Origin of the sequence: Gluconobacter kondonii (assembly GCF_002723995.1) — a bacterium.
Taxonomy (GTDB): domain Bacteria; phylum Pseudomonadota; class Alphaproteobacteria; order Acetobacterales; family Acetobacteraceae; genus Gluconobacter; species Gluconobacter kondonii.
On record NZ_BEWP01000016.1, the window covers coordinates 1 to 45,886 of the forward strand.

The 45,886-nt window shown below is 58.9% G+C and carries 45 protein-coding genes and 3 pseudogenes; 17 read left to right on the forward strand and 31 right to left on the reverse strand.

Annotated elements, in window-relative coordinates; translation table 11 throughout:
* The coding region (locus GKO01_RS12880; protein ID WP_244901467.1) for a thiamine pyrophosphate-dependent enzyme at positions 1-517 on the forward strand (517 nt) is incomplete at its 5' end.
* Between the two features lie 34 nt (positions 518-551).
* On the opposite strand, the gene GKO01_RS12885 is transcribed toward GKO01_RS12880, so the two are convergent.
* From GKO01_RS12885 to GKO01_RS12925, 9 genes are read right to left on the reverse strand one after another with little or no spacing between them, the layout of a single operon-like run.
* Positions 552-2,867, reverse strand: a complete 2,316-nt coding sequence (locus GKO01_RS12885; protein WP_099287380.1) for a type IV secretory system conjugative DNA transfer family protein — start codon at positions 2,865-2,867, stop codon at positions 552-554.
* Positions 2,868-2,871: 4 nt separating this feature from the next.
* Positions 2,872-3,312: a hypothetical protein gene (locus GKO01_RS12890; protein ID WP_099287381.1), complete on the reverse strand. Its 441-nt coding sequence runs from the start codon at positions 3,310-3,312 to the stop codon at positions 2,872-2,874.
* Positions 3,313-3,323: 11 nt separating this feature from the next.
* Positions 3,324-4,472, reverse strand: coding sequence for a secretion/conjugation apparatus DotM-related subunit (locus GKO01_RS12895; protein WP_099287382.1), 1,149 nt, complete (start codon positions 4,470-4,472; stop codon positions 3,324-3,326).
* Positions 4,469-4,966 (reverse strand): lytic transglycosylase domain-containing protein, encoded by a 498-nt coding sequence (locus GKO01_RS12900; protein ID WP_099287383.1) that lies wholly within the window; start codon positions 4,964-4,966, stop codon positions 4,469-4,471. The genes GKO01_RS12895 and GKO01_RS12900 overlap by 4 nt, the downstream gene beginning before the upstream one ends.
* Positions 4,963-5,382, reverse strand: a complete 420-nt coding sequence (locus tag GKO01_RS12905; protein WP_077804194.1) for a hypothetical protein — start codon at positions 5,380-5,382, stop codon at positions 4,963-4,965. The genes GKO01_RS12900 and GKO01_RS12905 overlap by 4 nt, the downstream gene beginning before the upstream one ends.
* Entirely contained in the window at positions 5,379-5,627 is a 249-nt protein-coding gene (gene icmT / locus GKO01_RS12910; RefSeq protein WP_064273037.1) for an IcmT/TraK family protein, read from the reverse strand. The genes GKO01_RS12905 and icmT overlap by 4 nt, the downstream gene beginning before the upstream one ends.
* On the reverse strand, positions 5,627-6,793 hold the full coding sequence (locus GKO01_RS12915) for a type IV pilus twitching motility protein PilT (protein ID WP_099287384.1): 1,167 nt from the start codon (positions 6,791-6,793) through the stop codon (positions 5,627-5,629). The genes icmT and GKO01_RS12915 overlap by 1 nt, the downstream gene beginning before the upstream one ends.
* Positions 6,790-7,788 (reverse strand): type IV secretory system conjugative DNA transfer family protein, encoded by a 999-nt coding sequence (locus GKO01_RS12920; RefSeq protein WP_099287385.1) that lies wholly within the window; start codon positions 7,786-7,788, stop codon positions 6,790-6,792. The genes GKO01_RS12915 and GKO01_RS12920 overlap by 4 nt, the downstream gene beginning before the upstream one ends.
* Complete coding sequence (locus GKO01_RS12925; protein WP_099287386.1) at positions 7,781-8,233, reverse strand: DotD/TraH family lipoprotein; 453 nt, start codon at positions 8,231-8,233, stop codon at positions 7,781-7,783. The genes GKO01_RS12920 and GKO01_RS12925 overlap by 8 nt, the downstream gene beginning before the upstream one ends.
* A gap of 217 nt (positions 8,234-8,450) precedes the next feature.
* Here GKO01_RS12925 and GKO01_RS12930 point away from each other — a divergent pair, with 217 nt between their 5' ends.
* Positions 8,451-8,879 (forward strand): hypothetical protein, encoded by a 429-nt coding sequence (locus GKO01_RS12930; RefSeq protein WP_099287387.1) that lies wholly within the window; start codon positions 8,451-8,453, stop codon positions 8,877-8,879.
* Positions 8,880-9,104: 225 nt separating this feature from the next.
* Here GKO01_RS12930 and GKO01_RS12935 read toward each other — a convergent pair whose 3' ends face one another.
* Positions 9,105-9,701, reverse strand: coding sequence for a recombinase family protein (locus tag GKO01_RS12935; protein ID WP_029329811.1), 597 nt, complete (start codon positions 9,699-9,701; stop codon positions 9,105-9,107).
* A 156-nt stretch (positions 9,702-9,857) separates the two neighbouring features.
* On the opposite strand from GKO01_RS12935, the pseudogene GKO01_RS12940 reads away from it, so the two are divergent.
* Positions 9,858-12,815: pseudogene (locus GKO01_RS12940) on the forward strand (Tn3 family transposase).
* 141 nt (positions 12,816-12,956) lie between these two features.
* Here the strand turns inward: GKO01_RS12940 and GKO01_RS12945 are convergent.
* The 18 genes from GKO01_RS12945 to GKO01_RS13030 form a co-directional block, all read right to left on the reverse strand.
* A complete protein-coding gene (locus tag GKO01_RS12945) occupies positions 12,957-13,673 on the reverse strand; it encodes a thioredoxin domain-containing protein (RefSeq protein WP_174694298.1) in 717 nt (238 codons plus the stop codon).
* A 58-nt stretch (positions 13,674-13,731) separates the two neighbouring features.
* Positions 13,732-14,061 (reverse strand): thioredoxin, encoded by a 330-nt coding sequence (trxA, locus tag GKO01_RS12950; protein ID WP_011657217.1) that lies wholly within the window; start codon positions 14,059-14,061, stop codon positions 13,732-13,734.
* Positions 14,062-14,103: 42 nt separating this feature from the next.
* Positions 14,104-15,225: an alkene reductase gene (locus tag GKO01_RS12955; RefSeq protein WP_167383483.1), complete on the reverse strand. Its 1,122-nt coding sequence runs from the start codon at positions 15,223-15,225 to the stop codon at positions 14,104-14,106.
* 77 nt (positions 15,226-15,302) lie between these two features.
* The gene (locus GKO01_RS12960; RefSeq protein WP_086613897.1) at positions 15,303-15,863 is read right to left on the reverse strand and encodes an OsmC family protein; all 561 of its coding nucleotides are present in this window, start codon (positions 15,861-15,863) and stop codon (positions 15,303-15,305) included.
* Between the two features lie 102 nt (positions 15,864-15,965).
* On the reverse strand, positions 15,966-16,640 hold the full coding sequence (locus GKO01_RS12965) for a DsbA family oxidoreductase (protein ID WP_086613898.1): 675 nt from the start codon (positions 16,638-16,640) through the stop codon (positions 15,966-15,968).
* A gap of 111 nt (positions 16,641-16,751) precedes the next feature.
* The gene (locus GKO01_RS12970) at positions 16,752-17,315 is read right to left on the reverse strand and encodes a TetR/AcrR family transcriptional regulator (protein ID WP_099287388.1); all 564 of its coding nucleotides are present in this window, start codon (positions 17,313-17,315) and stop codon (positions 16,752-16,754) included.
* Between the two features lie 112 nt (positions 17,316-17,427).
* Positions 17,428-17,769 carry a carboxymuconolactone decarboxylase family protein gene (locus tag GKO01_RS12975; RefSeq protein WP_086613900.1) on the reverse strand — a complete coding sequence of 114 codons (342 nt, stop codon included), beginning with the start codon at positions 17,767-17,769 and terminating at the stop codon, positions 17,428-17,430.
* Between the two features lie 27 nt (positions 17,770-17,796).
* Positions 17,797-18,591, reverse strand: a complete 795-nt coding sequence (locus GKO01_RS12980) for an SDR family NAD(P)-dependent oxidoreductase (protein WP_086613901.1) — start codon at positions 18,589-18,591, stop codon at positions 17,797-17,799.
* A gap of 144 nt (positions 18,592-18,735) precedes the next feature.
* The gene (locus GKO01_RS12985; RefSeq protein WP_099287389.1) at positions 18,736-21,840 is read right to left on the reverse strand and encodes a secretion protein; all 3,105 of its coding nucleotides are present in this window, start codon (positions 21,838-21,840) and stop codon (positions 18,736-18,738) included.
* Between the two features lie 13 nt (positions 21,841-21,853).
* Complete coding sequence (locus tag GKO01_RS12990) at positions 21,854-22,333, reverse strand: hypothetical protein (protein WP_225198646.1); 480 nt, start codon at positions 22,331-22,333, stop codon at positions 21,854-21,856.
* Positions 22,334-22,507: 174 nt separating this feature from the next.
* Complete coding sequence (locus GKO01_RS12995; protein WP_099287390.1) at positions 22,508-22,939, reverse strand: hypothetical protein; 432 nt, start codon at positions 22,937-22,939, stop codon at positions 22,508-22,510.
* A gap of 103 nt (positions 22,940-23,042) precedes the next feature.
* Entirely contained in the window at positions 23,043-23,576 is a 534-nt protein-coding gene (locus GKO01_RS13000) for a hypothetical protein (protein ID WP_099287391.1), read from the reverse strand.
* Positions 23,577-23,586: 10 nt separating this feature from the next.
* Entirely contained in the window at positions 23,587-24,765 is a 1,179-nt protein-coding gene (locus tag GKO01_RS13005; protein WP_099287392.1) for a hypothetical protein, read from the reverse strand.
* A gap of 67 nt (positions 24,766-24,832) precedes the next feature.
* Positions 24,833-26,119: a DotG/IcmE/VirB10 family protein gene (locus GKO01_RS13010; protein ID WP_099287393.1), complete on the reverse strand. Its 1,287-nt coding sequence runs from the start codon at positions 26,117-26,119 to the stop codon at positions 24,833-24,835.
* Positions 26,116-27,093 (reverse strand): DotH/IcmK family type IV secretion protein, encoded by a 978-nt coding sequence (locus GKO01_RS13015; RefSeq protein ID WP_099287394.1) that lies wholly within the window; start codon positions 27,091-27,093, stop codon positions 26,116-26,118. The genes GKO01_RS13010 and GKO01_RS13015 overlap by 4 nt, the downstream gene beginning before the upstream one ends.
* Before the next feature lie 11 nt (positions 27,094-27,104).
* Positions 27,105-27,734 (reverse strand): DotI/IcmL/TraM family protein, encoded by a 630-nt coding sequence (locus GKO01_RS13020; protein ID WP_099287395.1) that lies wholly within the window; start codon positions 27,732-27,734, stop codon positions 27,105-27,107.
* A 127-nt stretch (positions 27,735-27,861) separates the two neighbouring features.
* On the reverse strand, positions 27,862-28,905 hold the full coding sequence (locus GKO01_RS13025; RefSeq protein WP_099287396.1) for a hypothetical protein: 1,044 nt from the start codon (positions 28,903-28,905) through the stop codon (positions 27,862-27,864).
* A gap of 98 nt (positions 28,906-29,003) precedes the next feature.
* Positions 29,004-29,780: a helix-turn-helix domain-containing protein gene (locus GKO01_RS13030; protein ID WP_099287397.1), complete on the reverse strand. Its 777-nt coding sequence runs from the start codon at positions 29,778-29,780 to the stop codon at positions 29,004-29,006.
* A 163-nt stretch (positions 29,781-29,943) separates the two neighbouring features.
* Between GKO01_RS13030 and GKO01_RS16345 the strand changes: the two genes are divergently transcribed.
* From GKO01_RS16345 to GKO01_RS13075, 9 genes are read left to right on the forward strand one after another with little or no spacing between them, the layout of a single operon-like run.
* The gene (locus tag GKO01_RS16345; RefSeq protein WP_099287398.1) at positions 29,944-30,360 is read left to right on the forward strand and encodes a hypothetical protein; all 417 of its coding nucleotides are present in this window, start codon (positions 29,944-29,946) and stop codon (positions 30,358-30,360) included.
* Positions 30,361-30,414: 54 nt separating this feature from the next.
* Positions 30,415-30,801 (forward strand): hypothetical protein, encoded by a 387-nt coding sequence (locus GKO01_RS13040; RefSeq protein ID WP_099287399.1) that lies wholly within the window; start codon positions 30,415-30,417, stop codon positions 30,799-30,801.
* Positions 30,798-31,340, forward strand: a complete 543-nt coding sequence (locus GKO01_RS13045) for a hypothetical protein (RefSeq protein ID WP_099287400.1) — start codon at positions 30,798-30,800, stop codon at positions 31,338-31,340. The genes GKO01_RS13040 and GKO01_RS13045 overlap by 4 nt, the downstream gene beginning before the upstream one ends.
* Positions 31,340-32,533: a hypothetical protein gene (locus GKO01_RS13050; RefSeq protein ID WP_099287401.1), complete on the forward strand. Its 1,194-nt coding sequence runs from the start codon at positions 31,340-31,342 to the stop codon at positions 32,531-32,533. The genes GKO01_RS13045 and GKO01_RS13050 overlap by 1 nt, the downstream gene beginning before the upstream one ends.
* A gap of 1 nt (position 32,534) precedes the next feature.
* Entirely contained in the window at positions 32,535-34,079 is a 1,545-nt protein-coding gene (locus tag GKO01_RS13055) for a chromosomal replication initiator protein DnaA (protein WP_099287402.1), read from the forward strand.
* A 3-nt stretch (positions 34,080-34,082) separates the two neighbouring features.
* Entirely contained in the window at positions 34,083-36,419 is a 2,337-nt protein-coding gene (locus GKO01_RS13060) for a DotA/TraY family protein (RefSeq protein ID WP_099287414.1), read from the forward strand.
* 8 nt (positions 36,420-36,427) lie between these two features.
* On the forward strand, positions 36,428-36,850 hold the full coding sequence (locus GKO01_RS13065) for an HlyD family secretion protein (protein WP_099287403.1): 423 nt from the start codon (positions 36,428-36,430) through the stop codon (positions 36,848-36,850).
* Between the two features lie 48 nt (positions 36,851-36,898).
* Positions 36,899-37,912, forward strand: a complete 1,014-nt coding sequence (locus GKO01_RS13070) for a thiol:disulfide interchange protein (protein WP_099287404.1) — start codon at positions 36,899-36,901, stop codon at positions 37,910-37,912.
* Between the two features lie 26 nt (positions 37,913-37,938).
* A complete protein-coding gene (locus tag GKO01_RS13075) occupies positions 37,939-38,436 on the forward strand; it encodes a hypothetical protein (RefSeq protein ID WP_244901468.1) in 498 nt (165 codons plus the stop codon).
* 33 nt (positions 38,437-38,469) lie between these two features.
* Here GKO01_RS13075 and GKO01_RS13080 read toward each other — a convergent pair whose 3' ends face one another.
* Positions 38,470-38,769, reverse strand: coding sequence for a hypothetical protein (locus GKO01_RS13080; RefSeq protein WP_099287406.1), 300 nt, complete (start codon positions 38,767-38,769; stop codon positions 38,470-38,472).
* A 990-nt stretch (positions 38,770-39,759) separates the two neighbouring features.
* Between GKO01_RS13080 and repC the strand changes: the two genes are divergently transcribed.
* Both repC and GKO01_RS13095 read left to right on the forward strand, forming a co-directional pair.
* Complete coding sequence (gene repC, locus GKO01_RS13090) at positions 39,760-41,004, forward strand: plasmid replication protein RepC (RefSeq protein ID WP_099287408.1); 1,245 nt, start codon at positions 39,760-39,762, stop codon at positions 41,002-41,004.
* A gap of 52 nt (positions 41,005-41,056) precedes the next feature.
* Positions 41,057-41,341, forward strand: coding sequence for a DUF2312 domain-containing protein (locus tag GKO01_RS13095; protein ID WP_061490889.1), 285 nt, complete (start codon positions 41,057-41,059; stop codon positions 41,339-41,341).
* Between the two features lie 168 nt (positions 41,342-41,509).
* Here the strand turns inward: GKO01_RS13095 and GKO01_RS13105 are convergent.
* Together GKO01_RS13105 and GKO01_RS13110 are read right to left on the reverse strand one after the other, a co-directional pair.
* A pseudogene (locus tag GKO01_RS13105) lies at positions 41,510-42,037 on the reverse strand (recombinase family protein); the annotation flags it as partial.
* Positions 42,038-42,328: 291 nt separating this feature from the next.
* Positions 42,329-43,357 carry an IS110 family RNA-guided transposase gene (locus GKO01_RS13110; protein WP_099287410.1) on the reverse strand — a complete coding sequence of 343 codons (1,029 nt, stop codon included), beginning with the start codon at positions 43,355-43,357 and terminating at the stop codon, positions 42,329-42,331.
* 149 nt (positions 43,358-43,506) lie between these two features.
* On the opposite strand from GKO01_RS13110, the pseudogene GKO01_RS13115 reads away from it, so the two are divergent.
* From GKO01_RS13115 to GKO01_RS13125, 3 genes and pseudogenes are all read left to right on the forward strand, one after another.
* A pseudogene (locus GKO01_RS13115) lies at positions 43,507-43,959 on the forward strand (IS6 family transposase); the annotation flags it as partial.
* 215 nt (positions 43,960-44,174) lie between these two features.
* Positions 44,175-44,459 carry a transposase gene (locus GKO01_RS13120; protein WP_264816264.1) on the forward strand — a complete coding sequence of 95 codons (285 nt, stop codon included), beginning with the start codon at positions 44,175-44,177 and terminating at the stop codon, positions 44,457-44,459.
* A 1,171-nt stretch (positions 44,460-45,630) separates the two neighbouring features.
* Positions 45,631-45,886: transposase (locus tag GKO01_RS13125; protein ID WP_145994769.1), on the forward strand; the 256-nt coding region annotated here is incomplete at its 3' end.

Sequence of the window (45,886 nt, forward strand, 5' to 3'; positions counted from 1 at the left end):
GAACCTTGCATATTCCGTGGCCGATAGTCCTAGATCATTTTATCTTCTTGGGTCGATGGGTATGACAATTCCCGTCGGGTTAGGTGTAGCTACTGCGAGTGGTTTGCGTACTCTCGTATTTGAAGGCGACGGCGGCCTTCTCATGAATCTGGGAGGACTAGCATCTGTCGCGAAATTTGGACCAGATAATCTATCAATCGTAATAGTAGATAACGGAGCATACGTATCTACCGGATGTCAGGAAGTTAACTTGTCGTCTACTCAGGGCATTGAGCACATCGCTCGGTCATGCGGCTTGGTTAACGTTTGTACATTTGACACAGGGAGTGTCGAAAACGACATTTTAAACTGGGTAGGGCGAGCAGGCTTGCGTCTTGCCGTTTTGAAGACGCAAGCTAAGAAGATAGATGCTCCTTTTGTACCTTTGGCTCCTGAAAAAATGACGGCCCGGTTTATCGCTTCCTGCGAGCAGGCGAGGCCGCTAAACCCCGATCGCGACGGGGAGGACGCCAACTAGCTCACTGTATCCCGTACCTATCTACGATAACTGCTCACGCGTGCAGGCTGCCCACCAATTTGCGGAAGGCTGCCAGAATCTCTTTTTCATTTCCTCCCTTTGCTCCGGGTGTATTGGCAGGGACCGAACGGAGCTGATCGCGCGTCGCCAGAACCAGCACAGCACGACGACGAGGCGTCCGGCCTGTCCTGCTGCCAGCAAGACGCTCTAGTTGCTCTATCTGCCCCAGAAACGCCCCGTCCATGGGCTGCGCAGGCACAAGGCTTTCATCCTTGTTGTCGTCGCGCTGGAAGCGGCCCCAGGCCAGCATCCCCGCGAACGGCGTGTTGCCTTCTCCACGACCGTGAGCCGTGGTGGCCCTCAGGAACGCCGTCAGATCGGTCAGGCTTGTACTGACATCGCCCATGAGGGCTTTGCTGTCCCGGTGGTTTTCATTTGCGATCTTGCCGATCAGGGCTTTGACCGCTGCTGGGATGGCCGAGCTGGCGGTCTCGATCTGGAAGTCGCCGTTTTCCAGCGTTTCGACAATGCCCCAGGTCTCGGCGTCCGGATCCACACCATGCCCGGCCTTGGGGGAGGGGAGCATGACCGGACGGGCGCGGCGGACTTCGCCGGAGCGTCCATTGATGTCGGCAAAGAACGTCTTGGAATGAATGACGCGGCCACCGAACATCGTCACGGCCTCACCTTCGATCAGGCTTTGCAGATCGTTCCAGGGCAGACGGGAAACCTCACGGACCTCAGCGCCTGAGCCGTTGTAATATCCGTAGCCATCATTCTCCACGCGGGTTGCCTGTGTGACTTCCACCTTGTCGGCCTGCTGTTCCAGCCACTCACGGGTCTTCATGGCATCCTGAAGCCGCAGTGCATGGGTCAGGTTCGCGTTGCCGAGAAGGGAGAAGGCCTTTTCGCCAATCCGGGCCGTCAGGCCGGGCAGATCCTGAAACGAGATCCAGAACATGCAGTTCAGGCCACGGCCCATGGCGAGCATCCGGTCCATGCCGTCCGTGACATAGGCGGCCAGCTCGTCAAAGAAGATCTGGAATGGCGCATCACCAGCTCCGGCCTTCAGCTTGAACACTTCGCTGGCAGAGCCATGCAGCTTTGCCCCGAGGAGCTGGGCCATGACACCGCGCAGTGAGGCCACGACGATCTTGCCCAGGCCCGCGAGACTGTCTGACGAGTTTTCCAGCGAGGGCAGGATGACGATCAGGATGCGGCGGTTCAGGACCACATCGCGCATGATGATGTCGGCCGTCTCGGCACTGAAGATATGCCCCAAACTCACGCCAAGCTGGGTAAAGACACGCGAGAAATACATCTTGGCATAGCCGTGCTGCTCTGACGGCTTGTTTTCCTTCTGGGCGTTCCACTCCAGAGATGAATCATAACCGGGCAGCTCGCCGAGATAGGCCTGAAGCGGCCACAGCACATCGTCCGGAATATCCTCGACCCTGCGCTCGATGGCCTGATTGGAACCGGGATTGCGAATGAGGAAAACCTTGTGCCGGGCGAGCGTCCCGATCCAGCGCAGATCGGTCGCATAGCGGATCGCGTCGATATTGATGGGGATGCCGTGGGTGTCGCGCATCCAGACGAGGGCCGGAACCACTGTGCCGATGAGGCCGACAGCGCGGTCGCGGAAGACGCCATTGGAATCATTGGCCGACTGTTCGCCAAGCTGGCTGACCAGCATTTCGCGAATGGCGTCCGCATTCCCGGTGGCAAACGGATTGAAGGTGTTGGAATCCCGTGTGCCCGATGCGGCGAGGAAGTTCAGCGCCAGCACTTGGTCATCGAGCCCAAACCGCCGTGCGAGGGCCAGCACATCGCCATAGACCGTGTTGTCGCCCTTGGCGTCCACGAGGATGCAGCCGGAACCGTGGGCCAGGGCGTTTGTCATCAGTGAGACAATGGCCGTCGTCTTGCCGGATCCGGTGGTGCCCGGAATGGCTGCGTGCTGACGGGCCGCGTCCGAGGACATCCAGAGCTGGCGGCGGGTCCGGGCTTCCGTGCCGAGATAGAGAATGCCGTTGGCCTGACGGGCCTTGCGATCCTTGGGGTTCAGATCGTTCGCATCCTTCAGCCCGCTATAGCGTGGCATGTGAAGCGGAAGACGCTCAGGACGGAGGACCACCCAGGCCGCGACGGCCGGGGCCGCGAGGATCAGCGCGCCATCTATAGCGGGCACGAACCAGCCCAGGCCGACCCCGACGAAGCCAAGCCATCCGGCCAGAGGGGAGCGCAGCTCTTCCTTCGTTTTCGTCCAGAACGGGCGGGTATCGCGGTATGTCTTTCCCCGCTCGACCTGCTGATGGCCAAGCGGTGCACCAATCTTTCGGGCCGTCATGGTTTCAGTTCTCCAGCCCGAATGGGGAACCGGCCTGTGCTGGCGCGGGTGCCGGGGACGGCATTTCCAGATGGGCGGGCTGATGCAGCGCCTTCAGGATCTGCTGTGGTGTCGTGGGTGCCGGAGCTTGCGGCTGAGTCTCCAGCGGGCCGCTGGAGGGCAACGGCGGAAGAGGTGCGGATTCCGGCATGGCAGGAGCCGACGCGTGCAGGCCGCCAAAAGTGTATAGCAGACCGGCACAAACGGCGGCTGTTGCGGCAACCGGCAGGAAGCGGCGGATCCGGCCAGGCGCGGTGGTCTGCGCTCCAGCCGGGGCGATCTCGGCCTGAGCGGCCGCGAGCGGTAGGGCCTGCGGAAAATGGAGATGGATCGGGGCCGTGTTTCCCTCCTCGATGTCGAGCGTGAGGGGAGCGTTCTGGCCGTGCTGGAGAATGATGCGGGTCATGAAACTGTCCTTCAGGCGGAGCGGAGCGTGGAGAGGGCGCGATCAAGCACCGGGATATAGAGGGGGCGACGCAGACGCTGTTCCTCGGACCAGTGGGCGCGGGCGCCAGCGGCTTCAATCCGGGGATTGGGATGCACGTCTTCGTTGGGGTTTTCACTGGGGTAGCCCAGAGAGTGCAGGGCGTACCAAAGCGGCCGGTCGATCAGCTTGACGATGGCAAAGGCGGGCGGCGCCAGCACGCCAGCCTCAAAGCGGGCATCGCACAGAAGCGTCATAAGGGCGGTTGTGGTCCACCCGTGACGGTTACAGCTCTGCGCGATCGTGGCCTGCACATCGGGATCTGCAAGGAAGTCCTGCGCGTTCTTCAGGACCTCTGCGGGCACCTTCAGGCTGACCTTCGGGCCGGTATCGCCATCAAGTCCTGCGTCAGCCAGACTTTCAGACAGTTGCCCGAGCAGGATCATGGCCTCATCGCGACGCTTGAGTTTGTGCAGCGCAAAGGCCGCAAAGAGCACCTGGGCCGCAGGTGGGGCCGCGCCCGGACCGGCCGTTGTGTAGTGCGGGCCGAGCTGACGCTCGAACGCTTCCTGCGCGCAGACCTCGCTGAAACTACCATCGGCGGCCGTGGCAAAGCGGCTGCGCCATTCGTCAGCCGTCAGGGCCGGGTCGGCCGGAAGAGGTGCCCCGTTAGAAGGCGCAACAAGCCGGGTGATGCGGCGCTTGGCGAACCCGCGCAGGGTCGGAAACATTTTTGCCTGCACGGCAATGAGGCCTTCGAGATCAAGGACAGCCCGCAGCGCCTTGTTCTCCCCGAAGAAGAGACACAGACCTGCGCAGATCCCCCCGACCAGGACTGCAACCCACCGGAGCTGCAGACCGACGATGGACAGGCCGTAATAGAGCTGGATCAGGCGAATGGACGCCGGATGGTGCAGGGCTTGGTGAAGCTGGAGGTTCAGACGCGCAAGGTCAGGCGTAGGCGACAGGATGCCGATCTGCCAGATCAGGGCCTTGCAGTAAAAACGGCTGATCTCGGTGTGGAAGGTTGACCAGACCATATAGGCCAGGACAACGCTGCCGAGCAGCGCAACACCGGCCAGCATCAGGGTGAGTTCTCCTGACGAGCGCGAGCCTGAGGACCGCGAAGCTGTGCCACTCATGCCGGGTCTCCTTGATGGCTGGTTCGGATCAGGGTCTGGGAAATCTCGTAAAAGCGCTTGAGATAGGCCGTGCCAAAGCGGGGCGTGTGGGAGTGATAGCCCGCGACGGCCTGCCAGAGATCGCCTCGGGCCTTGGTCATTTCCTGCCCGAGGATCCAGCCGCCCGCTTCGAGATTGGCGCAGGAATTGTTCCGCAAGGCCGCATAGGCACGGGACGGGGTGGTGTGCCAGTGCCGCGCGATCTCAGGGACGTGAATCGTATTGACCTGCATGGGGCCAAGATCGGACGTCCCGTTGGTATTCTGCACGGCCTGTCCGGGATGGCCGCCTTCGACATAGAGCAGGACCAGCATGACGCCTGCTGGCACATGCGCGTTATGGGCTGACTCTTTGAGGCAGGCTGTGATCTGGCGTCCGCCATCGTCCTCGGCCGAGGCAGCCGGGGCTGCGATGAGGGCCGCGAGGGCCAGCGGAAAGAAAATCCGGGTTTTCATGCGGCTTGCTCCTTCTGGACGGAGACCGGCTGAAGACGCGCCATGCTCGCCTGCCAGAGGCCGTTCAGATCGCACAGGTTGATCTGCCCGTTCTGAACCGGGAGGGCATCCAGCACGTCGAGCAGACAGAGCAGGACCGTCACGGCAGACTGCGCGTCATGGTCGAGGACGGTCACGCCGAGGGCGGCTTCAGGATCATCGACCAGCTTCAACCCAAAGCCGTGCCGGGTCATTTCAAACCAGAGCGCCTCGGCAGTAATCAGGAACGCTGGCAGGAAACCGCTGCTGGACGCCGCGACCGTACTGGCGCAGGGGGTTGAGTTGGTGGCATCGCTCAGAATGACGCCGAGGCCCTTGCGGTCGATGGCCCGGACCAGAACGTCCGACAGGAGCGTGACTGCAGGAGAGGGGGTCATCCGTAGCGCCTCCGCTTCCAGGTCGGCCGCCCGGACCGGACGGGGCCGGTGATGAGGCGACGGACAGTTCTGAGGGCAGCCGGCAGCGTCAGGCCAAAGAAGCTGATCGTTGCAAACAGGGCGGTGCCCAGAACGCCGATATACAGCGTCGTCCAGCTCCAGTACGTGACCGTTACAAGGAGCGGGAGACAGGCCCGGCCATCAAGGATAGCCAGACGGACAGGTTGTGCGGTTGCGCGCCACATCAGGCGTCTCTCCTCCAGGCATCGTTGGCCGTCTTTTCAGTAATCAGCCCCTCTTCCAGGGCTTTGCGGATGGCGACGGCGTAGCTCTGACCGTCGCTCTCGATGGCCTGCGCCACGAGGTCGGGCCAAAGCTCGCTTTCGGTTCGCATAAGCTGACGGCGCAGATCCTGATGAAAGGTCAGGAACTCGCGCACAGCCACACGGCCCCCGCCGACCCGCTCCAGAAGACGCTGGTTGATGACAAAGCGCAGAGACTGCGCCAGCGCGCTCACGAGGTTGTCGCGTTCAGCCCGTGGGCAGAGTGCAATGGCACGCTGGATCATGAGCGGGCCGTTATCGGCGTGAATGGTGGTCGAGAGCTTGCCGCCTGTAATGGCGCAGTTGATGGCCGCCTCCATGGTCGGGCCGTCACGACATTCGCCGAGAACCAGATCCGAGTTTTCACGGCGCATCGAGCCCTCGACAAACAGCGGTGGTGTCAGATTGGGCGGGCGGATCTCGGTCTGGGTGATCCGGTTGCCGTTCGGCGGCTTGAGGCTGTCGAAAAGGAACTCGATCGGCTGCTCGCCTGTGGAAATGTTGCACGAGACGGTCGGATCCATCAGCCGGTCATGGATCAGTCCGAACTGTAGTGTCGTCTTGCCCGATCCCGTCGCTCCTCCCGTGAGCACCATGCCGCTTCTGAGCAGGTTGGTGTCGCGGATCTCCTGCTCGACCCGCTGCTTATCCAGACTGTCCGGCAGGGTCGGGATGGGCCGGAAGACAAGATTCATGCCCGGGCCGCGCATGGTCTGTACGGGAAAGATATTGATCCGAAAGCGCAGGGACTCACGGCGGTTGAGCGTGACGCTATAGGCCGTATCGAGCTGAAGGCTGATCAGGACACGCGCCGAGCCGTCCGCCCCATAGACGTGATCCACGATCTGCTTGAGATCCAGCGATGTCGTGGGGTCCATGGTGGCGTAGCGGTTGCGGCCGTGAACCGTCAGCGTGGCGCGATGACCGGTCAGCAGGTCGATCCGCGACGCGCCGAGGCCGTGCGCCCATTTCAGGAAGTCATCGAGACCGGGGGCGTTCTTCCGCGCTTCGGCCACCCAGGGATATTCGCGCTTCGCCCGCTCGTGCGCCCAGGTGTCAGCGTCACGCAGTTTGAGGACGGCGCTCATCGGCAGTCCTCCGGATAGGCAACGCGGGTGCGGGCCTGAAGACCGGGCTGCCCGGTGATGCGGATCACGCGGTCGCCGAGATGCAGACTGTCCCCGCCGCCCACGGCCTGACGGTTCTCGAAGACCACGCGCGGCTCTTCGACACGACCGGCCCGCAGAAGCACGCGGTAGCGGGCCATGCCGGTGATGTCGCGCTGAAGTCGGGAGAGATCGGACAGGTAGATCTCATCCGCCACCTTTTCTCCGGAGGCCCAGCCTTCAGCGACCCAGTCATTCCAGTGCCGCACTTCCTTGTAGGTATGCGGCAGAGCGGATGAGGCCGGATGACGTGGCTTGTTCCAGGACCGCACGAGATAGGTGCGCCAGTTCGGTGCGGCAGAGGTGAGCTGCGCTTCACGGGTAATCTCGAAGACACAGCGGCTTTCATGGGCGATGGTGCCGGTGTCGTTCAGGGCGAAGGCCATCTGCGCCTGACTGACGATCGGCGGCTGCATGAGGGTCTGGCCATCACCGACCGGCAGGACGAAGGGACGGAAATCGAACGTGGTGTCGAGGATGGGCTCGTTGTGGCGGAGCATTTCGTTGATGGCGAAAGACCGTGCGGCCTGTCCGCCCTGTGCCCCGTAGGTCAGCGCTGCCTGACGGATCTGCTCGCGTCGGCCCGGCTTGAGGTCGTCGCCGGCTTCATCGTTTGGTCGCGCGTCCTGCAAGGCTTCGAGAGACGGTGGGGCCTCACCGCCTGTGATGCGGTCGAGCTGAAGCGCGCCCGTGACCGGGGTGTTGGCAGGATTGCCGAGGGCTTCATCGTTGGCGTTGACCTGATCCGCGCCCGGTTCAGGCGGGTTGGGCATGGACACGAGCGTTCCGCTCCGGGCTGGCGGAGGAAGAGAGCTTGTGGACGGCATGATGCTGCCGTTGTCGGCCGCACCTGCGAGGGACGGGAATGCGAGGAAGGCAGCCGTTGCGAGGCCGCAGAGCAGGGCGCGATCAGCCATGGTACGTCACCGAGATTGCGTGGGAGAGGGGATCGACAGAGACGGTGGCCTGATCTCCTGCCTGCTCGCCAAGCGTGCGCAGGTGGTCAATCACAGGAGCCACGGCATTGATCTGGACAATGACCTTCCGGTGGGGGCCGAATGCGGTCACGCTGTAGCCGATGTCTTTGCCGAGCTTGCGGACCGCAGGCTCAAGCGGGCCTTGCCAGACAAACCAGACCTGACGCTTGAGGTCAGCGGGCAGGCCGGGGTCCGGGGTCATGGGAGGCGCGGCCGGCCGCAACGTGCCGAGCTGGGCCAGATCCGCGTCGGTTGTGGCAATGGCGCGTTGCAGCGCAAGTTCGGGATTGGCCATGCCTGTTGTCGCCACAGGCTCGGGCGGTTTGGTGGCGCAGGCCGAGAGGGCCAGCAGAAGAACAGGTGTCAGAAGGTAGTGGTGTCGCATGGATCCCTCCAGATGTTGGAAGGATCATCGCGGCTCAATCTGCGACTTAGACGGAAAAAAGTAGCCGAAGATAAAGGGACTGCGCAGCCAGGTTAGGGTGGCTTTACGCAAATTTTCAGCAAAAAAACGGTTCGAAATAACGTGCTATATCTATCCGTGCACTCGTGGGAGTGCATGGCCTCACCCTACATTCGTTCATCTTTTGACGAGACGTGCCATGCAAGAGCTAGAAATCAAGATCAAGTTGAAAATTGCAGTAGAGGTGGAGGCTGGTTCCCAAAAACAGTCGATTGTCCCAGCTCGTTCGATTGAGGGGGCGCATGAATGTAATGTTGTCCTCACATCAAGCGAAGAAGAAGCCGCGCGGAAGAGTAGGTACAAAAAACCGGACAAAAAATTCGTGATGTTTTTTGTCCCATATATAGTCGGTGCGGTCTTATTTTTATTGCTAATCGCACTAAATATCGTTGAGTGGGACTGGAAATACAAGGCAGAGATATTTTTAGTTTCGGCCACAGTTGCTTTGGTGCAAGCCTTTGGAAGGGAGTCCTTACTAACTGGAGTGAAGCAGCCGAAACGTATTCGCAAAAAGGTGTGGATGAAAGGAAGTCTTTTTGCGATGGGATTGCAATGGTTTCTGGATTGATAGCGATACTATCCGTCCTTTCCAGTACAATTTCTTCTCACAAAGTCTCAGTGAATGTTGATGACTTGAAACATTCACAAGCCGCTACTGCAAAATTACTCTGCAATCTTTACGCTGAGCAGGGGAAGCCTTGCGAGCTGCCTCGTATGCAGCCGAAGAATTAGGTAGCAGGATGGTCTTCTGAAGGAGATGGGGTCACGACACGAAAGTGTACTTTACGTACGCTTAGAGTGAACCCAACAAGAACGTTGAGGCTGTTCTGCTGAGAGTTCGATAGACAGTTGGCCGAGAAATAGAAAACAGTTCTGAAAGATCGCTGATGGAGTAATCGCCGGTATCATACATCCGGCGAAGCTCTTTTTGCTGACGTTCAGAAAGCTTGGGTTTCTTTCCGCGTAGTTTACCTTTGTCGCGTGCAACGGCCATCCCTTCACGAGTACGCATCCGGATCAGATCGGCTTCAAACTCCGCGAAAGTCGCAAGGATGTTGAAGAACAACTTGCCCATTGGATCAGACGGATCGTGAATACTGTTCCCAAGTTGAAGCTTCACGCCACGGGATGCCAGGCTGTCGCCAATAAGCCGTGCATCAGGGACAGAGCGGGCCAGTCGATCAAGCTTTGGTACGACCAAAGTATCGCCACTACGAACAGCCGCCAGTGCCTGGTCAAGGCCGGCCCTTTCCCGGTTCGTGCCGGTGAAGCCCTTGTCGGTGTAAATACGATCGGCAGAAACACCGAGTTTGAGCAGTTCCTGATGCTGGGCCGCGAGATCCTGTTTGTCCGTCGAGCAGCGGGCATAGCCGATCATTATGTGTGTCATACGGGAAAGTGTAACGTATAAGGCCCCATGACTGCAAAACATATGGTACCACCTTTATGAGACACAGCACACGGCTGTATTCCATGACGTGTTGCACTTGTCCGGGACAGTCCGTCCAACGATCCCCTTCCGGACACATGAAGGAGACATCCGATCATGGCGCGGCGCCGTCTTCTGACCCGTGAAGCTCTCGCCCGACATTACGAGCCTTCTGTCGATGATCGCGAGATCACGAGACATTTTACACTCAGCCAGGATGACTTCAATCTGATCGCAACCCGCCGCGGAGAAACCTCCCGATTGGGTTTCACGATGGTCATGCTCTACATGCGCTGGCCGGGACGGGTGCTGGAATCTGGTGAAACACCACCGGCTCCCATTCTGTCATTTGTTGCGCGGCAGCTCGACCTGTCCCCTGGGCTCTGGTCCCATTACGGACGTCGTGACGAAACCCGTCGATCCCATCTGGCCCACCTGATGAAGCGTTATGGCTACCGAACCTTCGATCGGTCGGCATTTCATGACATGACCGGTTTCGCGATGCCAATTGCACATCATGTGACCCAGCCATCCCGCATGGCTGCGATCCTGATTGACGAGATGCGTCGCCGAAGCATTCTCCTGCCGTCGGTCACTGTCATTGAAGCCTTGGTGCGCCGTGCTCGCCAGCAGGCCGATCACCTTGTCCATGACGTCCTTGCAGGGGATCTGCCGTCGGAAACCCGTTGTCGTTTGGACAAAATGCTGGAGCGTCGTGGCGATCGCAGTGCCTCCTCGCTCTCGTGGCTGCGTAACCCGCCCCTGTCACCAGCCGCGCGCAATATCCTGCGATTGCTGGAACGCCTGGAGTATGTACGATCCCTGAACCTCGACAGCGCTCGCGCCACGACCATACCGCGTGTGGCCTTTGACCGTTTGAGCGAAGAAGCTGCCCGGATTACGCCCCAGCATCTGGCCGAGCTTCGGTCATCCCGTCGTTACGCCATTCTGGTGGCAGCCGGGGTCCGACTTGAGGAGGTTCTAACCGACGCGACCCTCACAATGATGGACAAACTCCTCGGAAGCATGATGCGCCGTGCCGAACACCGGATCCGTGACAAAGCGATTGTCACCATGCGATCGTTGCAGGCCCAGCTTCGTCTGCTGACAACCTCCTGCCGTCATCTGATTGAGGCGCGTGATCAGGGCGTTGATTCACTGTCTGCCATTACGGGAATTGACTGGCCCCGCCTCCAGGACGCCATCGGCAGGGCTGAAACCCTGACAGCTCCAGAGACCATTGATCGCACGGCCGAACTGATCAACCGGCATCGCTCTCTTCGTCCTGCCATTGGTCCATTCCTGAACGCGTTCCAGTTTCAGGGTGGTCGCACGGTACAGGGATTACTGAAGGCGGTGCAGATCATTGGAGACCTCTATCGGACCGGTAAACGCCGCTTGCCTGACTCCTGTCCGATCCGTTTCATTCCGCCTTCCTGGCACAGCTTTGTCAGGCCAGAGGGAACAGTCATACGACAGGCTTACGAACTCTGTGTTCTGACCCAGCTGCGCGAGCGTCTGCGTTCCGGAGACATCTGAGTAACGGAAAGTCGCCAATACCGCGCATTCGACACCTACCTTCTTCCGGAAGCCACGTTTGCAGCGATGCGCGCGCAAGGACCGTTGCCTCTGGCGATCAATGCTACGGCTGACACGTTCCTTTCTCAACGGCGTGCAGTGCTGGAAACCGCGCTGAACCGGGTGACGGCTCTTGCCAGGAAGGGCGAGTTGTCACAGGTCCGGCTTGATGCACATGGTCTTGTGATTTCGCCTCTGAAAGCAATTACACCCCCTGCTGTGGAAGAGTTGAGGCGGGCGGCTTACGACCGGCTGCCACGGATCAAGATTACTGATCTTCTGCTGGAAGTGGACCGCTGGATCAGCTTCACCGACTGCTTTACCCATCGCCGTTCCAGCCGTGTCGCGGATGACAAAAACGCCCTGCTGACGGTGATCCTGGCGGATGGGATTAATCTTGGTCTGACACGCATGGCCGACACCTGTCAGGGTGCCACCCTGCGCCAGTTGGCGCATCTGCATGACTGGCATATCAGCGAGGCCGGATACGCCGAAGCCCTTGGCCGTATGGTTGCAGCCCATCGTGGGCTGCCGCTGGCGTCACTCTGGGGAGACGGCACATCGTCCTCAAGTGATGGTCAATTGTTTCATGCAGGTGGCAGAGGCGCTGCGATCAGCGATATCAATGCGCGCAATGGCAGTGAACCGGGCGTCAGTTTCTACACCCACATCTCCGATCAGTATGATCCGTTTTCGACCCGGGTGATTGCGGCGACGGCCGGTGAAGCACCCTATGTTCTGGATGGACTGCTTTATCATGCTAACGGACTTTCCATTGAAGAGCATTATACAGATACGGGTGGGGCATCGGATCATGTTTTCGGGCTGATGCCCTTCTTTGGTTATCGATTTGCGCCCAGGATACGGGATCTGAAAGAGCGGAAACTTCACCTTTTTCCGGGACAACACCCGGGCGAACTTCTGGGTGGGATGGCCGGTGACCTGATCAATACCAACCATATTGTGGAACACTGGGACGACCTGCTGCGTCTCGTCACATCTATTCGGAGTGGAACCGTGACCGCTTCGGCCATGCTGCGCAAACTCGGATCTTATCCCCGTCAGAATGGTCTGGCTGTTGCCTTGCGTGAAGTTGGCCGGATCGAGCGGTCGGTTTTCATGCTCGACTGGATACAGGATCTGGATTTGCGCAGGCGAACCCAGGCAGGGCTCAACATGGGAGAAGCCCGGAATGCGCTGGCTCGGGCGCTCTTCTTCAATCAGCTTGGCGAACTGCGGGATCGGCGTTTTGAAAATCAGGCCTATCGGGCGTCAGGTCTGAACCTGCTGGTGGCAGCGGTCATCCTATGGAATACGCGCTATCTTCAGTCCGCCATCACGACGCTCGGTATTTCAGATGACCTGGCCCGGCATATCGCACCCCTCGGCTGGGAGCATATTTCTCTGACAGGCGACTATCGCTGGAATGTCGATGAGCAGCCCGAAGCTGGCGCGTTACGGCCGCTTCGGGTACCTGCGTCCCTACTTGTTGCGTGAACCTCAATGTGGCCAGTTCTACAGGTGTTCACTCCAAGCGTACGTAAAATACACTTTCGTGTCGTGACCCCTATTACACACCTCACGCTCGCATGTGTGAGGAACATGCCGTCCGGAGCCTTGGCCGCGAGTGATCGTTGCTTAGGAACCAGGCACGCAGTCCAAGCAACTCTCGGGCGCCTGGGGCGGTAGAACCAGCTTTCGCTGTAGGTGCCTCAAGGCGGTGCGGACGCCTTCCTCGATGACGGGGTGATAGAAGGGGCTGTCGATCATCTGCTGGACGGTATCTCGTCGCTGGACGCTCCATGACAGCAGGTGACCAATGTGCTCGGCAGCCGGCCCCACCATTTCCGCGCCTAGGAAAATCCCGGTAGCCGTGTCGGCGTAGACGCGGATCATGCCGCGGTTCTCCAGCATCACCCGGCTTCGGCCCTGGTCGGCGAAGGAGGCCTCACCGACCTCAAATGCCGGGCCGCCCGCCTTCAGCTGCTGGAACGTGGCCCCAACCATGGCGATCTGCGGGTCGGAGAACACGATGCCAAGCGGCGCTCTGCGGGGACGAGGCCTCACAATTGGGTGACGGCCCGCGTTGTCACCTGCGATACGACCATCGTCGGCGGCTTCATGAAGAATCTCCGTCATACCGTTGGCATCGCCATTCACCTTGAGAAATCGAACCTGGTCGCCCATGGCTGCAGCTGCAGCATCAAAGGCCGGCCCCATGGTTTTGCATGGAGGGCACCAGGGAGCACCGATGTAAAGCAGGAGCGGATCTGTGGTGGAGCGGGCCAGGCGATTGAACTCGGTGGCGTCCAGCTCTTCCACTTTCCCGGCCCAAGCAGGCACGGACATGTTCATCGCTGTATCCCTTCGCTTGGGCGGCCGACCCCATCGAGGCCGGCCGCTTGGTGGTGACCTACTCGCCCTTTACGAACGGCGCGATCTGCGCCTGCAGCGCCTGCTTGGGCATGGCGCCAACAATCTCCTTGGCGACTTTTCCGTCCACGAAGACTTTCAACGTAGGGATGGATCGCACCCCAAAGCGCTGAGCCAATTCAGGGTTCTGATCGATATCGACCTTGATCACCTGGAGCTTCCCTTCGAGCTCGTTGGATATCTCCTCTAGGGAGGGAGCAATAGCCCGGCAAGGCGGGCACCACGGTGCCCAGAAGTCCACCAGAACCGGTGTCTTGCTCTGGATAACGTCGTCCTCGAAATCGAAGGTCGTTGTGCTGCGAGTAGCCATGTCAAAACCCCATCTTTAGGGCGCGTGTGCGCCGATGATTGGTCAGCCGATTGCGGCGCGACTGCCGCCGGCATCGTAGGTCGGGTAGTCCGTATAGCCCTTGGCGCCAATGACGCCGTAGAACGTCGAGCGGTCCGGCTCCGCCAGCGGCCAGCCATTCTTCATCCGCTCCACCAGATCGGGGTTGGAGATGAAGTTGGTGCCAAACGCGATCAGATCGAGTTCGCCTTTGGCAAGCTCGGTCTCGGCCAGCTCCTGGGTGAAACCGCCCGCGCCGATCAGCGTGCCCTGGTAGGCCTTGCGGAAGGCCGCGCCAAAACCAGCTGGCGTACCGGCCGCCGAAATCGTGGTCTGGTAGTTCAGGTGCACGAACGCCAGCTTCCGTTCGTTCAGGGCCGCTGCCACACTCGCCCAGGTCTCCGCTTCGCCTTCGAAGGCCTCCATGTCGTAGATGCGGCCGAACGGCGAAACGCGCACGCCGACCTTCTCACCGCCGATTTCGGCGGCCAGGGCATCGATCGTTTCAAGCAGCAGACGCTGACGGTTCTCGATCGACCCACCGTACTGGTCGGTGCGGGTATTGAGCTTGCTGCTCAGGAACTGGTCGAACAGGAACGCATTGGCGGCCATCAGTTCGACGCCATCGAAACCAGCATCCATCGCCCGGCGTGCCGACGAGGCGAAGTCCTGGATGACACGCTTGACCTCATCGGTTGTCAGAGCGCGCGGCTTGCTCGGCAGCACGGGACCTTCCTTGCCGGGCTCGACCCATGCGTAGACCATCGTGGTGGTCGCTGGCACTTCGCCCGACGACACTGGCGCGACATTGCCGGGCTGCAGCGAGACGTGGGACAACCGGCCGACGTGCCACAGCTGGGCGAAGATCTTGCCGCCCTTGGCGTGGACCGCATCGGTGACCTTGCGCCAACCCTCAGTCTGCTCATCGGTATACAGGCCCGGGGTATAGAGGTAGCCACGACCTTCGTCGGAGACGGGCAGGCCTTCGGTGATGATCAGCCCCGCCGATGCACGCTGCGCGTAATACAGCGCAGTCAGATCGCTGGGGATGTTCTCGGGCGTGCGGGTACGGGTCATCGGGGCCATGACGACGCGGTTGGCCAACTGCAGGCCAGACAGATCGAAGGGGGTAAACAGCTTGCTCATGATGGGTCTCTCGATTGGGGGCGCGGCCCCGATACAGGGCCGCTGTTGCAAATGCAGTGGCAGGAACGGTTCCGGGCTTAGCCTTCCAGGACTTCCAGCTTGGGAACCATGCGGATTGCCTTGGAGAAGTTGGCGTAGTTCACCGAGGTCTTGGTCACGTTGCGGTGCAGCTCTTCCACCTGCTCGCGTGATCCATCGGTATGCAGCCGCACCACGTAGCTCACCTCGTCGTAGCCAGGGTTGACGCTCTCATCGAGGCCCAGGACGCCACGCAGGTCGAGCTCGCCATCGGTCTCGATTTCCAGGCTGTGGATGGTGATGCCCATTGCGGCAGCATTGACCGCATAGCCCACCGACAAGCAGGCGTTGAGGGCGGCCATCAGCAGTTCCTGGGGGTTGGGCGCGGTGTTCTGGCCAAGGAATTCCAGCGGTTCATCCGCCGCAATTTCAAAGTGGCGCTGGTATTCCTCGCCGCGGATCGCGTAGCGGCTCACGGTCGCCACGGTGCGGGTCTGGTTCTCCCACTTCGTCTTGACGTTGAAACGGGCACTGCGCTTTGCGGGCTCGGTGGTCGCGGCGACTTCCTGTGCAAACGTCTGCAGAGCAGCGACGTCGATACCGTTGAGTTTGTTGGTCATTTGAATGGTCCTTTCTAAATGCGCTTTCGGCGCGTGGAAGACCTGCGGAGGGGCGATGAGGCCGCTGCCTCAGATCCGGATTGGAATTTGGACTGGTTGGACTTAGTGGCAGCCGTCGATGCCGCAGCTCACGCCTTCGGTTTCGTCCAGAGCCACCGGAACATCGACTGCTGCGTCACGAAGCGCCTTTTCGAACACGACGGCCTCACGCGCTCCAGACAGGAATGTCTTGCCGTTGAGGAGGAACAGCGGCACGCCGTTGGCGATGCTGTTCGCCTCCACCTCGTCGCGAGCGATTTCGGAAGCGACCCGTACGCTGTCGAATTCGAGCGTGTCGGTCACGCCGACTTCTTTGGCCAACGAGGCGAGGACGCCCTGGTCAAAAATGTCGAGGCCGTCGGTCGTTACGGCCTTGTAAATCCGCTCACTCATCACCTGTGCGACAACCGGCGAGCTGATGCTCTTGACCAGTGCATGCGCGGCAGTGGTGTCGCCGAAACGCATGGTGTCGAAGTTGTAGACCAGCCCCTCGGCAAGACCTTGCCTACAGACCGCAGCCATCATCCGATCAACTCCAAGGGCACCGCCCAGCTTCTGGTAGAGCGCGGTCTGGTAGTCCATTGGCGCCATTCCCTTGGCCAAGCGATAGGCCTTGTTGGTGACGACGACTTCGACCTGACCGGCCAACGACGCCACGGCCTGCTCAAAGCGCCGCTTGGCAATCCAGCACCACGGGCACACGTAGTCAGACCAGATTTCGACATGAACCTTCTTCATCGTCTTCTCCTGCACCTGCGAAACTACCGTCTGGTTGGTAGGTGGCACATTTAAATATAGAAACGCTGCGCTTGCCTGCAAGGGTTTGTCTAACAGCGTTGGCGGAACTGCTTACGATTCCTGAACTATGAGCTGGACGATGCGATCATCCGTCGGATCGCCGGCCTTGGTTGCCCAGTTGATGAAGCTGGACCCTTCCAGCAGGCTCAACAGGACGAAGGCTTTCTGCTTGGGGCCAGATCCGCGCGGGAATTCACCGCGTTCCATTCCCCGCTCCATGACAGCTTCAAGCCACTTCAATTGCATGTCGAAGAACCGGTGCGTGAGCTGCTGCAGGCCCAGCGGAAGCGCTGACATTTCGGCCGCCAGCGCGCCACACAAGGGCAACATCCCGCCGTCCGAACTGGCACGGAAAAGCCTGAAAAGTGCCTCCAACCGAGCGACAGCACCTTCATGCTGCTGTTCGATCTGGGCAAAGTCATCGCGCACCCGTTCGATGTATTCCTCGACGATGGCAGTCCCCAGGTCTTCCTTGGTCGGGAAATGGTGATGAATGCTTGGCTTCCGGATACCCACCGTCTCGGCGAGGTCTGCGTAGCTGAAGGCGGCATAGCCCTTTGTGCGCATCAGCGCCTCGGCGGTCTGCACCAGAGCATCACGTGTTCCAAGGGCCATAACGTCTCCTGACTACTTCGATTTACGAACAGACTACCTACCACAAGGTAGGTAGTCAACCGTTACTTTAAGAACCTGCGCTGGCATTCCTGGTCACGCAGCTCTGGCTCGATCACGCTTCCAGTTCCTCAAACGCCTCGAAGGCGCGGGAGGAGTACACGTAGGCGGCGCCGGCATTCAGCGCGATCGCAGTGCCCAGGGCAGCAGCCACCTCTTCCTTGCTGGCCCCGGCACGCTTGGCAGCGCCAGCGTGAGCGGCGATGCAGCCATCACAACGCGTGGTCACTGCCACCGCCAAGGAAATCAGCTCATGCGTCTTGGCGTCGAGCACGTTGCCTTCCCGCGTAGAGGTTTCCAGCTTGTGGAACGCGGACGCCACGGGAGCATTCACTTTGTTGAAGCGAGTGACGCGCTTGACCACCGCCGTCAGCTCTCCGAACCATTTCTTTTCCATTTCAGTCACCTATCTGGATTGAGGAAGTTATTTGCCGAGCTTGCGGGCAGCCATGACGCCGCCATCGACGTCCCAAACCGCGCCGGTGACCCACGAGGCCTTGTCCGACAGAAGGAAAATGACGGTTTCGGCTACATCCCGCGGCGTGCCATTGCGGCCCAGCGGATGGAAGGCATTGAATCCATCCAGCGCACTACCCAGCTGATCGCCCGGGATGAAGCGCTCGAAGATCTTGGTTTCCACCATCGCCGGGCTGACCGCGTTGACGCGGATACCGTGCTCGGCAAGTTCTGCGGCCACGTGCCTGGTCATGGCGTCCAGACCGATTTTCGCCATCGAATAGGCGGATGCCGGGACCGTTTCGATCGCCTGGCGGGCCGCCACGGCGGTTACGTTGACGATCGAACCGGGCTTCTTCCGGGCGACCAACGAGGCGGCCACCTGTTGGGTAATGAAGAACAGGGAGCGGTTGAGGTCGAGGAAGTTGTCGTAGTCCTCGGTGGAGTGCTCCAGGAATGCCTTCGGGTAGTAGATGCCGGCGGTGTTGACCAGCAAATCGATGTCGCCCTGCTCAGCGGCGAGCTTGGCCAGCAGCGAGTTCACGCTCGCCGCGTCAGACAGGTCCGAAGCGTAGGCTGCCGCCTTCTGCTCGCCGGCGATGGCGGCCAGCTCCTGGCGGGCCGTTTCGGCCTTCTCGGGGCGATTGCCGATTACCACGACGGCGCCACCTTGCGCGGCCACCATCCGGGCGACTTCAAAACCGATCCCGCTCGTGCCGCCGACAACCAGGAGCTTGCGGCCCTCAAATTGCTTGGTATCCATAAAAACGTCCTCTTGGGTAGTTGATCTACCGTCTAGTAGGTTTGGAATATGGGCGCGTTCTATGAGGTTGTCAAGCGGGGGTACGTAAAGTACACTTTCGTGTCGTGACCCCGAGATGTTGACTCTCCAGAAGACCACTTTGTTCTAAGCTGCGGCCCGTTGCTGTTCATCCATCGCTTCCAGGCGCTCATATAAGCCACCTGCAATGCCTTGGCCGGACAGGATCTCATCCACCAGCGCATCCATGACGCCCTGCTGTGCCTGCTCATCCTGAAGAAACGAGCTTTTCATCGCCAGGGCCTTGCGGCGTGCCAGCTCCTTTTCCGCACTCCCGCCTGGAAACACGATGGCAAGGCACCGCAAAGCGCGGCTTGAGGGCATCCGGGCAAAGAGACGCGACCGCAGAGCGGTATCGTTTGGCGTGCTGGAGAAGGCCCAGAGTTCGATGGGGCCGAGCACGTTGACCAAAAGCTGCTCGTATTTGCCCTCTGCCGCGTTCATCACCACGAAGAACGGCGCACCGTTGCGGCCTGGACCGGGCAGGCGGTTGCGCACCACATAGGCGCTGGCAGGCGTGAGCTTGAAGTTCTCGATCATCTCGTTGGCCTCGCGCTCGTCTCCGCATTTCAGGATCCAGCGGGCCGTGGACTGACCCACGAGATCAGCGCTGAAGTCGCCGCTGCGCTGGCTGATGAACGAGAGCTGCACATTGTGCTTACGGCCTTCACGAACGTCGCGGATCGCCTGCTTATCAACCTGCGGGGCCTCCTTGGGACGATGCCATTCTTCGAAATCGAGGCGCTTAATCGTCTCCTTCATCTCGGTGAAACGGCTGCGATGATACTCCCGCACGTTGTCCGGCATGACCGGGAGATCCGCATATTCCGGATGCAGGAAGAAGTTCCGGCCGATCAGGTAGCGGCCGAGCATATACATCAGGGCCGTCTGCCGGTTTGCACTCTCTGACCCCTGTGGCGCGACACGGGCCAGATCCAGCACGATGATCCGGGCCTCCCCCAGATCAAGCTGGGTCGGCTCGGAGAGCGTCGGATATTTCTTGATCGCCGCCATGATGTAGCGCTCGAACGCATCAATGAGCGTCTCGTGCGTGGGCAGGACGATCTTGGAATAGCGATTGAAGATTTCCGGCGCGCGGGCCGCTGCAATGAGATCCTGAAGAACCGGAACGGCATGACGTTGGGCAATCCCCGCCAGACGATGCTCGCCCGCACCGATCAGGGCCGTCACCACGTCACGCCACCAGGTCGGATCCGCGCTGTCGAGATCGCCTTCGGCCGCCGCGTGGTGCGGGAGCTGGAGGCCGAGGCGGTGGATAGCCTCATCCACCAGAGGCTCGATGCCCTCGCGGTAGTGCTTCGGATTGCCGCCTGCAACGCCCGTGCACTGACGATAGGCCTCCGCAATCACGTCGCCGACGAGCTGGTCCATGCCCTCGAACGGGTTGCCATCCAGCGGCGTGGCCAAGAGCGACACGAAGTTGTCGATGGCGACTTCTTCAAGCGGCAGCGGATATTCCAGGCCCACCTGAAGGTCGAAGATATTGACCTCAAAGCCGGGCGCCATCTGCATTTCCACGAAGATGGCCTCATGGGCACGATCCGGCCCGAGCGCGTTGCGGACCATTTCGATAAAGCCGAGAGACGCATGGCCGATGTCCAGCTTCGCCAGCAGCGGCAGCTTGACGCCATTGTTGCCCATGGCCGCAGAACTCAGGAGCAGGCCGAGAAGAATGGTGTTTCCGAGCACGGTCTTACCGCTGCCTGGAGGGGCGACGATGATATCCGCGATATGCTCACGTACACCGCCGCCAGTCGGATCGAACGGCCAGATCCCGCCATCGGGCTTACGAAAGAGGATGGAACCTTGCGGGAAGGGGGAGGCGCTTCGCATCCACGGCATCATGCCCATGGCATCCCCCAGAGGCGCCAGAGCCGGGGTGGCTGTGGAGCCCAGAGAGAGCACGGGAACCGACCCCATGGCGGCCTCAAGCGGATCGCCCGGAACACGGGTGGTCTTGCAGCCGCCCCAGCTTTCGAGGCCCTGGGACAGATCGGCCGCACGGCGACGCAGCAGCTTGTCTTCGCCGACCGGTGCCCAGGTGCTGGCGGTCATCCGCATCCGGACGGAATTATGGTTTTCCGTCTCACGCATACGCTTGATGGCCTGGAAAGCTCGCGTGATGTCTTTGTTACCCGGAAACATGCCGAGCATGGTGGCCCCTGTTTCCTTGATGGCGAACGCGGCTTTGCCACCGCCTTCGAGGATCATGGAACTGCGCCAGGGCAGACGCTTGCGGCCCAGAGTGTTGAGCAGTTCGGAGAAGGGGCGCGGATCCTCGGGGCCGAGAAGCATGTCCACGGGGGCATAGGTGTAGTCACCGACCGTCACGAGCTGGCCGCCCTGATTTTCGGCATCCGCGTTGAAAATCTGATCGCGCAGGGAGGGCCAGAGCAGGTTTTCGGTCTTTTTGCTCTGTTTTTCGTCATCCGGAAGACGCGGCATGACAGGATCGCCCACCAGCGTGGGCTTCCAGCCGCTTCCGGCCGTCTCGCGGTAGAGCGTTTCACGCGCCAGCGTGATGGATTCATCGGCCTGTAGCAGCGTTGTGGAGATGCCGAGATTGGACATGCTGTCCTGCACACGCGCCACAAACGCATCATGTCGGCCTGCCATGAGTTCGGAGCGCAGGGTAAAGCGCTGACCGCTCCCCGCTTTTGGCCACGCCTTGACCTGCTCTTTTCGTTCGGCCGCCACCTGCTTCTTTTCTTCGCGGGTCAGAACGGCCGGTCGGGTCCACAGGATGTAGCAGGCATCCTCCCACCGCATCACCTGAGGCCACCGCAGGCGGCGCTCATTGATGATGTCGTGGAAGTCGGCGTTCATCATGCGTGAAATCTGCTCGCATCCGTTGAGCGCGAGCAGATCCACGGCAACGCGGGCCTGATCCGGATCGGAGATATACCAGCCTTCGATCGCATGGCCGGTGCCTTCGAGCAGACCCTGAAGTTCGATGCGCTGCTGTTCGGCGACGGCCTCCACGTCTGCACGCGAGCACATGGTGCGCAGACCATTCACGCGCAGAACAGAGACATACTCGCCCCGGAGTGTCACGAGCCGGTCCTGATGGACGGCGTCCGTATGATTGGTCTCGACGTCGCAAAAGGATTCGAGGGGCTGACGAAGAAAGAGGCTCGCGCTGGCAAGCAGTTCGGTCAAAAAGCCAGACATTGGAAACTCCGCGTCAGGATGGGGTGAGGGCAAGGGCCTTGTCGAGGAAGGCCGGGTAAACGTCAGCGCCAGCGTCAAGCAGCCTGCCGGTTGGCAGAATGCGCAGGCCTGCGCGGAGGAGAGCGAGATTGCGTTGGACGGCCTCATCGGCGCTGCCACACAGGCGCATGGCCGTTGTGATCTGACGGATGGAGCCGGATTGCAGGCGATGCTCGGCTTCCGCACGTCTGGATTCCAGCAGACGCAGGAGCGTCATGGGCGTCCGGAAAGAGGGGGAAAACTGCGTGCCGAGCAGAGGGTCCGGAATGGCCTTCAGGACGGTGTTCCAGAACTGGCTGTCAGACTGACCCTGTTGTCTGGCCATCAGGCGGAGCGTCTGGTGGGCCGTGCGAACAAGAAACATCAGGCGCGACTGAGACATTTCCGGCCACCAGACCAGCATGGCCTCGGCGTCGATGGCCGCACGCGATGTGTCCTGCAGGAGATTGCACACCTGGCAGACCCTGAGACCGGCCCCCGAGGAGGGACCAGTCCAGGGAAGACCTGCCCCGGGCGACGGCAAACCGCAGCACGAGCAGGTGAACGAGCCATCCGACCCGTCTTTCCCGGGCCGGATCTCCTGGTCGAGACCAGGCTGGAGGAAGAACGGATCGGAGGTCATGTCAGCTTACTGGAACTGGTAGCTCTTGGCGGTATTGCTGATTTCAGCATTCCCGTTGGAGGCCGTGTTCGCAGAGTTGTTGATCCACTTCGGACCTGTAGCCGCCACACCGGCCAGAACGAAGCAGACGACGCCGGCAATCGCCATGCCCGGGCGCTTGGTCTCTTCTTTCTGGGATTTGTAGAACAGCACGATACCCGTCACGAGCGCGACAATGGCCAGTGCGTAGAGGGCTGCGGCAGAGCCGACACCGATGGTGTCCGTGCCTTCCTGCGCCATGTTCTGGATCTGCTTGCCAAGACCGTTGCTGGAGGCCGTACCACCTGCGGCAGCAAGGGCGGTGCCAGCCATCACCATCGGCAGCATGGTTGCTGTCGCGACGGTCGCGCCGATCTTGGTGAGAGCGCTGGAAGAAGACGGGGCTGTCTGGGATGTCATGAGTTGTTTCTCCGTTGTGAGGGACAATCCCCTCTGCCAACCAATCTGACCGCGTGATCTGCGACTGAGGCGGGCGAGGGGTGTTTTTTTTCGTCAGCCCGTTTCAGGGCCAGAAAGAAAGGATCCAGGTGGCGTCCTTGACGGGATTGAGGAGCATGACGCCAAAGACGTACTGGATGCCGCAGCCAAGGCGCTCCCGGTTTGAACGGCCTCTTTGGATGGCAAACCAGGTCAGGACGGCGAAGAAGCACGTCCATGCGCCGAACATCTGAAAGAACAGGGCAAAGTCTTTGACGATCGCGAGGATCGCGTCCTTGGGGCCGGTACCGGTGATCAGGCTGTCCGCCGTGCTGTAACTGGTCGCCGCGTCGCCCAGAGTGACCTGCACGTCGGTTCCGGCCGAGGCCGTGCTCTTGGTGAGGATGACGTTGAACGACGCGAAGACACCGCACAGGACAAGCGCCAGATAGGGCAGCCACGGCTTGTCCTGCAGGGCCTGAATGGTCGGGTGGTAATACTGATAGATCCCGACCAGACTGAAGATCAGGCAGCTCACGGCCGCCGCGTAGCAGGCCGTGGGCAGAAGCCAGCCCATGGCAACGGCGATTTCATGGACGAGATTGACAAGGCCTTCCATGCTGGCCTCCTCAGTTCAGGTCGCCATGAGCCGTGTGCAGAACCCAGGTGGCGCCCTGCTGGCTGATGGTCAGGACGGCGCCGTAACCGGGAATGACGGTGCCAACGCCGACCTCGAACTGACGGGCCTGTCCGCTTGGGGCCGCGCTGTCTTCGATCATGGCGAGTTGTGGTGAGGCCGCAACGATCCGGTAGTGATGGATCCAGGCAGGCTTTGGAGCCGGGCCGGCCACGGCGGCCGGAGCGGGTGGAGCGTTCGAAGACGTCGGGGCCGCAGCCGCAGGCCTGTTCATGGCAGCACTCAAGGCCGCACGCGCCTTTTCGGCAGCCGCATGGGCCTGGGCGGCCTCATCGGCACCGGGATTTTCTGCGCCTGTCACGGCATGGTTGGCTTCGACCAGAGAGATGCGGCGCGTCAGATCGTTCAGGCGGTCTTCTTCAGCTTTGCGCTGTCCGGCCAGAGACTGGCGCAGGTCTTCAACTTCGCCACGCTCGCGTTCAATCACGCGGGCCTCAGCCGTGACGAGCTGAAGCACGTCGATCTGCTGCTGGGTCGCCATGGGCGCGGCCTGGAGGGTCTGCGCTGTCTTGACCGGATCGGCAGGAGGTGTGGGCGGAGCAACGACCGGGGCGTCAGTCTGGGCTGGCGCAGACTGCGATGCGGCTGACGGCGTGGCAACGGCGGCCGCAGGAGGCGCTTTCGGGGCGGTCGCAGAGGCGGGCGGGTTCGCCGCAGCTTTCGGGTGGCCGAGGGTCTGCATTTCCGCAAGATCGGCGGTTGCAGGAGGGGCCGCCACCGGAGCTGGTTCGGGGGCCTGAGCCACGGGCGGTGCCGACTGATCCATGCCGACCTCCTGACCAGGCGCAGAGACAGTGCGATGGTGGTGCCCGCTGGCCGCCAGAATCCCCACGAGCAGGACGCCGCAGATCCCGAGACCCGAACCGCCGTAGAGCTTCTGGCGGGGTGTCAGTGCCTCGTAGCGCGAGATCAGGGGCGTGAGAAAAGAAGGGGAGCCGGATGATGCCGGTTCGACCGTGTGACTGTCAGCGTGGGCCGTTGGGTCGGCTTCGTGACCGTCCAGATCGTCCGCCACGGTGTCGTGCTGAGAAGGCAGCGGGGGAGCGGCCGACGCGGGCTCCATCCGACGCGGAGTGGTTTCGGTGTTCAGGTGATGAACTGTGGAACTCATAAAAAAGATCCTTCTGGCTGAGACTGCCAGAAGGATCGGGGAACGATCTGCGACTGAGTGCGGAAATTCAGGGCTTATCGACAACGGGATCCATGAACATGACGCCGACATTCACATTGGCGGCCAGAATGATCCGCGAGCGGGTTGGCGTGTCCTGTGTGAGGGCGCTGTTGACGGCCGAGGCGGCACTTCCTGCGGCGACGCCGAGCTGCTGGCCCATGTTCAGACGCTGGATATAGTTCATGCCGCCAAGGGCGCTGTAGCTGCCCGTGACATTGGACGTGGTTTCGATGGCCTGACCGAGGCCTTGCACGAATGCAGCCGCTGCTGGCATGACGAACCGCTGGAAAATCAGGGGATCGACGCTGGAGGCGACACCCTGCTTCATGGTGTCGGGCGCCATCACCACACCGTTCGTTGCCAGATTGCGGCCCTGATGAATGATCTTGTTGACCTGCACGACCAGGAGCTGCTCGTTTCCGGGTGCCCCTGCGACAGTCGCAATCATGCGGTCGCCGGCGATGGGACCGCTATCGGCCTCAAGCACGATCTGACCGGACAGGTCGCTGTCCGTTGCGGTGACGGTATGGGCATAGATCCCGCGACCGGCTGGGATCAGGGCGGGTGGAGCCGCTGGATTATGTGAAGCGGTTGCCGCTACGGATGCACCTGCTGCACCACGCGAGGCACCTGTCTTCTCGGCCTGAGGCTGACTCTCCCCTTCTGGTATGAAAACCGCCTCCTGAAGAGCCGACACAGGGGGGCGGGCCTGAAGGCCGCTTTCGATACGCGCGATCTCGGCGACGTATCGGGCACGGCGCTTTTCACGCTCCTGCTGCTCGGCCTGGGACGTTTCGCCGCTTCCTGAAGCGGAGTAGGCTGGATCTGTCTGGATAAGCGGTGCTTGCGGGGCGCTGTCAATATGGGGCGGCTTGGGAGGCGGTGCTGGAGGCGTAATCGGGGCGCTGTATCCGACTTCCTGCGGCTGCGGGGCCTCCGCCTCATGAGGAAGTACAGCATCCGCCCGTTGTCCGTTATTCCCTCGGGCGACGGCCGGGGCGAGATCGGGGGTGTAGGATTTTCCTTCCCCTTCCGATTTTTGCGCGTCCTCGGCGTTTTGCATCTGACGCAGACGATCCTGTTCCGGATTGGTGTTGGTTCCAGCGGGCAGAGCGTTCATATCCGCGATCTGACCCGGATTGGACTTGGGCATCTGCTTGGTTTCATGATGTGAGACGGCGAGCACTAGCGCGAGAACCCCGGCAGCCGAGGCTCCGAGCAGAACCAAACGTCGATTTCCTCCGCGTGTTGCGCTCGACAGGACGGATTTGAACTTGGGAGGTTTCGGGATCATGGCGTCATGTCCTTGAGAGACGCGGACACGGTCCGACCGGAATCCGACAGGAGAATATAGGGGGTCTGGCGGAAGGCGTAGAGGGTGTAACCGTCTTCACCACGCTCAGAACTGTCCCAGGCAGGCGTCATGAGCGCCAGGCGCGTGCGGATGTAGAGTTCATTCCCCATCCTCCACGCCCGCACGTCATCAGGGGAGAGTCCTTCGACGCTCTGGGGCACGGCAGAGGCCGGAGCGATCCCCGAGAGCATGGCGTTCATGAAGGGCTCTGCCGTGCCAGGGGCGGTTTCCGGTCCCATTTCCTGTTTGGCGTTAGGGCCGTCTTCGTTCACGCGCACTGTCAGGTTGTCGTCATAGGTGCCTCGACCGGCCAGAAGCAGGAACGAGATCGGCTTGATGGCGCCTTTGAGCGTGACGAGCAGGCCACCACGCGGAGACAGCGACAGTGGCTCGATATTGATGGTGTTGCTGCCAGCATAGGGAACGCAGGTGTAAAAACCCGTAGTCTGCACGGCAGGCGATCCCCCTTTGCCCCCGTCAGACGAGCAGTTCTTCAGACCATCCGGATTGGCAGACGTGCTGGTCGTGTTCCACGCGATCGGCCAGGGTGCTCCGGAGCGGTCCACGAACGAGACGGCGGTGGGATAGCCTTTGGTCGTGAAAATCAGCGATGTCTGCTGACCGGGTGCGAAAGACACGCGAATGGCCGGGCGGCTGGTCGGAGCCGCGACTTCCGTAGCGACATCCTCACGCGCCTTCTGGTTCTCTTTGAGACGGTTGCCGAGACGACGGATCATCTCCGGCGTCAGGGGGATGGCTTCATCTTCGGCGGCCTGCTGATCCTGTTGCTCGGCAGAGAGAGGGGGAGACGCTGGTGGGGTCTCCGGACCAGGGGCGGCCGACTGTGCCAGCGCGGTGAAGGGCATGAAGCCCATGAGACCAAGAAGGGCTAACGAAAAGGAATGGGTTTTCATGGCACGGATCCTCACTGCGGGCTGGCCACAAGCTGGGTGATGGCAATGCCGTCAGGGTGATCAGCGTCATCGACACGCTCGACATGCACGGTTGCAATCAGGGTTTGCGAACTCTGCTGATTGACGTTTTCGCAGGTCTGAACGAAAGGAAACTGTACGACGTAGTGGTGATGACCGTTGACCATGCTTTGCTGGCGAATGGTGGCCGCACGTGTTGGCTGTGCGTAGCAGAGCAGCTTGGCTTCCTTCATTTTCGCCAGATTGCCGTCCTGGACGAAGGACTGCGCGAACGTATTCCAGCCATTGATGGTGAAATGTGAGCCTGCTGCGTTAAGCTGCGACGGATAATCCCGGTAATTGATGTTGTACGGCTTGAGCGACCACTTGATGACCCACGACAGGAAATCTTCCTGACTGAGGATCGGGCTGTTCAGCGCGATAGCTGGACGAGGTGCGTTGATCCCGTCCACGAAGAAATACTTCGGGTGAGGATGATACGACCAGGCACGGGCCAGAAGAACGGCCAGTACAACGACGACAGCCGCGAGGGCGATGGACGTCTGCAAGGAACGCTCAACGATCTTTCCCTGAAAATCAGGATCGGTCAGACGTCGGCTCAGGGATCCCGAGGAGCGGCTCATGGCGCGGTATCTCCGTGGAACGACAGCGGGGCTGCGGATGGCATTTCAAACCTCATGATGACTGTGTCATCGTCACCGTGACCCGTTGATCTGCGACTGAAGCTGAAAAAATGGAGAAATTTGCGGATTAATCGCCCGAGCGCATGACGGCGGTCTGCTGGTGCAAGCGGCTGATACGGCGGCCGTTACGGCGGGTGGTCCAGAAATAGAACCCGGCCTTACCGAGGCATTCGCGGCGCACGTAATCCATCTTCTTCAGATAGACCTCATACAGGTCCGGATCGAACGTGTTGCGCATGTCTTTCTTGGAGCGGCGCGGCAGATGGAGCCATCCGGACTGACTGACGATGGTGCGATCGGTCAGGAGAAAGTCCTCGGCCACTGCGTCAGGAGACTGGTGGGCAAAATGCCGCATGGCCAGCTCGTGCTGCATTTCCACGGACCAGCGCGTGGTGCAGGCATTCCGGCTGAAGCCGATGATCAGCCCGGTTGGTGAGTTCCGGACCTGCCATCTGCGGCCCCGACGCTCTTCTGGCGTCAGGCGTGACGCCTGTTCCCAGGTCAGGACGACGGATGGGTCGGCCGGAATGGCGCAAGAGTCAGCACCTGGGCGGAGGCTGACGAGCTTTCGTTGCAGGCTGCGGACACTGCGGCCCATCTGTTTGGCAATGCGCTGGAGCCCGATGCGACGCTCACGGTGAGCCAGAAGAGTGGCAACGTCGGCGTCCGTCCAGACCACCTCGGCATAGCGTTCCCGCGCGGGCAAGCCGAGGGCAGCGCGCTTCTTGCGAACGGCCATGACTGTGCGGTCAAGACGCTTTGCTATGGCGGGAAGGTCTTCGCCCTCGGCCCATGCGCGGCTCAACCGGTTGATGTCGAGAAGAGACCATGCCCGAGGCCCATTTCTGAGCGGGGTGCGCTTGAGAGGAAGTCCTTCCTCTCGCGCAATGGCTTCAATCTCCAGGCGGCTTATGAAAAGTGCGGCCGCGATGTGTGCAGCATTTACGCCCTTGGTCGCCATCGTGATGACGAGCGTTCTGATTTCCTCAGGAGCTTTCCCAAGGGAAATCGGGGAATGCGTATTGCTGCGTTCTACGAGTGACGGTTGGAAAAGCCCACCTGCTACGACGCCGGAAGCCGGAAGTGGGGAGCAGCGGGTGTGTGCAAACATCGTCGGAAGTCCCTATCGCGTTTCAACGTGTAAGGTCTTATCCGACGATAGATCATCCGTTTCAAGTCTTATTACAAGAAACGATGAAAAGTTTTTCGTTAGTTCACCTGCTTCTGAACGGCTGCGCCTAATGCGATGAAGCTATCGTTAAAAAATTCCACCTGCTCGCGGACGCTCTGAATGTTGCTGTAGAGCCCAAGCGTGCGGAGAGAATTGAAAATGTCTTTTTGGTTGGGGAGGCCAGGGAATAGATCGGCTGTAGCGACCTTCAAGGCCGCTGCGATCCGTCGAAGAGACTCGATTGAGGGCTTTCTCAGGCCGATTTCGATTAGTTGCATTGCGGGCGTCTGGTGTCCGCTAGCCGCCCCCAACTCAGAGACACTCAACCCGCGGGCAAGTCTAATATCTCTGATTCGTTCACCAAGCTGCCTCACAACTGGTTCTCGTGGGTCAGTTTCTGACGAGGTGGCATTCTTGCTTTCGGCCACGTCATGCTCGCGTGCTAAATGGAGCTTATGTATCAGATTAGATAAAGATGTAGACGATTTTTGGAAGGCACTGACCAGGTCTAGGTACTTCTGTGTATCCTCTTCGCTTATTTTAACTTCGATCGCCAGTATATCGTGATCATCAGGTGGAAGTATTTCAGTAGGAGGCGTCTTAAGGGCTAGAAGTATCTTATGCAGGGTAACATAAGACACATTTTTACCTCTCTCGATATTTGAAATAGTCCCGACGGCCAAATCTGTTACGAAACAAATATTTACGACATTCATTCCCTTGCCTTCCCGGACATCCTTAATTCGCTGTCCTAGGTCCACCAGGTATTCATCAGATTGGCCGTCACTTACCTGCGTCTCTGTTTTCTTGTTCATGGCTAGTTCTCTCTCTCGGCAGGCTTACGCACCGGACTTCGGGTCCGGATACTGCAAAATACCCACGAGAGCGCCCCTGACAACTGAGTTCGAATTTAACATTTCTCCTCAGTCGCATGTCGATCTGCGATTTAGAATATTAAGTTACTTCAGGAGAAACCGAATGTTTGTAATGCTGCCCCCCGCCCATGTGCAGCCCGCTCCAGAGATGCCCAAAGCAATACTGACGGAAGCGGCCTTCGAGATCAGTCACGCCCCCCCGCCCCTTCCTTCGGCAGCCCCTTCGGGGCCGGTCTCTCTTGCACCTCCCGGAGAACCATCCGTGCAGACGGATCCGCCGAAGGTGGTTCATCACTTCCGCATGACGTCCGGCTATGGCCATCAGGTGCCACTCTCGTTTGCGATCAGGCAGATCGTGCCATCAGGTGTGCGTGTCACCTACGGTGCGGGCGTTGATCCAGGCGAGGCCGTTGACTGGCAGGGCGGTCGGGAATGGAACAAGGTTCTGGCCACAACGGTCAGCCCGCTCGGCGAGCGTATCGAGGTCGGACGCGCACACGTCACTATTTTGAAGAAATAAGCGTTAGTCGCAGATCGAGCTGCTTTTCTCCTGGTACTTACCCAGGAGAGAGGCATGTCACCAGACGATCCAACACCGCACAGGGACACCCCGCAGAGTTCTCTGGCCCCTAACCTTGCTCTTGCACGGCACAATCTACTTGAGCATTTCCGTGTCCGGAATGGACACACTTCCGGCACGGGCGGGGCGATCATCGCCTCTCTGGCCGACCTCCTTGTGTCTTTACCGAATGAGGAGCGACGGACCTTTGTTGCCGAAGTGGTCTCGACCGTCAGAGGCGGAGAGGATCTTGTAGCATCTGCGGTCTCCAGCCGTGCTGAACTGGTCGCATGGACAGACAGTCAGAAAAGGGCAGAGCTGTCCGCGCGGGTCTTTTCTGAAGATCGTCTCGCGCTTCTGCGCGACCTTCTCGATCCTGAAGCAGAAAGGGCGGCCGAATGAAACGGACATCCTTTCTTTTCGTGGCCGCTGTTTTGTCGGTCCCTTTGAGCGCATCTGCTGCGACACAGGGTAGCCAGGCCTGCGCCACCCTCACTCAGGCGGCAGCGGACGCCGTAAACGGGCGCATCAAAGCTAACAATGCTTATGAGAAGCAGCCTGAAAGTGTCAGTGGTCTCTCCTGTCTGGACAAGTTTTTCAATGGCACGGGCCTCAATCTCCTGACGAACATTGCGAACCCGGCAGCGCTGATTAATGACGTTGTCGGGCAGGTCGAAGGAGAAATCTGCTCGGCCGCCCAGAACGAGTGGGACAATACCGTCGGGGCGGCCCAGCAATGCGGCCTGAGCCTGAACGGTGTGAATGTCGGCCTTGGTCTGTCAGGCGGAGGCGGCATGATGTGTCCCTCCCTGAACTTTGGCGGCAGCGGCCCCCAGCTCGCGGCCGGGAGCCTCGGGAACGGCGATTCAAACGGGTATGTCCGGGGTGAGCCACGTCTGCCGACCGGCTACACCAGCACCTCTCTGGATGGGGTATTCTGATGAAGATCCGCCTCAGTCCAATAATCGCAACGATGCTTCTCTGCACGACCGTGCTGGTCGCGATGCCGAAGCCTGCAAATGCGTTCATCGGTGAAGCGGCGGTCGTCGCGGCCATCAGCGCCCTGCAGAAATTCACGGGCTCCGCGCTGTCGTCGATGACCAAGACGCTGACGTCTCAGTTGAACAATTCGATGGATAGCCTGACGAACCCCAATTCCGTCAGCTCCATGCTGAACAAGGGGTTCACACAGCTCAGCAACTACGAAAAGGCGGGTGTTGCCGCCGAGCAGCGTATTGCGGATGCGTCCAATACAGCGATGGCGGAGTTCGCTCGCCGCCAGCAGGATACGACGATCCGCGACGAGCATATGATGAACCCGGAGTTCTGCACGGGGATTGACGGGGCGCAGGCCACCCAGGGCGCGTCTCAGTCGGCCAGAACGGCAACCCGCGCGATTGCGACGATTACGGACAGTCGTGGAGAGGCCGACGCCGGAACGCCGTCTTACTATGGCAAGGGCCAGGGCGTGGCATCGAGCATGGCGTTGCACGGGCGGCGGTATTGCTCGCAGGAAGACGTCACAGCCGGTCTCTGCTCGGCTCTTTCCCGTCTGCCCAATGCTGACCAGCGGGCCATTTCCCTGTTCGGGCAGGACACCCTGTCGGCTGACGGCGGTGTGGACGCCGCCAACGATTACAGCACCACACTCATCCAGCCTGTAGCACCGGCCGCATTGCGCGGCGAGCAGCTTACGTCCACGTCCGGACGTGAGGCCGCGTTGCGTCGTCGCGCCTACAACGCCCGTATGTCGCTCTCGCGGTATGTGATGAATTTCATCACCTCGCTGGAGATCCCGTCGATCAACCTGACGGACGTGCAGAAAACCGAGATGCAGGCCGAGGGCATGACCGTCGCGGATCAGGCCTCGTGGCTGACGTCGATGAGCCTTGAGGTCAATCGCCGTGTCTCTGGCGTGACCTGGAACAAGAACCTTCAGCAGATGCCGCCCGCCACAGTCATGCGTGAGCTGGCGATCGAGCAGGCGCAGGCCAACTACCTCGCCCTGCAGACTTACCGTCTCGGCCTCTTCCAGTCTTCGCTCGCCGCAACGCAAGTGGCGCAGCACGAGGAGGAAAGCGAGGCCAAGAGACTTGCCCCCATCCCATCCCCTAACGTCAATCCCGGAGGCTGACATGGCCCAGAACGATACGCAGATCCCTGCCCTCGCGGACGTCTTCCAGAGCCTGGAGCGTGTGCGGCCCCAACTTGAGAAGGATGCGCCCCAACTGGCCGGGCAGATCACCCTGCTTGCCCAGAAGCATCAGGATCCGGACCTTGCGGCCAATGAGCGGTTTCGGACCAACGTGGCCTATGTGCTTCAGGACGCCGAGCGTCTGGTCGGACCGGTTCTGCCGCAGGAGAATGGGTTGCGCGAGGAAATGACACAGCGCGCCATGATCGTACCGGGCCTGACGTCAGAAACCCTCAAAGACTTTATGAAACAGACGCCAGACCTCATGGAACAGCGGCTGGTGGACACGGTGCGCTCCGTCTCGGAGCGGGTCGCCTCCATGGGTGCCGACCAGCAGGGCAATCCGGAGATTGATGAGGTTCTCCACTCTCTGTCGGACCGCGTTGCCAATGCCGCACGGTTCTCAACGCACGACCCCGACGCGCAGGCCGTTACACAGGACGAACAGGTAGACGTCAGACCCGTGGAACCGGCCTCCGAGTTTGATGGCAGCCCTGAGCCACCACCTTTCGATGATATTCCGGACGCCCCTGAGCCAGAGGATAGTGAGGATCCACGCGTGCAAGAGGGTGAAACCCCAACTCATCCGTCGGGAGAGAACGCTGATCCACGGATGCACGCTTCTCCTGGCGGCGGGGAGCCGGGAGCAGACCAGCCACAGGCCCAACGCCCTGAGCGACCGGTAAACGCTGGCGCAACCGAGAACAAGAAGGCAGCACGAGAGGCATCGAGCAAAGCTGATACCGGAGCTAAAGCGCAGAATGGACCTGGGCCGGCGAAGGAGGAGGCGAAAACCCCTGAACAGGAAGCCGATGAGAAGGTCGTTTATCAGGTGCGCGGCCCGGGTCTCTTTACCCGTCTCGCACAGGCCATCCGTCCTGAGGTCGTGCAGCAGACCGCCACGCCCGGGTCTAACTGGATGGCCAAGGCCCAGACGATGAATGCGGCCCACGGGCAGCAGGCCGACGCCAACCATCTGGATCAGACCGAGGCTCTCGGCCTGAAGGCGCAGAGCGCTCTGGAAGCCGTGCAGAATACTCCGGCGTCTTCGGTCATGCGGGAAATCGCTGAGGCCGCGAAATCCGAACCAAACGGCATGGATGGTGTGTTGAGCGAAATGCGGCCGGGAGGTCGGCATGAAGGCCTCCAATCGCGATTTCAAGCCGAGCGGAGCACCAATCAGGCGTTCGCAGCGCAACTGAAGGAAGCGGGTGAAGCGGTTGCGGCCTACGGCGCTCATCGTGAGAAAGCTGCCGATATTGGGGTGCAGCGAGGAACAGAGGCTCAGGTCGAGCAGCGCTTCAACGGCCTGGACAGCAAGATTGGCGAACTCGCCAAGGGGGTGCCGGGAAAGGAAGCCGGGACGAGCATGGTCGAAGATCTCTCCGAGAAGGCCCGTGAGCTGGTGAAAAAGGCGGTTGAGGCCGTCGCCTCTGTTTTCCGGCCGTCCCCTTCTGCGTCAGCCAGTGCAAGTCCGGGACTATAAGTGATGACTTCTTTCAGACAGTTCAGAAACACGGGTAGGGCGCTCTGCGCCCTGCCCACCTTACTCGCAACAGGGATGGCTCACGCACAATCTGTTACAGGTAACTCGACGTCAGGAAACTCGACCTATGGCGTGACCTGGAACATGCTCGATCCCGGTGATGACTGGGCCGCGACCATGATCAAGTCGGTCTTTCCGGTCTTTGGATCGTCCTCTACGTCCACCGGCACAGAGGCCACGGTCATCGGGACCATGCTGGGCGATCTGTCCGGCTTCGTCATGGCGCTGGCCATGGCCTTTGTCTCTTACGTCATGATGATGAACATGCACCGCTCGGCCGAGACGTCGAAGGTGCTTGGATCGAATCAGACTTCCATGAGTATCGTACGTATGGCCTTTGGCGCCATCATGATGCTTCCGGTCGCAGGCGGTTTCAGTGCGGGGCAGGCGGCGTTCGTTCAGGGTTCGCTCTGGGGTGTCGGCATGGCGAAGACGGTTTATTCGTCCGCCGTTCAGGCGATTGGTCCGGACGGAAAAACCATCGCACAGCCCATGGTGCCGGGGACAAAAACCATTGTAGCGGGTTTGATCGGCAACGAAATGTGCCGGGATCTGGTCAATCTGGCCTCGTCCAATTCCAGCCTTGTGCCGGCACCAACGGGTCAACGCGTCTGGGCTGTTCCTGGGGCGGATGTTGGTGTCATCACCTATCCTTATCAGATGACGACTGGGGACGGTCAGCCAGTTTGTGGCTCTGTGACCATTCAGGCTCCTCGGAGCGCGACCAAAGTTCTGGGAATTACTGTGGATACGGCTGCCATGCAGCAGCAGATCCTTGATAGCGTTCTCGTCGGTGAGATCCGGCCGCAGGTCCAGCAGGTGGCAACCCAGTTCTGGCAGACCAAGAAGTCCTCCAGTCTGGCACCGCTCGTGACCCTTATGACGCAGGCGACCAATGACTACACCACCAAGCTGACCGCCAAGGCTGCCAGTATCCGCCAGCAGGTTCAGGCCGCCGTGATGCAGCGGAGCACAAGCTTTCAGGCGTGGGACAGTGGTACGAACGGCAGTGCTGCCAATACCAAGAACCGGCTTGATAGCCTCGGCTGGACGGGCGCAGGGGCCTATTATCTTGAGTTCGCTCGTCTCAATGGCGAGACCATGTCTTTGATGGCATCGACCCCGAGTGTCAGCGCACCCACCTATGTGGGCCTGGGCGAAGACCTGCATGGGGATATTGCGCCCCTGATGCAGTCCACGGGCGCGCTTTTGGCCAACATCTCCAACATGGTCGCGACGCAGGATGGCATGAATGCGCCAGGGGGCAGCAGCGACCTTTATACTGGCGTCACACCAACCGGCGACGGCGCAGGCATCCTGTCTCGGGTCGCGCTGTCTTTGCATCTGAGTGACTACACACTTCAGACGGTCATGGCGTTCATCGAGCCCTCTGGTGCTGAAGGCTACTGGACGGATCCGTTCGGAAACCTCATGGGATTAGGGAACTGGATGGTCACCACAGCCCTTCTGGTCATGGCGTCCGCAGCGCTTCTCAGCTCGGACGCTGGATCTGCGGTGACGGCGGCGGGTGCAGCCCTGACGGGAAATTTTGCGGGAGCTGCCGGTATCGGTGTGGGACACGTCGTTGTGCAGTTTCTCAGCACGCCAATCCTCACAGGCGCAATGGCGCTTCTGCTTCCAGGCCTTACACTCGCGTTCGTGCTGCCGATGATCCCCTGGGTGATGTGGATGGCTGGCGTTGCTGGCTGGCTTATTCTTGTGTGCGAAGGCGTGATTGCAGTTCCGCTCTGGATGCTGGCCCACATGACAATGTCCGGAGAAGGTCTGCATGGGCACGCGAAAGCAGGATATGCCCTGATTTTCAACGTCCTTTTCCGACCAACCCTGATGCTGTTCGGGCTTTTCCTCGGCTACTTCGTGTTTGATGCCATGTCCTGGCTGATCCACCAGACATTCGGTGTGGCAGCAGGGTTTGTGCTTTCGCATGGCTGGATCGTGACCAATCTTATTGGCGTCGTCGTCATGCTCGGCATGTATGTCACAGTTCACATCACGCTTGCTCTCATGTGCTTCCGGCTGATTGCGATCCTGCCAGAGCGTGTTCCTGCCATGATTGGCTTCCATGAAGGGAGCCGCGTCGATCTGGATCAGTTTTCTAAGGATGCTGCGGTAATCGGTATGGCCGGTACTTTGAAAGGAATTGAAAGTTCGCTTGCACCTTCTAAAAAAGGTGAGACGGCAGGTAACTCGAAAAACGGTGGCGCATTGACAAAACAAGGCTCTAACTTGGTAGATACAACGTTAAGCCGTACCACATGAGGTCTGAAATGTTTGGCAATGATGGAATGAGTGGATGGGCCGGGTACATGCTTGGCCAAATGTCTGCCGATTCCACGCGTCGCCGACGTGAGGTGGTGGACAATCTACTGCGTCGTCCTTCTGAGAGCTGGCAGGACAAGTACGCAGTTCTGGTAGCCAAAGCGCAGGAGTTCCTCGACCATATCAAGTGGCAAGAAGGGATTATGAAAGAGCGTAAGGATCAGATTGCGTCTCTTGAGGCAGATCTGGTCCAGGTGCGCTCTGATTTGGAGCGTCAGCAGTCTTTAACAAACCAGTGGAAAGATTTTGGCGATAAGTCGGAGGCTAACTACGACGAGCTGAAGGCCTGGGCAGATAAAGCCGAGGCTTCGCTTAAACAATATCGCTCCCTCTACGGTCCTCTTCCAGACGCTCCAAAAAGCAGCTCTTAGTCGCATCTCAGCCCAATAGGGTCTCCTTAATTCTTCAGGAGACCCTTTATGCGTTCTCGTACTTCTCATTATCTCGCCGCATCGCTGTTCCTGGCAGCGCCGGCAATGGCGCAGACCCAATGCGCTGTTCCTTCCCCGCCTGTCCCAACGTCCGCACCTCAAAAAACCGCTCCGCTCGGGCCTCAGCCGACTGACGCGATCCAGCGGCTGGTGCAGGCAGGCAGCGAGATCCTGTGGGCAGAGCCACAGCACGGCCTCCAGACTGGCGTTGCTCACGGCGATAACCAGCTTCTGGTATTCTTCACGCCTGAAAATCACAGCTTCATCATTGGCGGAACACTCATTCCCGTCCCCTATGACCGTCTTCATGAGCTGATGGGCAAGCGGGCGACAGATCTGGAGGTCTGGCATGGCACCAGGGGCATGTTTGTGCGTAACGGCGACCGCTTCCAGGTAGTTTATGCGACGCCAGACGGTCAGGCCGCGATCGCCGGCACGGTGTGGGACACCGCAGGCAAAAACATCACAAGACAGCAGATCCGCTACATTCCAGGGGCCGTTCCCACAGTTCGGATCGACGTCCCGGGAGGCGGAAAGGCCTCCGCCGGTTCGTTGTCCGAGCAGATCTATGCTGGAGTGATCGGCCAGAAGGGTGCGCCGGAAGTGATCATGTTTATTGATCCGCGCTGCACGTTCTCGATCCGCGCCATGCAGCTCCTTCAGCCTGCCGTTGATAGCGGCAAGCTGCGTCTGAGGGTCGTGCCGCTTTCGCTCCTGGACTACGAGGATGGCGGCGCAAGTACGCGTTACGCCAAGGCTATGACCTCGCTGCCAGCGGATGCTAGCATGGTTCAGGCCTGGACGTCTGGCGGCCTCTCGAATGTGCTGGATCAACCGTCTCCAGAAGCGCAGTCCCGACTTGATGCCAATATGGCAGCCGCTAAAGCGGTGTCGCTGACAGGCACACCGACCTTTTTCTGGAAGCATCATGATGGATCTCTGGGACGTCTCGACGGGGTGCCACCCGACCTGAACAAGTTCCTGATGGATGTCAGCCAGTGAGCGGGGCGAACGAAAAGAAGGGAGTCTTGGCCAAGACAGGCCGGGCAGCCCGGTTTGTTGTAGGCTCTCCATCCGTCGCAGTCGGCGCCACGAGTATTCGGGATGGCTACAGTCTGCTTCGGACACTGTGGGGCATTGTCCGGAGAAAGCCTGAAGCGGAAGACGGGTTTCGCGTTGATGATTCGGGCCGCATCGACATTGTTGCGACGGCAGAAGTGTACGATGTCAGTCCGGCAGCGGTAGAGATCTATCTCCAGAACCAACAAGCAAGGACGTATCAACGCGCCTGGGCCGCGGCTCTCATCGGGGCTTGCCTTCTCGTAGCGTGGATCATTGTCGGCCTCAGCGGGTCATGGTGGAGCCAGACGCTTGTGACCGCGATCGAGATGATGCCGTTCTGGTTCGCTCTGGGGCTCTATATTCTGCAGAATGGGTGGATGAACTGGCAGTTTCGTCAGCGGAGGAAGGCTGGGATGCTGGCCTATATCAGAGAGGCCGATACCCTCTTCCCTAAACGGTCCTGAAACAGGAAGCGGCCCAAGAGGGCCGCTTTTCTTTTAGAAGGTTCCGGGTGGGTGCGTGGAGTTGTTGTTGGGACCACCAACGGCCCAGGCCGCGTGCTCGTAGTCTTCACGGCCTCCCGCATTGCGGGGATCTTCCACCTTTACGATATGACCTTGCCGATCATAGACGGGGGGCGCCCAGACCGCTCTGGCTGATCCATAGGCCGCGCCCGGCTCATAGCGAGCATGTTTGAGCGGCGGGGGTTTCGGGCCGTGACCATGATCGGCCGAGACGTTGCCAGAGCAAGCCGCCAAAGCGAGAAAGGTGATTACAGGGAGGAAATTTAATTTCATTGACCAGTCTCCGTTTCGATATCACGAAGACTGGCACGACCATCTGCGACTAAGACGAGAAAGCCGTCTTAGGCTTTAAAATCGAGTGCTGATTCCTTATGCGCGACACAGAACTCTCCGGCTCTGTCAGCTTCAAATGCACTGAATTTCTTCAGACACTCGCTCTTGAGTTCGAGAAATACGGTATCTAAGGAATCTAGACTTCTGAGCTTACGCACGTGGCTCTCGCACTCTTCGACTTGACTAACGTAGTCGTTTATCAAAGTAGACGAGGTAAAGGTCATTCCAGAAATTATGGCGAGAGTGTGAATAATACTATCAACACAAGATTGTGTTCGAGCGCAAAAGGATAATGCATCGAAGCTATTTAGTAGAGAATCTGACTGCTTATTCTCTTGCCGTACAACCGAACCCATCCGACACCTTTACAACTACTAGACGAACCCGAGGCCAGATCGTACCAGAGCTCTGGATACAGTCTCTTTATGGACTTTATCTGCTCTCTCTTCCTTTTCGCTCTAGCACGGGCTCACGCAAAGAAAAAAGGTTTCCTTAACGAATTGTGAAAAAAAATTACGGAAGGCCGCTTTTGTTCTCATCACTCCCTTGCGGGCGTGGAACAGACTCATGTTACAGATGAAAGTCGCAGATCCTTGTGGCGATATCTCAGCGGCCGGGAGACTCTGAAAAGGGCCTTTCTTTCTCGCTACAGGAGAAGCATAAAGGCAAATCGCCTATTTGGGCTTGAAGAAGGAATTGTTTGAGTGAGTTAGCCAGAGCCCAGATACGTTTAAGGCCCCGCTTTCACGAGGCCCTAGAACGTAGTCCCATCGGTCGCCAAACCGATTGAACTGGATTGAAATTTCACCAACTGATTTTTCAATCCTACATTTCAGCTTCGAATGCAAGAGTTTCTTGCAAACGGGAGGGGCTTGTTTGAAGGGTTGGAGAGCAGGGCTTCGGAAATCCCGAAATCCTGAGAAGTTTTCCATGACCTATTCTCTTTCGCATGACCCCCATCAGGCTGGGGTGAGACGCATCACTCCGGCCATGATTCTGGCTGAAATGCAGTGTGAGGCCCTGCCCCGCAGCGGTGCCACCAAGGCTCAGATCCTCAGCGCGTTGCATACGGAGCCCCGGGCGCTTGGCCTTCAGCCGCGCCAGTCCGATCTGCTGGGCTTTCTGATCAGCCGCACCAAGCCGGTGGATTGGGAAGATGACAATCTTACCATCTGTTCTGTACGCAATCGCGACATCTGCGAGCGCTTTGGGATCGAGAGATCCACGGTCAAGCGCTGGCTACGTGGCCTCAGCGAATTAGGCTGGATCATCATGCGCGATAGTCCGAACCAGCAGCGCTGGTTGCGACGCGAGGGCCGCAATGGTGCGATCCTTGAAGGGTACGGGTTCGATCTGTCGCCGCTGTCTCGGCGCTATGATGAAATGCTCCAACGCGTCGAGGCCTTCAGAGAGCGGGAACGCGAAGGAAAACGGCTGCACAAGCGCGCGATGGTCTTAGGCCGCCGCATTACGGCCCTTTGTGCTACGGCCTTGGAGACAACCGCTGACAAGCCGACAGTCATGAGCATCCAGCAGAACGGGCATCAGCTCCTGGCGCTGCGTGGCACTGACCACGATCTGGACATCCTGTCGCCGCTGGTTGAGCAGATGGAGGGTTTGGTCGAGCGTCTGGAGGCTATGATTGCTGGGGCTGACCCTGTGGAAATGGACCCCATGGGGCCCACTGATGGACCCCGCAATACTGATACAAACCCAAATACTATAACTAAAGTTACTGTAAGCGGAGCCGGCTACGCCGGCGTTGACATAGAGGAAGAAGTAGTTGGGTCTGACAGTGCCTCCCGTTTCAAGGCCTCACCGCTTCGGGGCTTTAAGGCCGGACCGAACTTCCTTCTTCAGCTCGTCCCGGATCTGCGCGATCTCTGCTCCAGTAGTCGCCCACATGAGGCCGAGCTGATCGAGGCCGTCGAGATGCTGACAGGTTCTCTGGGAATTTCCTCTCATGCCTGGCGTCAGGCGTGCAGCGTCATGGGCCGATACGAGGCCGCCGTCGCCGTCTGTGTGATTTCCGCGAAGTCCCGAAAAGGGAAAGTGCGGTCCGCTGGTGGCCTGCTTCGGGCCATGATCGAACGCCACCTGGACGGAACGCTTGCTCTGGACCGGACCCTCTATGGGCTGGCCTCGGATCTTTCGACCGACCGAACCTACCATTGATGCATCAGTCGCAGATTGAGCCTGCAGAATGGGCGAGTGAAAGGAGAACTGTATGTTGGCACATGAAGAACAGGACACAGCATCTGCTGAAACCACCGTTCAGACCGGAGGAATTGCAGCGGATCGCCTGAGATCCATCATTGAGCGGGTTGAACGCCTGGAAGAAGAACGAAAGGCGTTGGCCGGAGATATCAAGGACATCTTCAGCGAAGCCAAGTCGGCCGGGTTCGACGTCAAGATCATTAAGCAGATCCTGAAGCTTCGGAAAATGGAGCCTGCCCAGGTTGAGGAACAGGAAACCCTTCTGGACATCTATCGTCGTGCTCTGGGAATGTGACTTACCGGTGTGTCCATTGCGGACACACCTTAAAGGAGAAGCCAGATTTCCACGCCAACAATGACGGCAATGTCCTACCGTGTGGCCATGGTATCCGGGATTGTTGGGATCAGTCTGATCTTGGCCGGATATGCACGGGTGAAATATCTGCGGTCTAGCCCATCCCCATCAGGCCTGTCGTCTGCGGCGGTTGAGAGGCTTCTTCTGATTGTTTTCTGCGGGACGCTCGTCAACATCACCGTCGCCTTCCTCACTCTCTGAGCGTGGTTGCCAGCCTATCCGCTCAAGAGTGTTCAACAGGGTTGTGCGTGGAATTGTGAGACGTCGTGCAACGGAGAGCTTACTCTCACCCTTGTCGAGGTAGTCGAGCGCCATGTCCAAACGCTCCTGACTGATTGACGGAGGCCGTCCGCCTATTCGGCCTCGACGTTTTGCGGCCGCAAGCCCTGCCATGACACGCTCATGAATCAGAGCGCGTTCGTATTGAGCCAAAGCGCCAAACAAGGAAAACATCAGCTCGCCATGAGACGTTGTTGTGTCCATTTGTTCGGTCAGGGAACGGAAGGCTACGGATTTGGCCTTCAGATCTTCTATGATCGTCAGGAGATGTGGAAGAGATCGCCCCAGCCGATCCAGTTTCCAGACAACGAGTGTGTCACCACTCTTTATATAAGAGAGACATTTTTTAAGACCGGGTCTGTCATCGCGGGCTTCTGTGGTTGCCGTTTGAAATGCAAGAAATTTCTGATCCTAATGTGCGAGTGATCGACTGCGGTCTTCTGTCAGGCCTTTGAACGCGGCATTTACAAAAGCCGCTGGCCGATATGGTGATCTGCGGATTGGGTCCAAATCTCTGTTCCGTGTTTGAGAACACTGAGCCCTTGGCTGGTTTTCCTAATCCGGATCGGCTCGATCATGCGCCCATATGGGTCGTCGCTTTCTCACACCCCCCTTTACCGGTTCTGCTTACATACGACTGAGTTCAACTCATCCCGCAACAGCCAGAACCGGATCCCGATAATTCTCGTGTTTCGTTAGCATGGCCCAAATCGTTCGGGCCATTTTGTTGGCCAGCGCGATCGCGACGAGCATACGCGGCTTGCAGGCTATCATCCGGGCCAGCCAAGAGCCTGGAACGGGAGGTTTGCGCCCCGCCCAACCTACACGCGACATTGCCCCTATGATCAACAATCGCCGAATGTCAGCCTGGCCGGCCTTTGAAACCCGCCCGAGCTTTTCCTTGCCACCAGACGAAAACTGCTTTGGAACCAGCCCAAGCCAAGCCGCAAAATCGCGTCCGCAGCGAAAAGTCTCCATTGCAGGTGCAAAAGCTTCCACGGCTAGGGCCGTCAGAGGCCCGACCCCAGGCATTGTCTCCAGACGCTGAGCCACACCGCTCTCTTGCGAAAGCCTCACCATCGCACGGGTCTTTTCTGTAATCCTCCTTGACTGCGCGTCAATCTGTTCGAGAAGGTCCCGACATTCCTGACGAACAAGAGTTGGAAGACGAACGCTTTCATCGTCGACCATCTCTTCAAGGCGCTTGAGATGGGTCATTCCTTTTGGAACCACCAGACCAAACTCGTAAAGCGTGCTGCGAAGGGCATTCACCAGTTCCGTGCGCTGGTGAACCAGCCGATCACGGCAACGATATAAAACGGTCCGTGCCTGCTGATCTTCTGCTTTGGGTGTCACAAAGCGCATCTCCGGCTGCCGGGCAGCAATAACAATCGCTTCAGCGTCAGCTGCGTCGTTCTTCTGGCGTTTGACGAACGGGCGCACATATTGCGGCGCGATCAGCTTTACCTCGTGACCCGCATTCACCAATTCCCGTGCCCAATAATGAGCACTTCCACACGCTTCCATGATGACAAGCGCCGCCGGTTGGCTGGCCATAAACTGAAGAAATTGTGGACGGCGGATCTTCTTGCGGAACAGTAAATCCCCCGTCATAGAAGCTGCGTGAATCTGGAAAACGTTCTTTGCCAGATCAATGCCAATCATCGTATCGTTCATTTGCCGCCCTCTCCTGTTCGTGGCTGTTCACCTCCTCCACGTTGGCACATTGCGATGCCGTTGGGGGAGGACGGCAACCACCCCATCTCTGTTGCAAAGTTGATAGCCCTGTTGGAAACCGCCTTTGGTTTTGGCTTGGAGCGGTTGTCATGAATGATTTCAAGGGTCGTCATTTTCGTGGTGAAGTGATCCTTTGGGCAGTGCGTTGGTATTGCCGCTATGGGATCAGCTATCGCGACCTTGAAACCATGTTGGCCGAGCGAGGCGTAAGCGTTGATCATTCCACAATTTATCGCTGGGTTCAGCGCTATGCGCCCGAGATGGAAAAGCGTTTACGCTGGTATTGGAAGCGTCCCGGCTTTTCTCGCAGCTGGCGTGTTGATGAGACCTACATCAAGGTGAAAGGGCGGTGGACCTATCTGTATCGGGCCGTCGACAAGGATGGTGATACGATTGATTTCTACCTCTCACCCACCCGGAACGCCAAAGCTGCCAAACGTTTCCTGGGCAAGGCCGTAAACGGTCTGAAGGACTGGGAGAAGCCGGAGACGATCAATACGGACAAGGCTTCGACCTATGGCATAGCGATCAGCGAGCTCAAGAAGGGGAACGGTGAGAGGATGTTCGAAAACGTACGGTAAGAGATACCGTATGTAAGACGTTGATTTCGATACGGGTTACGTGACCGAAATTCAGCTATTTTCGGAGCATCTCGACGCAGTCATATAAACGCTCATTTGCGTGACACATTTCTGAGAAAATGGCTGTTTTTTACTGATTTTCATGACGGAAAATTCCTTACCGTACGTTTTCGAACATCCTCTCACCGCTCCCCAAGAAGGATGGTAAATTGCCTGACACGGTGCAGCACCGGCAGGTCAAATATCTGAACAATGTGATCGAGGCCGATCACGGCAAACTCAAGCAGCTGATCAGGCCGGTTCGTGGCTTCAAAACCCTCAAGACCGCCTATGCGACCATTAAAGGTTTTGAAGTCATGCGGGCCCCGAAAAAGGGACAGGCTAAATTCTTCCAGTTCCAGGACGGTATCATGGGAGAAGTGCGTCTCATTGAAAGGCAGTTCGGAATTTATACATTCTAAAAAACCCAGAAATCAGCCTCGCATCAGATTACTCCCAGCTTTGCAACAGAGCCCGAGAAAATGGGAAACCTGGAGACGGCCCGCAACCCGTTAAGACAAATGCCCCAACCATTTTTTTTTGGGTTATCTGCACCGCAATATGTCATGTTTTAACCATGAATCGTAAGTCTAAAAGGACTTAAAAAATTTTATTGACTTCATATAAGAACCTGATCACAGTAAATAGCCTTCAATCTGAGTTGGAGAAAATCATGTCAAAAGAATCTAGCAAATCAATTTGGGAGTCGAAATCTACTCTTATTGATGGTTATCAACTATCTGAAATCGCAGGCTGCACTCCTGGAAAAACTCAGGCAATTTGCTCAGGGAAAATTTGCTCAGCTCCCGAAGGAGGGGGGTGGATGATGTGCGACTGACTGACTGAATAATTACTTAATATGTTTTCTTCATGTCCAGTCAATTATTGGTAGAATCATGAGTCTTATTTCAGGTAAAATATATAATTATAGAATATTATCAGTTTTGTTCATGGCCCCGCTATATTTTAACTCTGCAGTCTGTTTCGCTTCGGAACGGAATACTGTCAGTTCAGAAGAACAGGCAGGACACCCTTGTACATTTATAGCGAAGTCTCTTCTCCTTGACCCGGTTATTGTAAGTGAAGATAACCATATAAAATTGTTCTATCTATCTTTGCCCACCGCTAGTTCTGATACAGGCCCAGCTAGGGCGACCCTCCATTTCGACCGTTTTTGTAAAGAAAATTCATATAGGCCAGGAATCTCTGTTTTTCTTGGAGATCATGCTATCGACTTGGATGGTCAAGACTATGCTGCTAGAGCCGTACGTTACGGGTTATATCTCAGGCATAACAACAGTAAAATTACTACCCAAAATTTACAAGAATGGTTTCCCGAAGTAAAGCTTTCAAAGCAATAAAGTTATTACGTGAACAACATTATTTTTGTCAGATAAAACCTGGAGGGATCGAAGAACCGTTGATTGATGTACGTGGCCCGTGATTTCTGGGTTTTGTCGATTTGATTGACGGTTTTTGCGATGCTCTCTGCTCTGCGTTTTGAGCAGATCGGGGCTGTACCCCGCTGAGAGCCCTTTTGGAAATTGAGCGTGAGGGGTTTTCAGGGCGTCTTTCGCGTGATTCACACTCAGGATGTGGACGCCAGAACAACGAGGCCGAATGGCCGACATTACGCGCAAGACGAAGCGTTATCCGTCTGATCTTACCGATGAGGAATGGGAGCGCATAGCGCCCCTGATGCCGCCTTTGAACCGGCGTGGCCGGAAACGAGCAACCGATTTTCGTGAGATCATCAATGCGCTGCGTTATCTTGTCCGCTCAGGCTGTGGCTGGGAAATGTTGCCTGTTCATTTTGGTCCATGGCAGACCGTCTATTGGTGGTTCCGCA

Excerpts from the sequence above, each read along its gene's own strand:
- GKO01_RS12885 (WP_099287380.1), bottom strand. The coding sequence starts at position 2,867 with ATGACGGCCCGAAAGATTGGTGCACCGCTTGGCCATCAGCAGGTCGAG.
- GKO01_RS12890 (WP_099287381.1), bottom strand. The coding sequence starts at position 3,312 with ATGACCCGCATCATTCTCCAGCACGGCCAGAACGCTCCCCTCACGCTC.
- GKO01_RS12895 (WP_099287382.1), bottom strand. The coding sequence starts at position 4,472 with ATGAGTGGCACAGCTTCGCGGTCCTCAGGCTCGCGCTCGTCAGGAGAA.
- GKO01_RS12900 (WP_099287383.1), bottom strand. The coding sequence starts at position 4,966 with ATGAAAACCCGGATTTTCTTTCCGCTGGCCCTCGCGGCCCTCATCGCA.
- GKO01_RS12905 (WP_077804194.1), bottom strand. The coding sequence starts at position 5,382 with ATGACCCCCTCTCCTGCAGTCACGCTCCTGTCGGACGTTCTGGTCCGG.
- icmT (WP_064273037.1), bottom strand. The coding sequence starts at position 5,627 with ATGTGGCGCGCAACCGCACAACCTGTCCGTCTGGCTATCCTTGATGGC.
- GKO01_RS12915 (WP_099287384.1), bottom strand. The coding sequence starts at position 6,793 with ATGAGCGCCGTCCTCAAACTGCGTGACGCTGACACCTGGGCGCACGAG.
- GKO01_RS12920 (WP_099287385.1), bottom strand. The coding sequence starts at position 7,788 with ATGGCTGATCGCGCCCTGCTCTGCGGCCTCGCAACGGCTGCCTTCCTC.
- GKO01_RS12925 (WP_099287386.1), bottom strand. The coding sequence starts at position 8,233 with ATGCGACACCACTACCTTCTGACACCTGTTCTTCTGCTGGCCCTCTCG.
- GKO01_RS12930 (WP_099287387.1), top strand. The coding sequence starts at position 8,451 with ATGCAAGAGCTAGAAATCAAGATCAAGTTGAAAATTGCAGTAGAGGTG.
- GKO01_RS12935 (WP_029329811.1), bottom strand. The coding sequence starts at position 9,701 with ATGACACACATAATGATCGGCTATGCCCGCTGCTCGACGGACAAACAG.
- GKO01_RS12945 (WP_174694298.1), bottom strand. The coding sequence starts at position 13,673 with ATGAACATGTCCGTGCCTGCTTGGGCCGGGAAAGTGGAAGAGCTGGAC.
- trxA (WP_011657217.1), bottom strand. The coding sequence starts at position 14,061 with ATGGCTACTCGCAGCACAACGACCTTCGATTTCGAGGACGACGTTATC.
- GKO01_RS12955 (WP_167383483.1), bottom strand. The coding sequence starts at position 15,225 with ATGAGCAAGCTGTTTACCCCCTTCGATCTGTCTGGCCTGCAGTTGGCC.
- GKO01_RS12960 (WP_086613897.1), bottom strand. The coding sequence starts at position 15,863 with ATGACCAACAAACTCAACGGTATCGACGTCGCTGCTCTGCAGACGTTT.
- GKO01_RS12965 (WP_086613898.1), bottom strand. The coding sequence starts at position 16,640 with ATGAAGAAGGTTCATGTCGAAATCTGGTCTGACTACGTGTGCCCGTGG.
- GKO01_RS12970 (WP_099287388.1), bottom strand. The coding sequence starts at position 17,315 with ATGGCCCTTGGAACACGTGATGCTCTGGTGCAGACCGCCGAGGCGCTG.
- GKO01_RS12975 (WP_086613900.1), bottom strand. The coding sequence starts at position 17,769 with ATGGAAAAGAAATGGTTCGGAGAGCTGACGGCGGTGGTCAAGCGCGTC.
- GKO01_RS12980 (WP_086613901.1), bottom strand. The coding sequence starts at position 18,591 with ATGGATACCAAGCAATTTGAGGGCCGCAAGCTCCTGGTTGTCGGCGGC.
- GKO01_RS12985 (WP_099287389.1), bottom strand. The coding sequence starts at position 21,840 with ATGTCTGGCTTTTTGACCGAACTGCTTGCCAGCGCGAGCCTCTTTCTT.
- GKO01_RS12995 (WP_099287390.1), bottom strand. The coding sequence starts at position 22,939 with ATGACATCCCAGACAGCCCCGTCTTCTTCCAGCGCTCTCACCAAGATC.
- GKO01_RS13000 (WP_099287391.1), bottom strand. The coding sequence starts at position 23,576 with ATGGAAGGCCTTGTCAATCTCGTCCATGAAATCGCCGTTGCCATGGGC.
- GKO01_RS13005 (WP_099287392.1), bottom strand. The coding sequence starts at position 24,765 with ATGAGTTCCACAGTTCATCACCTGAACACCGAAACCACTCCGCGTCGG.
- GKO01_RS13010 (WP_099287393.1), bottom strand. The coding sequence starts at position 26,119 with ATGATCCCGAAACCTCCCAAGTTCAAATCCGTCCTGTCGAGCGCAACA.
- GKO01_RS13015 (WP_099287394.1), bottom strand. The coding sequence starts at position 27,093 with ATGAAAACCCATTCCTTTTCGTTAGCCCTTCTTGGTCTCATGGGCTTC.
- GKO01_RS13020 (WP_099287395.1), bottom strand. The coding sequence starts at position 27,734 with ATGAGCCGCTCCTCGGGATCCCTGAGCCGACGTCTGACCGATCCTGAT.
- GKO01_RS13025 (WP_099287396.1), bottom strand. The coding sequence starts at position 28,905 with ATGTTTGCACACACCCGCTGCTCCCCACTTCCGGCTTCCGGCGTCGTA.
- GKO01_RS13030 (WP_099287397.1), bottom strand. The coding sequence starts at position 29,780 with ATGAACAAGAAAACAGAGACGCAGGTAAGTGACGGCCAATCTGATGAA.
- GKO01_RS16345 (WP_099287398.1), top strand. The coding sequence starts at position 29,944 with ATGTTTGTAATGCTGCCCCCCGCCCATGTGCAGCCCGCTCCAGAGATG.
- GKO01_RS13040 (WP_099287399.1), top strand. The coding sequence starts at position 30,415 with ATGTCACCAGACGATCCAACACCGCACAGGGACACCCCGCAGAGTTCT.
- GKO01_RS13045 (WP_099287400.1), top strand. The coding sequence starts at position 30,798 with ATGAAACGGACATCCTTTCTTTTCGTGGCCGCTGTTTTGTCGGTCCCT.
- GKO01_RS13050 (WP_099287401.1), top strand. The coding sequence starts at position 31,340 with ATGAAGATCCGCCTCAGTCCAATAATCGCAACGATGCTTCTCTGCACG.
- GKO01_RS13055 (WP_099287402.1), top strand. The coding sequence starts at position 32,535 with ATGGCCCAGAACGATACGCAGATCCCTGCCCTCGCGGACGTCTTCCAG.
- GKO01_RS13060 (WP_099287414.1), top strand. The coding sequence starts at position 34,083 with ATGACTTCTTTCAGACAGTTCAGAAACACGGGTAGGGCGCTCTGCGCC.
- GKO01_RS13065 (WP_099287403.1), top strand. The coding sequence starts at position 36,428 with ATGTTTGGCAATGATGGAATGAGTGGATGGGCCGGGTACATGCTTGGC.
- GKO01_RS13070 (WP_099287404.1), top strand. The coding sequence starts at position 36,899 with ATGCGTTCTCGTACTTCTCATTATCTCGCCGCATCGCTGTTCCTGGCA.
- GKO01_RS13080 (WP_099287406.1), bottom strand. The coding sequence starts at position 38,769 with ATGAAATTAAATTTCCTCCCTGTAATCACCTTTCTCGCTTTGGCGGCT.
- repC (WP_099287408.1), top strand. The coding sequence starts at position 39,760 with ATGACCTATTCTCTTTCGCATGACCCCCATCAGGCTGGGGTGAGACGC.
- GKO01_RS13095 (WP_061490889.1), top strand. The coding sequence starts at position 41,057 with ATGTTGGCACATGAAGAACAGGACACAGCATCTGCTGAAACCACCGTT.
- GKO01_RS13110 (WP_099287410.1), bottom strand. The coding sequence starts at position 43,357 with ATGAACGATACGATGATTGGCATTGATCTGGCAAAGAACGTTTTCCAG.